At 70.0% G+C, this 55,991-nt stretch carries 53 protein-coding genes and 5 tRNA genes (1 of these 58 running past the window's edge); 35 read left to right on the top strand and 23 right to left on the bottom strand.

The annotated features are described in order from the left end of the window. The 3 genes from ABZ348_RS27230 to ABZ348_RS27220 form a co-directional block, all read left to right on the top strand. Positions 1–593: the 3' portion of an MFS transporter gene (locus ABZ348_RS27230; RefSeq protein WP_358937376.1), read on the top strand. 604 nt of this gene lie to the left of the window's left edge; 593 of the gene's 1,197 nt are visible here — the last part of the coding sequence; the start codon falls outside the window, past its left edge; the stop codon is at positions 591–593. Positions 594–767: 174 nt separating this feature from the next. Then, the gene (locus ABZ348_RS27225; RefSeq protein ID WP_358937374.1) at positions 768–2,987 is read left to right on the top strand and encodes an NADP-dependent isocitrate dehydrogenase; all 2,220 of its coding nucleotides are present in this window, start codon (positions 768–770) and stop codon (positions 2,985–2,987) included. A gap of 152 nt (positions 2,988–3,139) precedes the next feature. Continuing rightward, positions 3,140–3,775, top strand: coding sequence for an NAD(P)-binding domain-containing protein (locus tag ABZ348_RS27220; RefSeq protein WP_358937372.1), 636 nt, complete (start codon positions 3,140–3,142; stop codon positions 3,773–3,775). Between the two features lie 24 nt (positions 3,776–3,799). On the opposite strand, the gene ABZ348_RS27215 is transcribed toward ABZ348_RS27220, so the two are convergent. Both ABZ348_RS27215 and ABZ348_RS27210 read right to left on the bottom strand, forming a co-directional pair. Further along, positions 3,800–4,420, bottom strand: a complete 621-nt coding sequence (locus ABZ348_RS27215) for a DUF4328 domain-containing protein (RefSeq protein ID WP_358937370.1) — start codon at positions 4,418–4,420, stop codon at positions 3,800–3,802. A gap of 243 nt (positions 4,421–4,663) precedes the next feature. Next, on the bottom strand, positions 4,664–5,455 hold the full coding sequence (locus tag ABZ348_RS27210; protein WP_358937368.1) for a LysR substrate-binding domain-containing protein: 792 nt from the start codon (positions 5,453–5,455) through the stop codon (positions 4,664–4,666). 59 nt (positions 5,456–5,514) lie between these two features. On the opposite strand from ABZ348_RS27210, the gene ABZ348_RS27205 reads away from it, so the two are divergent. Next, on the top strand, positions 5,515–5,940 hold the full coding sequence (locus ABZ348_RS27205) for a DUF5997 family protein (protein WP_358937367.1): 426 nt from the start codon (positions 5,515–5,517) through the stop codon (positions 5,938–5,940). 49 nt (positions 5,941–5,989) lie between these two features. On the opposite strand, the gene ABZ348_RS27200 is transcribed toward ABZ348_RS27205, so the two are convergent. Further along, entirely contained in the window at positions 5,990–7,642 is a 1,653-nt protein-coding gene (locus ABZ348_RS27200) for an FAD-dependent monooxygenase (RefSeq protein WP_358937366.1), read from the bottom strand. Positions 7,643–7,797: 155 nt separating this feature from the next. Next, the gene (locus ABZ348_RS27195; protein ID WP_358937364.1) at positions 7,798–8,403 is read right to left on the bottom strand and encodes a hypothetical protein; all 606 of its coding nucleotides are present in this window, start codon (positions 8,401–8,403) and stop codon (positions 7,798–7,800) included. A 195-nt stretch (positions 8,404–8,598) separates the two neighbouring features. Between ABZ348_RS27195 and ABZ348_RS27190 the strand changes: the two genes are divergently transcribed. Continuing rightward, complete coding sequence (locus tag ABZ348_RS27190) at positions 8,599–9,621, top strand: helix-turn-helix domain-containing protein (protein WP_358937362.1); 1,023 nt, start codon at positions 8,599–8,601, stop codon at positions 9,619–9,621. Positions 9,622–9,745: 124 nt separating this feature from the next. Here the strand turns inward: ABZ348_RS27190 and ABZ348_RS27185 are convergent, their stop codons facing one another. The 3 genes from ABZ348_RS27185 to ABZ348_RS27175 all read right to left on the bottom strand — a co-directional run bounded on the left by ABZ348_RS27185 (position 9,746) and on the right by ABZ348_RS27175 (position 12,344). Next, positions 9,746–10,189, bottom strand: a complete 444-nt coding sequence (locus tag ABZ348_RS27185) for a DUF1801 domain-containing protein (RefSeq protein WP_358937360.1) — start codon at positions 10,187–10,189, stop codon at positions 9,746–9,748. 158 nt (positions 10,190–10,347) lie between these two features. Next, positions 10,348–11,094 carry a VOC family protein gene (locus ABZ348_RS27180; RefSeq protein ID WP_358937359.1) on the bottom strand — a complete coding sequence of 249 codons (747 nt, stop codon included), beginning with the start codon at positions 11,092–11,094 and terminating at the stop codon, positions 10,348–10,350. Between the two features lie 128 nt (positions 11,095–11,222). Next, the gene (locus ABZ348_RS27175) at positions 11,223–12,344 is read right to left on the bottom strand and encodes a hypothetical protein (protein WP_358937357.1); all 1,122 of its coding nucleotides are present in this window, start codon (positions 12,342–12,344) and stop codon (positions 11,223–11,225) included. Between the two features lie 480 nt (positions 12,345–12,824). On the opposite strand from ABZ348_RS27175, the gene argC reads away from it, so the two are divergent. The 5 genes from argC to ABZ348_RS27150 all read left to right on the top strand — a co-directional run bounded on the left by argC (position 12,825) and on the right by ABZ348_RS27150 (position 17,845). Next, positions 12,825–13,853, top strand: coding sequence for an N-acetyl-gamma-glutamyl-phosphate reductase (argC, locus tag ABZ348_RS27170; RefSeq protein WP_358937355.1), 1,029 nt, complete (start codon positions 12,825–12,827; stop codon positions 13,851–13,853). Between the two features lie 136 nt (positions 13,854–13,989). Then, positions 13,990–15,144, top strand: coding sequence for a bifunctional glutamate N-acetyltransferase/amino-acid acetyltransferase ArgJ (gene argJ, locus ABZ348_RS27165; RefSeq protein WP_358937353.1), 1,155 nt, complete (start codon positions 13,990–13,992; stop codon positions 15,142–15,144). 22 nt (positions 15,145–15,166) lie between these two features. Then, a complete protein-coding gene (gene argB / locus ABZ348_RS27160) occupies positions 15,167–16,087 on the top strand; it encodes an acetylglutamate kinase (protein WP_358937351.1) in 921 nt (306 codons plus the stop codon). After that, positions 16,084–17,301: an acetylornithine transaminase gene (locus tag ABZ348_RS27155; protein WP_358937349.1), complete on the top strand. Its 1,218-nt coding sequence runs from the start codon at positions 16,084–16,086 to the stop codon at positions 17,299–17,301. The genes argB and ABZ348_RS27155 overlap by 4 nt, the downstream gene beginning before the upstream one ends. A gap of 7 nt (positions 17,302–17,308) precedes the next feature. Beyond that, the gene (locus ABZ348_RS27150) at positions 17,309–17,845 is read left to right on the top strand and encodes an arginine repressor (RefSeq protein ID WP_358937347.1); all 537 of its coding nucleotides are present in this window, start codon (positions 17,309–17,311) and stop codon (positions 17,843–17,845) included. Between the two features lie 73 nt (positions 17,846–17,918). On the opposite strand, the gene ABZ348_RS27145 is transcribed toward ABZ348_RS27150, so the two are convergent. Continuing rightward, positions 17,919–18,506, bottom strand: a complete 588-nt coding sequence (locus tag ABZ348_RS27145; RefSeq protein WP_358937346.1) for a pyridoxamine 5'-phosphate oxidase family protein — start codon at positions 18,504–18,506, stop codon at positions 17,919–17,921. 105 nt (positions 18,507–18,611) lie between these two features. Between ABZ348_RS27145 and ABZ348_RS27140 the strand changes: the two genes are divergently transcribed. Both ABZ348_RS27140 and argH read left to right on the top strand, forming a co-directional pair. Beyond that, positions 18,612–19,805, top strand: coding sequence for an argininosuccinate synthase (locus tag ABZ348_RS27140; RefSeq protein WP_358937344.1), 1,194 nt, complete (start codon positions 18,612–18,614; stop codon positions 19,803–19,805). 138 nt (positions 19,806–19,943) lie between these two features. Beyond that, on the top strand, positions 19,944–21,371 hold the full coding sequence (gene argH, locus ABZ348_RS27135) for an argininosuccinate lyase (protein WP_358937342.1): 1,428 nt from the start codon (positions 19,944–19,946) through the stop codon (positions 21,369–21,371). Between the two features lie 134 nt (positions 21,372–21,505). Here argH and ABZ348_RS27130 read toward each other — a convergent pair whose 3' ends face one another. Continuing rightward, positions 21,506–22,450: an alpha/beta hydrolase gene (locus ABZ348_RS27130; RefSeq protein ID WP_358937340.1), complete on the bottom strand. Its 945-nt coding sequence runs from the start codon at positions 22,448–22,450 to the stop codon at positions 21,506–21,508. Between the two features lie 186 nt (positions 22,451–22,636). Here ABZ348_RS27130 and ABZ348_RS27125 point away from each other — a divergent pair, with 186 nt between their 5' ends. From ABZ348_RS27125 to ABZ348_RS27115, 3 genes are all read left to right on the top strand, one after another. Continuing rightward, complete coding sequence (locus ABZ348_RS27125; RefSeq protein WP_358937338.1) at positions 22,637–23,584, top strand: WYL domain-containing protein; 948 nt, start codon at positions 22,637–22,639, stop codon at positions 23,582–23,584. A gap of 92 nt (positions 23,585–23,676) precedes the next feature. After that, complete coding sequence (locus ABZ348_RS27120) at positions 23,677–24,228, top strand: TetR/AcrR family transcriptional regulator (RefSeq protein ID WP_358937336.1); 552 nt, start codon at positions 23,677–23,679, stop codon at positions 24,226–24,228. Then, a complete protein-coding gene (locus ABZ348_RS27115; RefSeq protein ID WP_358937334.1) occupies positions 24,225–25,763 on the top strand; it encodes an MFS transporter in 1,539 nt (512 codons plus the stop codon). The genes ABZ348_RS27120 and ABZ348_RS27115 overlap by 4 nt, the downstream gene beginning before the upstream one ends. A 253-nt stretch (positions 25,764–26,016) precedes the next feature. Here ABZ348_RS27115 and ABZ348_RS27110 read toward each other — a convergent pair whose 3' ends face one another. Further along, the gene (locus ABZ348_RS27110) at positions 26,017–26,706 is read right to left on the bottom strand and encodes a lysophospholipid acyltransferase family protein (protein ID WP_358937332.1); all 690 of its coding nucleotides are present in this window, start codon (positions 26,704–26,706) and stop codon (positions 26,017–26,019) included. Between the two features lie 266 nt (positions 26,707–26,972). Here ABZ348_RS27110 and ABZ348_RS27105 point away from each other — a divergent pair, with 266 nt between their 5' ends. The 3 genes from ABZ348_RS27105 (at position 26,973) to ABZ348_RS27095 (ending at position 29,359) form a co-directional block, all read left to right on the top strand. Next, positions 26,973–28,184, top strand: a complete 1,212-nt coding sequence (locus ABZ348_RS27105; protein ID WP_358937330.1) for a glycerophosphodiester phosphodiesterase — start codon at positions 26,973–26,975, stop codon at positions 28,182–28,184. A 69-nt stretch (positions 28,185–28,253) separates the two neighbouring features. Next, positions 28,254–28,796: a sigma-70 family RNA polymerase sigma factor gene (locus tag ABZ348_RS27100; protein WP_358937328.1), complete on the top strand. Its 543-nt coding sequence runs from the start codon at positions 28,254–28,256 to the stop codon at positions 28,794–28,796. 59 nt (positions 28,797–28,855) lie between these two features. Then, positions 28,856–29,359: a GNAT family N-acetyltransferase gene (locus ABZ348_RS27095; protein ID WP_358937326.1), complete on the top strand. Its 504-nt coding sequence runs from the start codon at positions 28,856–28,858 to the stop codon at positions 29,357–29,359. Between the two features lie 8 nt (positions 29,360–29,367). On the opposite strand, the gene ABZ348_RS27090 is transcribed toward ABZ348_RS27095, so the two are convergent. Both ABZ348_RS27090 and ABZ348_RS27085 read right to left on the bottom strand, forming a co-directional pair. Next, positions 29,368–29,775, bottom strand: coding sequence for a hypothetical protein (locus tag ABZ348_RS27090; RefSeq protein ID WP_358937491.1), 408 nt, complete (start codon positions 29,773–29,775; stop codon positions 29,368–29,370). Between the two features lie 80 nt (positions 29,776–29,855). After that, positions 29,856–30,215 carry a hypothetical protein gene (locus ABZ348_RS27085; protein WP_358937324.1) on the bottom strand — a complete coding sequence of 120 codons (360 nt, stop codon included), beginning with the start codon at positions 30,213–30,215 and terminating at the stop codon, positions 29,856–29,858. A 589-nt stretch (positions 30,216–30,804) separates the two neighbouring features. On the opposite strand from ABZ348_RS27085, the gene ABZ348_RS27080 reads away from it, so the two are divergent. The 6 genes from ABZ348_RS27080 (at position 30,805) to cobT (ending at position 40,315) form a co-directional block, all read left to right on the top strand. Next, the gene (locus ABZ348_RS27080) at positions 30,805–31,872 is read left to right on the top strand and encodes an ATP-binding cassette domain-containing protein (protein WP_358937322.1); all 1,068 of its coding nucleotides are present in this window, start codon (positions 30,805–30,807) and stop codon (positions 31,870–31,872) included. Further along, complete coding sequence (locus ABZ348_RS27075; RefSeq protein ID WP_358937320.1) at positions 31,869–32,642, top strand: methionine ABC transporter permease; 774 nt, start codon at positions 31,869–31,871, stop codon at positions 32,640–32,642. Before ABZ348_RS27080 ends, ABZ348_RS27075 begins: the two co-directional genes overlap by 4 nt. Positions 32,643–32,702: 60 nt before the next feature. Continuing rightward, positions 32,703–33,539 (top strand): MetQ/NlpA family ABC transporter substrate-binding protein, encoded by an 837-nt coding sequence (locus ABZ348_RS27070; RefSeq protein WP_358937318.1) that lies wholly within the window; start codon positions 32,703–32,705, stop codon positions 33,537–33,539. Between the two features lie 360 nt (positions 33,540–33,899). Then, positions 33,900–34,535: a GNAT family N-acetyltransferase gene (locus ABZ348_RS27065; RefSeq protein WP_358937316.1), complete on the top strand. Its 636-nt coding sequence runs from the start codon at positions 33,900–33,902 to the stop codon at positions 34,533–34,535. Positions 34,536–34,842: 307 nt separating this feature from the next. Beyond that, on the top strand, positions 34,843–36,126 hold the full coding sequence (gene cbiE, locus ABZ348_RS27060; protein WP_358937314.1) for a precorrin-6y C5,15-methyltransferase (decarboxylating) subunit CbiE: 1,284 nt from the start codon (positions 34,843–34,845) through the stop codon (positions 36,124–36,126). 346 nt (positions 36,127–36,472) lie between these two features. Continuing rightward, a complete protein-coding gene (gene cobT / locus ABZ348_RS27055) occupies positions 36,473–40,315 on the top strand; it encodes a nicotinate-nucleotide--dimethylbenzimidazole phosphoribosyltransferase (protein ID WP_358937312.1) in 3,843 nt (1,280 codons plus the stop codon). A gap of 120 nt (positions 40,316–40,435) precedes the next feature. Here cobT and ABZ348_RS27050 read toward each other — a convergent pair whose 3' ends face one another. From ABZ348_RS27050 to ABZ348_RS27040, 3 genes are all read right to left on the bottom strand, one after another. Further along, the gene (locus tag ABZ348_RS27050) at positions 40,436–42,850 is read right to left on the bottom strand and encodes an excinuclease ABC subunit UvrA (protein WP_358937310.1); all 2,415 of its coding nucleotides are present in this window, start codon (positions 42,848–42,850) and stop codon (positions 40,436–40,438) included. A gap of 228 nt (positions 42,851–43,078) precedes the next feature. Further along, complete coding sequence (locus ABZ348_RS27045) at positions 43,079–43,495, bottom strand: VOC family protein (RefSeq protein WP_358937308.1); 417 nt, start codon at positions 43,493–43,495, stop codon at positions 43,079–43,081. Positions 43,496–43,505: 10 nt separating this feature from the next. Continuing rightward, complete coding sequence (locus ABZ348_RS27040) at positions 43,506–43,943, bottom strand: helix-turn-helix transcriptional regulator (protein WP_358937306.1); 438 nt, start codon at positions 43,941–43,943, stop codon at positions 43,506–43,508. A gap of 208 nt (positions 43,944–44,151) precedes the next feature. Between ABZ348_RS27040 and cobA the strand changes: the two genes are divergently transcribed. Further along, positions 44,152–45,387, top strand: a complete 1,236-nt coding sequence (cobA, locus tag ABZ348_RS27035) for a uroporphyrinogen-III C-methyltransferase (RefSeq protein ID WP_358937304.1) — start codon at positions 44,152–44,154, stop codon at positions 45,385–45,387. Between the two features lie 45 nt (positions 45,388–45,432). Further along, on the top strand, positions 45,433–46,251 hold the full coding sequence (locus ABZ348_RS27030; RefSeq protein WP_358937302.1) for an RNA methyltransferase: 819 nt from the start codon (positions 45,433–45,435) through the stop codon (positions 46,249–46,251). A gap of 22 nt (positions 46,252–46,273) precedes the next feature. Here ABZ348_RS27030 and ABZ348_RS27025 read toward each other — a convergent pair whose 3' ends face one another. Next, on the bottom strand, positions 46,274–47,449 hold the full coding sequence (locus tag ABZ348_RS27025; RefSeq protein ID WP_358937300.1) for a serine/threonine-protein kinase: 1,176 nt from the start codon (positions 47,447–47,449) through the stop codon (positions 46,274–46,276). A gap of 340 nt (positions 47,450–47,789) precedes the next feature. On the opposite strand from ABZ348_RS27025, the gene ABZ348_RS27020 reads away from it, so the two are divergent. The 4 genes from ABZ348_RS27020 to ABZ348_RS27005 all read left to right on the top strand — a co-directional run bounded on the left by ABZ348_RS27020 (position 47,790) and on the right by ABZ348_RS27005 (position 50,008). Beyond that, on the top strand, positions 47,790–48,080 hold the full coding sequence (locus ABZ348_RS27020) for a hypothetical protein (protein WP_358937298.1): 291 nt from the start codon (positions 47,790–47,792) through the stop codon (positions 48,078–48,080). A gap of 155 nt (positions 48,081–48,235) precedes the next feature. Next, positions 48,236–48,442 (top strand): hypothetical protein, encoded by a 207-nt coding sequence (locus ABZ348_RS27015; RefSeq protein ID WP_358937296.1) that lies wholly within the window; start codon positions 48,236–48,238, stop codon positions 48,440–48,442. 192 nt (positions 48,443–48,634) lie between these two features. Then, positions 48,635–49,669 carry an aminoglycoside phosphotransferase family protein gene (locus ABZ348_RS27010; RefSeq protein ID WP_358937294.1) on the top strand — a complete coding sequence of 345 codons (1,035 nt, stop codon included), beginning with the start codon at positions 48,635–48,637 and terminating at the stop codon, positions 49,667–49,669. Between the two features lie 63 nt (positions 49,670–49,732). After that, positions 49,733–50,008: a zf-TFIIB domain-containing protein gene (locus tag ABZ348_RS27005; protein WP_358937292.1), complete on the top strand. Its 276-nt coding sequence runs from the start codon at positions 49,733–49,735 to the stop codon at positions 50,006–50,008. A gap of 173 nt (positions 50,009–50,181) precedes the next feature. On the opposite strand, the gene ABZ348_RS27000 is transcribed toward ABZ348_RS27005, so the two are convergent. The 5 genes from ABZ348_RS27000 to ABZ348_RS26980 all read right to left on the bottom strand — a co-directional run bounded on the left by ABZ348_RS27000 (position 50,182) and on the right by ABZ348_RS26980 (position 50,634). After that, positions 50,182–50,256, bottom strand: a tRNA-Val gene (locus ABZ348_RS27000). Positions 50,257–50,284: 28 nt separating this feature from the next. After that, positions 50,285–50,356, bottom strand: a tRNA-Val gene (locus tag ABZ348_RS26995). A gap of 21 nt (positions 50,357–50,377) precedes the next feature. Further along, positions 50,378–50,449 (bottom strand) — tRNA-Val (locus tag ABZ348_RS26990). A gap of 1 nt (position 50,450) precedes the next feature. Further along, positions 50,451–50,524: transfer RNA gene (locus tag ABZ348_RS26985), tRNA-Cys, on the bottom strand. A gap of 37 nt (positions 50,525–50,561) precedes the next feature. Beyond that, positions 50,562–50,634 (bottom strand) — tRNA-Gly (locus tag ABZ348_RS26980). 186 nt (positions 50,635–50,820) lie between these two features. Here ABZ348_RS26980 and ABZ348_RS26975 point away from each other — a divergent pair. Genes ABZ348_RS26975 through ABZ348_RS26965 form a run of 3 tightly spaced genes read left to right on the top strand, consistent with a single transcriptional unit; the run spans position 50,821 to position 53,634 of the window. Next, positions 50,821–51,876 carry a chorismate-binding protein gene (locus ABZ348_RS26975; protein WP_358937290.1) on the top strand — a complete coding sequence of 352 codons (1,056 nt, stop codon included), beginning with the start codon at positions 50,821–50,823 and terminating at the stop codon, positions 51,874–51,876. A 22-nt stretch (positions 51,877–51,898) separates the two neighbouring features. Next, positions 51,899–52,738 carry an aminodeoxychorismate lyase gene (locus ABZ348_RS26970; protein ID WP_358937288.1) on the top strand — a complete coding sequence of 280 codons (840 nt, stop codon included), beginning with the start codon at positions 51,899–51,901 and terminating at the stop codon, positions 52,736–52,738. Positions 52,739–52,794: 56 nt separating this feature from the next. Continuing rightward, positions 52,795–53,634: a GNAT family N-acetyltransferase gene (locus ABZ348_RS26965; RefSeq protein ID WP_358937286.1), complete on the top strand. Its 840-nt coding sequence runs from the start codon at positions 52,795–52,797 to the stop codon at positions 53,632–53,634. An 85-nt stretch (positions 53,635–53,719) separates the two neighbouring features. Here the strand turns inward: ABZ348_RS26965 and ABZ348_RS26960 are convergent, their stop codons facing one another. After that, positions 53,720–54,238 carry a DsbA family protein gene (locus ABZ348_RS26960; protein WP_358937284.1) on the bottom strand — a complete coding sequence of 173 codons (519 nt, stop codon included), beginning with the start codon at positions 54,236–54,238 and terminating at the stop codon, positions 53,720–53,722. Between the two features lie 235 nt (positions 54,239–54,473). Here ABZ348_RS26960 and ABZ348_RS26955 point away from each other — a divergent pair, with 235 nt between their 5' ends. Together ABZ348_RS26955 and ABZ348_RS26950 are read left to right on the top strand one after the other, a co-directional pair. Next, the gene (locus tag ABZ348_RS26955) at positions 54,474–54,917 is read left to right on the top strand and encodes a hypothetical protein (protein WP_358937283.1); all 444 of its coding nucleotides are present in this window, start codon (positions 54,474–54,476) and stop codon (positions 54,915–54,917) included. A gap of 141 nt (positions 54,918–55,058) precedes the next feature. Beyond that, entirely contained in the window at positions 55,059–55,250 is a 192-nt protein-coding gene (locus tag ABZ348_RS26950) for a hypothetical protein (protein WP_358937501.1), read from the top strand. Positions 55,251–55,262: 12 nt separating this feature from the next. Here ABZ348_RS26950 and ABZ348_RS26945 read toward each other — a convergent pair whose 3' ends face one another. Beyond that, positions 55,263–55,820 (bottom strand): CGNR zinc finger domain-containing protein, encoded by a 558-nt coding sequence (locus ABZ348_RS26945; protein ID WP_358937281.1) that lies wholly within the window; start codon positions 55,818–55,820, stop codon positions 55,263–55,265. Between the last annotated feature and the right edge of the window lie 171 nt (positions 55,821–55,991).

Here is a 55,991-nt window from a genome sequence, read left to right as displayed (position 1 = left end):
GCGACGACCTCCGCACCGGCCAGCGCGCGACGTTCCGGAACGGACCGCTGGCCCGGGCGACCGCCGTCACCGTGATCTCCTGCGCCGGAGAGGGCGCCTTCGTCGTCTGTGCGCCGATCCTCGGCGAGCGGGTGCTCGGCGATCCGGGCTGGGGCGTCGCCCTGCTCTCCGCGATCGCCGTCACAGCCGTCGCCGCCAATGCCCTCCTCGCCCACCGACCGCCGCGCCGTGGCCCCGACCGCATCCTCAACCGCACCCCCCTCGCCCTCGCCCTGGCGTACGCACTGATGGCGATCGGCCAACCCCTCCTGTTGATTCCCGCGGTCGTGCTCGCCGGTGCGGGAGAGGGCCCCCAATTGACCGCACTGTTCACGATCCGCCACCGGGAGGCGCCCGAGCGACTGCGGGCGCAGGTCTTCACCACCGGGGCCAGCCTCAAACTGACCGGTTTCGCGCTGGGCGCGGCCCTGGCCGGTCTGGTCGCCTCGCTCGGCTCCCTCACCGCCGCACTGCTGGCCGCGGCGGGCATCCAACTGATCGCCGCACTCCGGGCCGCACGGACGCCCGCCCGCCGCCCGGAACGCACCCCATGACGGCCGCCCTCCCGCTCGGCCGTCATCATGCGGTCACCGCCCGTACTCAAAGCCGGACGCGTCGTCCCAGGTGACGAGATTGCGACCACACTGGGCCGGGGTCCTTTCGAGACCGGGTCGAACACGAGATATCTTGATGTCGAGCAATGTTGCAGACGTGGAGCGGAGCACCCGGTGACTGACTCGACCATCATCTATACGCACACCGACGAGGCCCCAGCCCTGGCCACGCATTCGTTCCTGCCGGTGGTCGAGGCCTACGCCTCGACGGCCGGAGTCAGGGTCGAGAGCCGTGACATCTCCCTCGCGGGGCGGATCATCTCCAGCTTCCCCGAGCGGCTCGACGAGAGCCAGCGCATCGACGACGCACTCGCCGAGCTGGGCGAACTGGCCAAGACGCCCGGGGCCAACATCATCAAGCTGCCGAACATCTCGGCCTCGATCCCGCAGCTGAAGGCGGCCGTCGCCGAACTCCAGCAGCAGGGCTACAACCTCCCGGACTACCCCGACGACCCCAAGACCGACGAGGACCGCGACGTCCGCGCCCGGTACGACAAGGTCAAGGGCAGCGCCGTCAACCCGGTGCTCCGCGAGGGCAACTCCGACCGCCGTGCCCCCGCCTCGGTCAAGAACTACGCCAAGGCCCACCCGCACCGCATGGGCGCCTGGTCGGCCGACTCCAAGACCAACGTCGCGCACATGACCGCCGACGACTTCCGCTCCACCGAGAAGTCCGCCGTCATCGCCGAAGAAGGCGTGCTGCGGATCGAGCTCACCGGTGACGACGGCACCACCACCGTGCTGCGCGAGTCGGTACCGGTCCTCGCCGGCGAGGTCGTGGACGCCTCCGTCCTGCGCGTCGCCGTCCTGCGCGAGTTCCTCGCCGCCCAGGTGGCCCGCGCCAAGGCCGAGGGCGTGCTGTTCTCGGTCCACCTCAAGGCCACGATGATGAAGGTCTCCGACCCGATCATCTTCGGCCATGTCGTGCGCGCCTTCTTCCCCAAGACGTTCGCCGAGTACGGCGAGGCGTTCGCCGCCGCGGGCCTGAGCCCCAACGACGGTCTGGGCGGCATCCTCAAGGGACTCGACTCGCTCGCCGACGGCGCCGCGATCAAGGCGTCGTTCGAGGCCGAGCTGGCCGACGGCCCCGCACTGGCGATGGTCGACTCCGACCGCGGCATCACCAACCTCCACGTGCCGAGCGATGTCATCGTCGACGCCTCCATGCCGGCGATGATCCGCACCTCGGGCCATATGTGGGGCCCGGACGGGCAGGAGGCCGACACCCTCGCCGTCATCCCCGACAGCAGCTACGCCGGCATCTACCAGGTCGTCATCGACGACTGTCGGGCCAACGGCGCGTACGACCCCTCGACGATGGGCTCGGTGCCCAACGTCGGTCTGATGGCCCAGAAGGCCGAGGAGTACGGCAGCCACGACAAGACCTTCGAGATCCCGACCACGGGTACGGTCCGGGTGCTCGACGGCTCCGGTGCCGTGGTGCTGGAGCACGTGGTCAGCGCCGGCGACATCTGGCGCATGTGCCAGACCAAGGACCTCCCGATCAAGGACTGGGTCAAGCTCGCCGTCACCCGCTCGCGTGCCAGCGGCACCCCCGCCGTGTTCTGGCTGGACGAGAACCGCGCCCACGACGCCAGCCTGATCGCCAAGGTCGAGGCGTACCTCCCCGAGCACGACACCGAGGGCCTGGACATCCGCATCCTGGCGCCGGTCGAGGCGATCGCGTTCTCGCTGGAGCGCATCCGCCGCGGTGAGGACACGATCTCGGTCACCGGCAATGTGCTGCGCGACTACCTGACGGACCTGTTCCCCATCCTGGAGCTGGGCACCAGCGCCAAGATGCTCTCCGTCGTCCCCCTGATGAACGGCGGCGGCCTGTTCGAGACCGGAGCCGGCGGCTCCGCGCCCAAGCACGTCCAGCAGCTCGTCAAGGAGAACTACCTCCGCTGGGACAGCCTGGGTGAGTTCCTCGCCCTCGCGGTCAGCTTCGAGCACCTCGCCCAGACCACGGACAACGCGCGCGCCCAGGTGCTCGCGGACACCCTGGACCGGGCCACGGGCACCTTCCTCAACGAGGACAAGTCGCCCAGCCGTCGCCTCGGTGGCATCGACAACCGGGGCAGCCACTTCTACCTCGCGCTCTACTGGGCCCAGGAGCTGGCACGGCAGAGTGACGACGTCCAGCTCGCCGAGGCGTTCAGCGCGCTCGCCAAGACGCTGTCGGAGCAGGAGCAGACCATCGTCGACGAGCTCATCGCCGTCCAGGGCTCGCCCGTCGACATCGGTGGCTACTACCAGCCCGACGTGACCAAGGCGTCCGCCGTGATGCGTCCCTCGGAGACCCTCAACCAGGCGCTGGCAACGCTCGCCTGAACCGGCTGACGACGACGGGACCCGTGCCTTCGGCGCGGGTCCCGTTCTCGTACGCCCACGGGGCTCACCCGGACGCCCGCCCCACCGCGCCGACCCCGGCGTGACGGGGTTCTACTGGCCCGGTACGTCCCTACGCCTACGAGGAGCTCCCCATGACGACCGCGATCGTGGGCACGGGCAACATCGGGTCCCGCCTGGCCGCCAATCTGGTCACGGGCGGCGAGAACGTTCTGGTCGCCAGCCGCAACCTCGATGACGCCCGTGCCCTCGCCACCAGACTCGGCGAGCGGGCCACCGCCGTGACCGTGGACGAAGCCGTGGAGGCGGCGGACACCGTGATCCTGGCCGTCTGGTTCGACAGCATCAAGGAACTCGTGGAGCGGTACGGCGACCGGCTCGCCGGGAAGATCGTCGTGGACCCGTCCAACCCGATCGCCCAGAACGAGCAGGGGGAGTTCTCCAAGACCATCCCGGAGAACGAGTCGGCGGGCGCGACCATCGCGGCACTGCTTCCCCCCGGGGCCCGAGCGGTGAAGGCGTTCGGCACCCTCACCGCGGATTCCCTCACCTCGGCCGCCCGCCGCTCCCCGGACCAGGCTGTGGGGTTCTACGCCACCGACGACGAGGCCGCGGGCCGAACGGTCGCTGACCTGATCCGCGCGGCCGGCTTCGACCCGCTGAGGGTGGGCGGGATCGATCAGTCCCTGCGCATCGAGGTGTTCGGCGACCTCCATGAGTTCAGCCTCGGTTCCGTACCGTCCCTGAACGAAGCGAAGAAGCTGGTCTGACCGACGAGTTCCGCCGGGCACCCCTCAAGCGGGTCGTGCCGCAGCCGCTGTGGAGTCCATCGCGTCCGTCAGCCGGATGACGAAGTACGCGGCCATCCCGGCTGCGACGATGTCCAGGACATCGGCCGCCATCAGCAGGAGCAAGCCCGTCCGCTGCCCCGCGAAGGTGTCGGCGGCCCCGTAGATCTGGCCGGTGAGACCGAGGGACAGAAGGCTGACGACGTACAGGCCCCACCAGACGTGCAGCGGCCAGGACACGGTCTTGCCGTCGGCAGCGGGCCGGGAGACCGCACTCCAGACGGTACGGGCGATGAGGTAGGGAAGCACCAGGTTCACTCCGGGGATGAACCAGGAGCCGATGGCCCAACCCGGACCCTGGCGGAACGCGTTCGGCGCGAACACCGCAGCGTTGCGGCGCATCCGGTGGAACCAGACGATGAAGGCGATCCCACAGCCGACGTACGCGTTGAACTGGATCGTGCCGGCGAAGTTGTACGTCCGTTGGGCGTCGTCCAACCGCTCCTGAGCGGTGAAGGTGATGCCCTCGACCGTCGGGGTCAGCGAGTGGACCTGCCAGCCGCGGTAGATCGCGTAGAGATCCGTCAGGGCGACCACCGCCAGCATTCCCCCCACGGCCATCAGCATGAGGCGCGGCGTTCTTCGCACCTGGGAAGGGAGTGGAGGAAGCGAAGGCAGTTTCTTGGCAGCGAGCATGACGATTGACCCCCCACGGCCACAGAAAGCGGAACGACCCGTACAAGATCGGGCGTTGGGGGAACATATGTCAGTCGCTGACCGTACGTCCACGGCCGAGCGGCGGGCCACGGCCCCGCTGTGTCACCGTCCGCCGACGAAGCGGTGGCGACCCCGTGCGGGCCCGACCTCAGCTCACGAGGAGCGGCGGCGCGGCTTGCCCTTGCCCGTGCCCCTGGCGCCGCCGGAGCCCGCGCGGCTGCCCCGGCCCACGGGCTTCTTGCCCGGCGTGGGCTTCTTGCGGGCCGCGCCCGCATCGGGACGCTTGCCCTTGGTCGCAGCGGTCTGAGCAGACGGACTGGTCTGAGTGGTCGGCTGTCGGCCGCGGGAGCTGTTGACCGTCCGACCCCGCACGATCCCGATGAACTGCTCCACCAGGTCCGTGGTCGCGTCCTCGGGCCAGGACAGCGCCACCCGGGACTCGGGTGCGTCCACCACCGTCCGATAGGTGAGGTCCTTGCGGTGGTGCAGTCGGGCGATCGATTGCGGGACGACGAGCACCCCCACTCCGGCGGCCACCAATTCGATCGCGTCGGCGGTGGTGTTCGGGCGCTCCTTGGCGGCCACCCCCGGCCGCTGCTCCCATGTGAGGGTGTCGTCGAGGGGGTGCAACACGATCTCGTCGGCGAGGTCGTCGGGGGACACCTCGTCGACCGCTGCCACCACGTGGTCCTTGGGAACCACGACCACCGTCGTCTCCGTGTACAGCGGAATGGCGCTCAGATCCGTCCGGTCGATCGGCAGACGGACGAACCCGGCGTCGACACCACGGGCGCGCAACACATCGGCAGCCTCGGCGGCGGACACCGGGACCAGCGTCAGGGGGACCGCCGGAAGCCGCTCGTGCCAGATGCGGACCCACTTGGTCGGCGTCACGCCCGGAACGTACGCGAGCCGAAATGAGGGGGGTGCTTCCGAGCCTGTCACCAGGCCAGGTTAACCGGTCGTGGTCGAAGGCATCGCACACGCTCGCTACCCTTGACACCATGACGTCGCACCAGACCACCCAAACGATGAAGCCCGCCACCGCGGCGAAGAAGCTGGGTGTGTACCTCCAGGCCACCCCTGCCGAGTTCCAGGAGGGTGTCGTCTCACGCACCGAACTGAACGCGTTGCAGACCGACCCGCCCGAGTGGCTCCAGAACCTGCGGCGCAACGGCCCGCACCCCCGGCCCGTGGTCGCGGCCAAGCTGGGCGTCTCCATCGCCGGCCTCGCCCGGGGCGGGGTCACCGAGGCCCTCACCACCGAGCAGATCGACGCCCTGAAGGACGACAACCCCCGGTGGCTCCAGCAGGAGCGCGACACCCAGGCCGAAGTCCGCAAGGAAGCCGTGCGGATCAAGGAGAAGGCCGCGCAGGTGAAGGAGAAGAACGGGGCGCGCGACCAGAAGCCGGGCCGCTCCGACGCCTGACCCCGTCCCCGGCCGCGCCTCAAGTGAGCGGCGGTCTGGGGGCACGCCCTCAGACCCGGAACACACCCCGGAGCTGCGCGGCCAGTTCTGCGGCGGTCGGTGGACAGAGACGGGCGCCGAGATGGCCGTCCGGGCGCACCACGAACGCCGTCGGCCGTTCCACCCCGTAGACGCGGGCGAACTCGCCCGCACCGTCGCGATAGACGGGCACCTTCCCACTGCGACGGTTCGGCACCGCGTTCGCCAGGACCAGACAGGTCTCCAGCCGGCCGGGCGACAGTTCCTCGGCAGCGGCGACCGACTCGGTGACGTCATCGAACGAACCGCCCGGATCATTGTCGTACCACAGCAGTACGTGTTCACGGTCCCGGAGCAGCTCGTGGAGCCGGACGGGATAGGCGGCGATGTCCCGGGTGAGACCGGCGCAGTCCGGGGCGCGGTCACCCGGCTGGGGGCCGTCCTGCGCAGTCGGGTCGGGTGGACCCACCAGCGGACTGTCCCGGTACTCGACGAGGAGCTGCGCCTCCCGCAGCAACAGGGTCTGCGGATCGCTGCGGTCGGCCTGGACCCCTTCGCCGGCATGCCGGACCGTCCGGGCGACGACCTCCTCGCCGATCGGACGTCGCTCGACGTCATAGCTGCCGAGCAGGTGCGGCCCCGCGGCGCCGGTCAGTACGAGGGCGAGTTTCCACGCCAGGTTGTAGGCGTCCTGGATGCCGGTGTTCATTCCTTGCGCACCCGTCGGCGGATGGATGTGCGCGGCGTCCCCCGCGACGAACACCCGGCCGTCCGCGTACCGGTCCACCAAGCGGTGGCTGATGCGGAACACCGACGACCAGCGCAATGCGGATGCCGTGGTCGGTCGTGGTGACAACCGGTCCAGCACCGTCTGGACGTCGGCGAGCACGGGCACCCGGCCGCCCTCCAGCCCGTGCGTGACCCCGTCTCCCCGGGGCGCGCCCCGGTCCTCCCCGGGCGTGGTCGAGAGCTCGGGCGGCACCAGCATCGACATGCGGTAGCGCCCCGGACCGGGGAGCGGAATGCACACCAGGAGGTCGTCGATCGAGCGGTCGGCGCCGCGGTGCACGGCCCGTACGCCGTATCCGACGGGCAGGTTCCAGTCGACCGCCACATCGGCCAGCATGTACTCCTCGGGGAAGGCGCCGCCCTCGAAGGTGAGCCCGAGCGCCTTCCGTACGACACTGTGGGCGCCGTCGCAGCCCACCAGGTACCGCGAGCGGACCTCCTCCTGCGTCCCGGTCGGTGTGACCAGCGAGCTGGTGACCCCTTCGCCGTCCTGGGCGAAGGACACCAGCTCGCAGTCGCGCTCGACGCGGGTTCCGAAGCCCGCCAGGAACTCCTCAAGGATGCGCTCGGTCTCGTACTGGGGCAGTGCTGCGAAGCCGTACGGCACCTCGGGCGGCAGGACGAGTTCGATCCGGGCCTGCTCGACGCCGTTGACGTACGCCAACTGCCCGCGCATCGGGACCGCCGCGTCCAGGGCCGATCGCACGAGGCCCATGCGGTCCCAGATCTCCAGCGTGCGCGGTTGGATGCCGACGGCCTTCGCGAACGGCAATCGGGCCGGCAGTTTGTCGATGATGCGGCACGACACTCCTCGGCGGCTGAGCTCCGCCGCCGCGGTCAGTCCGACCGGTCCGGCTCCCACGACCAGGACGTCAGGTCCCTCGGTGTCCACCACTGGTGCCTCCCCGTGGTTGCTTCCCCCGGGTTCGACGGGTCCCTTCCATGGTCAGCCGGGGCGCCCGCCGCCGTCCACCGGACGGGCGATGCCCGGGCATGGATCGCACCAGCGGGTGCGCCGACCGTGAGCAGTCGGCGCACTCCGTCACCGGATCAGTAGGTGTCGAGGTGGAACCGCTGGTAGTTGGCGTACGGTCCGCTCTGGTTCTGACAGCCGAAGTGCCGCAGTCCGATGTTGCTGTCGTCGATGCACAGTCCGGTGGCGACATTGCGCAGGACGTTCGTCCCGCCGGGAGCCCCGATCAGCACGAACCGCTGGTAGTTGGCGTACGGTCCGCTCTGGCTCTGGCAGCCGAAGTGCCGCAGTCCGATGTTGCTGTCGTCCACGCAGAGTCCGGTGGCCCAGTTACGCAGCACGTACGTGTACGGGGCCACGGTGATGAAGTCGAACTTCTGGTAGTTGGCGTACGGCCCGGTCTGGGTCTGGCAGCCGAAGTGCCGCAGTCCGATGTTGCTGTCGTCGACACAGAATCCCGTGGCGACGTTGCGCAGCCGAACCGTGTAGACGGCGGACGCGCCCACGGCCTTCGTCGCCGCGAGGGTGCCTAACCCGCCGGCGGCAGCGCCGCCCGCGGTGGACGCCGGCGGTGTGGACGAAATGGGCGGGGCGGCCGGACCCGCGGTGGAGGTGCTCGCCGACACCAGGACAAGACCGGCTGCGGCGAGGAGCGCGGCAGCACCGCGAACGGTCCTGCCCATGAGAGTGCGCCTGCTGTTCAACGTGTCTCCTACGAGGTAGGGGTGTGTGCGGGAGGTGCGGCACCGAGTATCCGGGCGGCGATCCCCCGCTGGCTCCAGCAATGAGCGCACGAGATGTTGGCCTGTAGTGCACGCGAACTGACCGGAGGCGTCCTTTACCGGGCCGGCCGGTGCCGCGGAGCATGGAGCCCGGCCGTGGACGGACTCGGGGGTGCGATGACGGCGACGGGCGTGACCCGGGTCCGGGCGGACAGCGTCAGCCCGGGGGACCGGCTCGGCTGGTGGAGCTCAATGGTGGCCGATGCGGTCATGCCGGTCGCCATCAGCTGCGATCGCGCAGACCGCTTCGAGGGGCGGGCCATCTCGCTGCAACTGGCCCACACGGAAGTGTCGACGTTCTCCTTCTCGCCGATGTCCGCCCGACGCACCCGGACCCACATCAGAAGGGGCGACCCCGAGTCGTACTTCCTCGTCCTGGTGCACGGCAGCCCGATCGGTCTGGAGCAGCGGCGGAACACCACCCTCCTCCAAGCCGGTGACATGGCCCTGTTCGACACCTGGGACCCGCTCGCCTGCGAGTTCCAGGACCAGGGACGACAGTGCAGACTCACCTTGGTCCGGCTGCCCCGCGCCGCGATGCCCCTCCCGCACGAACGGACGAACGCGCTGCTGAGCACTCGGCTGCCCACCCGCGCCGGGACCGGGGCGCTGCTCGTCTCCTACCTGGCCGGCCTACGGGCCAACGCGGCCCACTGCGACGAGGCGGAACTACTCCGCCTCGGCGCGGTGGGGTTCCATCTCGTCTCCGACTTCCTGGCCACCCGGCTCGACGGAGCGTCCACGCTGTCGGCCGAGGCCCGTCGCCAGGTCCTGCTGACCCGCGTCCTGGCACACATCGACCACTACCTGGCCGATCCCGAACTGGGGCCGGTGACCATCGCCGCACACCACCACATCTCCGTGCGACTGCTGCACCAACTGTTTCGACAACAGCCCGAGACAGTCGGCGCCACCATCCGTCGGCGCAGACTCGAACGCAGTCGGGCCGATCTCGCCGATCCGCGGCTTTGCCGCAGGACGGTGGGGGAGATCGGCCTCCGGTGGGGGTTTCGACATCCTGCGGACTTCAGCCGTGCGTTCCGCGCTGCGTACGGCGTGCCGCCGGGTGAGTACCGGCGCACGGCATCCGTCCTGGACGCTCAGCCACCCCCGTGGTGACTGAGCGCCTCGCACGGACGGTCGGCGACCGTCCGTCATCCTCGTCTATCGCGACTCTCCTCGACCGCGACTCTCGTCGATCGGGACCGGGGCCGGGGCAGGGGGGTTGAGGCGCGGCGCCGTGTCAGCCGACGGCCTTCTTGACGAGCGAGGTGATCGTCTTCTCCGCCTCACCGCTCAACTCGGTCACGGCGTACGCGGTGGGCCAGAGGCCGCCGTCCTCGTCGAGCCCCGCCTCGGGGGTGAAACCGAAGGTGGAGTAACGCTCCTTATCGGTCTGGCCACTGCGGAAGAAGCACACGACCTTTCCTTTCCTTGCGTAGGCCGGCTGTCCGTACCAGAGTTTCGGCGCCAGTTCGGGGGCGGTGGCGGTCACGATGGCGTGGATGCGTTCGGCCACGGCGCGGTCGGGGTCCGCCATCTCCGCGATCTTCGACAGGACGTCCAGCGCCTCGGCGGCCTTCTTGTCGCCGCGACCGCGGCCCGCCTCCTTCTTCAGCTCCGCCGCGCGCTCCTTCATGGCGGCGCGCTCAACGTCGGAGAAGCCTCCGGTGCCCTTCGCGGTCATCGCTGCATCCTCCTGGTCGTGCTTCGTACGAGGTGCTTCGACGGTAGTCGTGCCGGGGCGGCGGAGGCTTCTCGAATCCTGATCGATGCGCACGGCGTGTTGCCGCCCTGCCGTGGCGCCGGCTTTGTACGCCGGGGTGGGACCGCCGGCCCTTCCGCTCAGGGCAGCGCGAGGACGCAGAGTTCGTGCCCCTCCGGGTCGATGAGGACCGTCCACGGCACGTCGCCCTGGCCGAGATCGAGGTCGGTGGCTCCGAGGTCCCGGAGTCGGTCCACCTCTGCTGACCCGTCGTCACCGGGGCGCGGCAGCAGGTCGAGGTGGACGCGGTCCGGCACGGTCTTCACGTCGGGCGTGCGGAGGAATTCGAGGTACGGACCGACACCCTCGGCGGAGCGGAACACCGCGTGATCGTCGGTCACCTCGTGCAGGGGCCAGTCCATCGCCCCGCCCCAGAACCGGGCCATGTCCCGTGGATCCACGCAGTCGACCACCACCGCGGCGATCGGTCCGGTGTCCCGGTAGACCTCCCGCGGCTCCAGTACGCAGAATTCGTTGCCCTCAAGATCCGTGAGGACCGTCCACGGCACGTCGCCCTGGCCCACGTGGGCGGGCGTCGCACCGAGCGCCTTCAGGCGCGCGATCAACTCGGTCTGATGGACGGCGGAGGTGGTGGCGAGATCGAGGTGCACGCGGTTCTTCGTCGGCGTCTTGCCTTCTGGGACGGCAACGACGTCGATGCCGATGGAGACCGGATCCGGCCAGACGAGTCCGCCGGTGGGTCCGACGTAGGTCGTCACACCGGATGCCCCGCCGTAGGCACTCCAGCCGAGCGCCTCCGCCCAGAACCGGCCGACCGCCGAGTGATCGAGAGCCTTGATGTTCACCTGAACAGGTCGCAGTCCCATGCCGGCGATCCTATGCACCGGCTGCGATGGGGCCACCGTCATGGCGGCACCGGAGCGGGAGCAGCCGGCCTTTTAGGCTCTCGGGTGAGGATGCGCGCTGTCTGCCGTGAGCCGCCTGGGCGCCGGGTTCAGTCCTCTTCGTCCCGGATCGTCATCCAGGCAAGGCCGGGGCCTGCGTACCCCGGGAGGAACATGGGGCCGACGAGCAGAAAGGGGACGGCGGCCACCGCGCCTGCCGCCGCTCCTCCGGTGAGGGTGCCGGTGAGGCAGAGAACGGCCAGCAGTGCGGCGGGCAGGAGCACCAGCAGTTGCCGGGGGGTCTGGGTGGCGTCGTAGCGGGAGGGGCGTGGTGGAGGGGAGACCGTGCGGCCGGGGTCGGTCTGCTGGAGGGGGGCGCGGCGTTCCCTGAGGTGAGGGACCCACTCCTGGCTGCCGGTGCGGCCCCACACGATGTGCCCGCTGTCGGTCACCAGCGCCGCGGGCATGACCACGTTCCGCAGACCGTACCTGTGGTGGATGGGTTCCCAGTTCTTGGGCCAGCACAGCCAGGCGTCTTGCCCCACGGCATGAGGCACGGAGTCCCACAGGTGGCGCCTGCCGGTCTCGTGGACGTCACCGCCTTCCATGGGCCCGAAGCGGAGTTCCTCCCGGGGCTTCCCACCGGGATCGGTCTCGTGCTGTGTCAGAGCGAGGTAGTGCTCGTGGACGTCCGTCGAGGGGGAGCGGGAACCGTGGGGGCGGAGGTCTGCCACGGCGGCGTCGACGCGTACGCGTATCGCGCGCACCCTGCCGCCGGCGGCGTCGTCGCGGAGCTGGGTGAACGGGGCTTGGACGGTCCTGCCGATCAGGTCATGGCAGAAGTAGGTGAGGACGAGGCCGAGGGCTCCGGTGAGGCCAGGGAGCAGGACCACGGTGAGCACCGCGGCGCTGGGCGGGTTCTCTTCGAGGGGTGGTGCGACGCTCGCCGCTGCCAGCGCGACGAAGAACGGTGTCCACAGCGCCAGGTACCGGGAGGCGGTAGCTCCCGCATTCCTCTTCACCAGGGGGAGCTTCGCCGGGATCGGCGGCGGGGCCTGCCCTGTGGTGTCCGCGCGGGCCGCATCGGCGGTCGTATCCGCCGGGGCCGGGCCCGGGGTGGGGCCGGCGGCGCGGGAGGCCAGAACCCAAGCTACCGCGAGCACCACGGCGAGGCCCAGGGGCACCAGGACGCTCCACCGCGGGGCGGGCTCGTTCCAGAACAGGACAACCATCAAGTACGCGACACCGAGGGAGGTCTGTGCGCCGGCACCCAGCCCTCTCGCGCGGGCAGTTGCACGGGTCCGCACCCCATCCCGCCTCACCACTCCTCCTCCGCACGTCACCCCGAGCGCGCCGGGACATGCACAGGTCAACCCAGTCTCTTTCACTCTTCTCCCCACCCACGTGCCCCGTCCGGAGCGTCCGCGCAGAATGCCTCCGTGGAGACGGCCCCGTCCACGGCGCGGTTCCGGAATCACGGGAACGGCGCCATCTCGCCAAGGGATCACGACCCCCACGGCGGCCGGCGTACCGCCGCTGACGGCCCCGCGCCTGCACCCGCCGGGACGGCGCACACGAGCGCCCAGTGCGGCCGACCGGCCCGGTCAGGGGTCGGCTCAGGCGCTCGGTCCCGCCCCCGGTCGCCGCCCCCGAGGGCTCATTGCATAAAACTTCCGGCCTGCGTATAGTCATGCCATCGATGAGGAGGTTCGATGGTGGTTCGAGCAGCAGTGGCCGGTGCCAGCGGATATGCGGGCGGAGAGGTGCTCCGACTGCTGACCGCACACCCCGGGGTCGAGGTCGGCGCGCTGACGGGCAACTCCAACGCGGGGCAGACCATCGGAAGTCTCCAGCCCCATCTGTTGCCACTGGCCGATCGGGTCCTTGAGGCCACCACGCCCGACGTGCTGGCCGGCCATGACGTGGTGTTCCTGGCGCTGCCGCACGGGCAGTCCGCCGCCGTGGCCGAACAGCTGGGGGACGACGTCCTCGTCGTCGACATGGGTGCCGACTTCCGACTCGCGGACGCCGGCGACTGGGAACGATTCTACGGTTCGCCCCACGCCGGAACCTGGCCGTACGGCCTTCCCGAACTGCCGGGTGCCCGCGCCGCGCTGGAGGGGTCCAAGCGCATCGCGGTCCCCGGCTGCTATCCCACGGCCGTATCGCTGGCCCTCTTCCCCGCGTACGTCGCGGACCTGGCGGAACCGGAAGCCGTCATCACCGCAGCCTCCGGTACTTCCGGTGCCGGCAAGGCTCCCAAGACCCATCTCCTCGGTTCCGAGGTGATGGGCTCGATGAGTCCGTACGGAGTGGGCGGCGGCCACCGGCACACCCCGGAGATGATCCAGAACCTCAGTGCGGTGGCGGGGGAGCGGGTCAGCGTGTCGTTCACGCCGACCCTGGCACCGATGGCACGCGGCATCCTCGCCACCTGCTCCACCAAGGCCAAGCCGGGAACCACCGCGCAGGATGTGCGGGACGCCTATGCCAAGGCGTATGCGGACGAACCCTTCGTACACCTCCTGCCCGAGGGGCAGTGGCCGGCGACCGCACATGTTGCCGGCGCCAACGCGGTGCACCTCCAGGTCGCCTTCGACGAGAGCGCGCACCGCATCATCGCGATCAGCGCCATCGACAACCTCACCAAGGGAACGGCGGGCGGTGCGATCCAGAGCATGAACATCGCCCTCGGACTGCCCGAAGGCATGGGCCTGCCCCTGGTCGGACTCGCGCCGTGACCGTGGCACGGGGCCGGTCGGGTGGGGCTCCGCGCGCCCGGGAGGTGCCGAGGGTGGGTCGCAACAGCGCACCAGTGGTGGAGACGAAGACCGTAGGGGCGCGCCGTGCGCGCGAAGCAGCCGAGAGGGAGACACAGTGAGCGTCACCGCAGCCAAGGGGTTCACCGCGGCGGGCATCGCCGCCGGAATCAAGGAGAGCGGCAACCCCGACCTGGCACTGGTCGTCAACGAGGGGCCGCGCAGGGCCGCCGCGGGAGTGTTCACGTCCAACCGGGTCAAGGCCGCGCCGGTCCTGTGGTCGGAGCAGGTGCTCAAGGGCGGTGCGGTCACAGCGGTCGTCCTGAACTCCGGTGGCGCCAACGCCTGCACCGGCCCCCAGGGCTTCCAGGACACCCACGCCACCGCCGAGAAGGCGGCCGAGGTCCTCGCCGGGCACAGCGCGGGTGAGATCGCCGTCGCGTCCACCGGGCTGATCGGCCTCCTCCTGCCCATGGACAAACTGCTGCCCGGCATCGAGACGGCCGCCGGCCAACTCTCGGAGCACGGCGGCGAGAAGGCCGCCATCGCCATCAAGACCACGGACACCGTCCACAAGACCGCGGTCCGCGAGGGCGGGGGATGGACGGTCGGCGGGATGGCCAAGGGCGCGGGGATGCTCGCCCCGGGGCTCGCCACCATGCTGGTCGTGCTCACCACGGACGCCGACCTGGAGCCCGCCGCCCTCGACAAGGCACTGCGTGACGCGACCCGGTTGACGTTCGACCGGATCGACTCCGACGGCTGCATGTCCACCAACGACACGGTGCTGCTCCTCGCATCCGGTGCATCCGGTGTGGTCCCGGAGTACGAGCCGTTCGCCGCGGCCGTCCGCGAGGTCTGTGACGATCTGGCCCGTCAGCTGATCGGTGATGCGGAGGGGGCGTCCAAGGACATCCGCATCGAGGTGATCGGTGCGGCCACGGAGGACGACGCCGTCGAGGTGGGTCGTTCCATCGCCCGCAACAACCTGCTGAAGTGCGCCATCCACGGCGAGGACCCCAATTGGGGCCGGGTGCTCTCCGCCATCGGCACCACCCAGGCGGCCTTCGAGCCGGATCAGCTCAACGTGGCCATCAACGACGTCTGGGTCTGTCGGAACGGGGGTGTCGGCGAGGACCGCGACCTGGTCGACATGCGCTACCGCGAGGTGAAGATCACCGCGGATCTCTCCGCCGGCTCCCAGTCCGCCGTCATCTGGGCGAACGATCTGACCGCGGACTACGTCCATGAGAACAGCGCCTACTCCTCCTGAGGATTCGGGGACCTTCACACCCATGAGCACCCGCAAGCACACCGCTCTGCCCAAGGCGCAGATCCTCATCGAGGCCCTGCCCTGGCTGACCAGGCACAACGGCAAGGTCGTCGTCGTCAAGTTCGGTGGCAACGCCATGGTCGACGAGGACCTGAAGGCCGCATTCGCCCAGGACGTGGTCTTCCTGCGCCAGGCCGGGCTGCGTCCCGTCGTGGTGCACGGCGGAGGGCCGCAGATCAGTGCGCAGCTGGACCGGCACGGTCTGGTCAGCGAGTTCAAGGCCGGTCTGCGGGTCACCACGCCCGAGGCGATGGACGTCGTGCGCATGGTGCTGGCGGGCCAGGTCCAGCGCGAACTGGTCGGGCTGCTGAACCAGCACGGGCCGCTCGCCGTCGGCCTCACCGGCGAGGACGCGCACACGATCACGGCGATCAAGCACCAGCCGCTGATCGACGGAGAGTTGGTCGACATCGGCCGGGTCGGCGAGATCACCCGGATCGACAGCGGTGCGATCGAGGCGCTGTTGGAGGACGGCCGCATCCCGGTCGTCTCCTCCATCGCACGCGCGGAGGACGACGGACATGTCTACAACGTCAATGCTGATACGGCGGCTGCGGCACTCGCTGCGGCGCTGGGCGCGGAAACCCTGATGGTCCTCACGGACGTCGAAGGGCTGTACGTGGACTGGCCCCACAGCGACGAGGTGATCAGCCGACTCTCGGCGACCCAGTTGGAGAAGCTGCTACCGGACCTCTCCAGCGGAATGGTTCCCAAGATGGAGGGCTGTCTGTTCGCCGTGCGCAACGGAGTCAACACGGCCCGGGTGATCGACGGCCGGGTCCCGCACTCCATCCTGCTGGAGATCTTCACCGACGAGGGGATCGGCACCATGGTCGTCCCCGACGGTCATCCGCTCGTGGCGGACGAACAGGGGGAAGCATGAGCAACCAGGAGTACGCCCGGCGCTGGCAGGGCGTGATGAGCGACAACTACGGCACGCCCGCACTGTCCTTGCTCCGCGGCGCGGGCGCGAAGGTCTGGGACGCGGACGGCACCGAGTACACCGACTTCGTCGGCGGCATCGCGGTGAACGCCCTCGGGCACGGACACCCCGCCGTGGTGGAGGCGGTCTCCCGGCAGATCGCGGCCCTCGGCCATGTCTCCAACCTCTATGTCGCCGAGCCGCCCGTACTGCTCGCTGAGCGGCTCATCGAACTCTTCGGTCGCCCCGGTCGCGTGTTCTTCTGCAACTCGGGTGCGGAGGCGAACGAGGCCGTCTTCAAGATCGGACGGCTGACGGGCCGTCCTCACCTGGTCGCCACCACGGGCGGTTTCCACGGCCGCACCATGGGCGCGCTGGCCCTCACCGGCCAACCCGGCAAGCGCGACCCCTTCCTCCCGCTGCCCGGCGAGGTGACCCATGTTCCGTACGGGGACGTGGAGGCGCTGAGGGCGGCCGTGACCACGGACACCGCCCTGGTGCTGATCGAGCCGATCCAGGGTGAGAACGGTGTCGTCGTGCCGCCGCCGGGCTATCTCGAAGCCGCTCGGGAGATCACGCGTACCGCGGGTGCGCTGCTCGCCCTCGACGAGGTGCAGACCGGTGTCGGACGGACCGGTTCCTGGTTCGAGTACCAGGCGCACCAGGGCGTCGAACCGGACGTGGTGACCCTCGCCAAGGGTCTCGGCGGCGGTCTCCCGCTCGGTGCGACCGTCGCCTTCGGCCCGGCCGCCGACCTCCTTCGGCCCGGGCACCACGGCACCACGTTCGGCGGCAACCCGGTTGCCTGTGCCGCCGGACTCGCCGTGCTCGACACGCTCGCCGAGGACGGAATCCTCGATCGGGTCAAGCGTCTCGGGGAGAAGATCAGGGACGGGATCGAGCGTCCGGGAGGCCGCGACGGGCATCCTCTGGTCTCCCATGTCCGCGGTGCGGGACTGCTGCTGGGTATCGTGCTCAACGAGCCCCTCGCGCCCCAGGTGCAGCTCGCGGCTCAGAGTGCCGGTTTTCTGGTGAATGCACCGGCCCCCGATGTCGTACGGCTCATGCCGCCGCTGATCATCGACGAGGCCGATGTGGACGCGTTCCTCCAGGCATGGCCCGGTGTGCTCGACACGGCCAACGAGAAGTACGGGGAAGGACGATCCGGAGAATGAGACGACGATGACCGAGGCGCAGGACACCGAGCACGGAGGGCCCGCGGTTCCGCAGACCCGCATGGCACGCCACCGCCGGATCGTGGACATCCTCAACCGACAGCCGGTCCGCTCCCAGAGCCAATTGGCCAAACTGCTCGCCGACAGCGGGCTGAGCGTCACCCAGGCGACGCTCTCGCGGGACCTGGACGAGTTGGGCGCGGTGAAGATCCGCAACACCGGTGGTGAGCTGATCTACGCCGTGCCCAGCGAGGGCGGTTTCCGCACCCCGCAGGCTCCGCTCGGAGGGTCGGCCAAGGAGGAGCGGATGCGCAGGCTGTCGGGGGAGCTCCTGATCTCCGCCGAGGCGTCCGCCAACCTGGTGGTCCTGCGCACTCCTCCGGGCGCTGCCCAGTTCCTCGCCTCGGCCATCGACCAGGCCGAACTGCACGACGTCCTCGGCACCATCGCGGGCGACGACACCCTGATGTTGATCAGCAGGGATCCGCTGGGCGGCCAAGCCCTCGCGGACCATCTGCTGCGGTTGGCCCAGAACGACCGGTAGGACGGGCGGGCCCGCCCCGTGACGGCGGGCCACGCCCCCGAGCCCTCGATGGGCTGGGGACGGGTCAATACACCTAGGCCGAGCGCTGGGGCAGCGGGAGCGGCAGCGCCGGCAGCCCGTCCAGACTCACCCCGACATGCTCCTTCTTCGCGCAGTACGCCGCGAACTCCTCGTCCGACTTCCGGCCGAAGTGCTCGGCGTGCTGGGTGCGCTCCTCCCGGTAGTCCATGAACGGCACAGCGAATCCGCAGGCGTCGCTGATGCGGCGGGCGCGGACCACGACGACGGCCCGGGCGCCGGGGCCGTCGGCCGCCGCGAAATGGCCGATGAGCTCCGGCCAGCGCGGATCGTCGCGGAAGATCGCCTCCCCGCTGCCGTGCACCCGCAGCACTTTCGGCGGTCCGGAGAAGGCACACCACATCAGGGTGATCCGCCCGTTCCCCTCCTCGCGCAGATGCGCGATCGTCTCCGCCCCGCTGCCGCCGAAGTCCAGATAGGCGAGGGTCTGCCCGTCGAGGACGACGAGGCTGCCGCTGCGGCCCTTGGGGGAGAGGTTGACATGCCCCTCGCCGTCCAGCGGGGCGGTGGCGGTGAAGAACACCGGCTGTTGCTCGATGAAGGTTCTGATGCGGCCCTCGATGCGCTCGTATCGCTGTCCCATGGGGCGGATTATCCGCCGCGCGGGGCTCCACCTCCATGGGATTGACGAATCATGCAAGGGAATGCATACTTATTCCATCGTCGAATGCACCGTAAGGAGAATCCCGTGACCGAGCGCGTCGTACTCGCCTACTCGGGCGGTCTGGACACCTCCGTCGCCATCGGCTGGATCGCCGAGGAGACGGGCGCCGAGGTCATCGCCGTTGCCGTGGACGTCGGCCAGGGCGGCGAGGACCTGGACGTCATCCGCAAGCGCGCGCTCGCCTGCGGTGCCGTGGAAGCCGAGGTGGCCGACGCCAAGGACGAGTTCGCCGACGAGTACTGCCTCCCGGCGATCAAGGCCAATGCGCTGTACATGGACCGGTACCCGCTGGTCTCCGCGCTCTCCCGGCCCACGATCGTCAAGCACCTCGTCGCCGCAGCCCGCAAGCACAACGCCGGCATCGTCGCCCACGGCTGCACCGGCAAGGGCAATGACCAGGTCCGTTTCGAGGCCGGTATCTCGGCGCTCGGTCCCGACCTGAAGTGCATCGCCCCGGTCCGCGACTACGCGATGACCCGGGACAAGGCGATCGCCTTCTGCGAGGCGAAGCAGCTTCCGATCGCGACCACCAAGAAGTCCCCGTACTCCATCGACCAGAACGTCTTCGGTCGGGCCGTGGAGACGGGCTTCCTGGAGGACATCTGGAACGCGCCGATCGAGGACATCTACGAGTACACCTCCAACCCCGCCGTCCCGCGCGAGGCCGACGAGGTCGTCATCTCCTTCAAGGAGGGCGTCCCCGTCGCCATCGACGGCAAGCCCGTCACCGTCCTCCAGGCGATCCAGCAGCTCAACGAGCGGGCCGGCGAGCAGGGCATCGGCCGGATCGACATGGTCGAGGACCGGCTGGTCGGCATCAAGTCCCGTGAGGTGTACGAGGCTCCCGGCGCGATCGCACTGATCACCGCCCACCAGGAGCTGGAGAACGTCACGGTCGAGCGCGAGCTGGCCCGCTACAAGCGGCAGGTCGAGCAGCGCTGGGGCGAGATGGTCTACGACGGCCTGTGGTTCTCCCCGCTCAAGCGGGCCCTGGACGGCTTCATCAACGAGGCCAACCAGCACGTCACCGGCGACATCCGGATGACCCTGCACGGCGGCCGGGCCGTCGTCACGGGCCGGAAGTCGGACGAGTCGCTGTACGACTTCAACCTCGCCACCTACGACTCCGGCGACACCTTCGACCAGTCGAAGGCCCAGGGCTTCATCGAGATCTTCGGACTCTCCTCCAAGATCGCGGCCAAGCGGGACCTGGCCTGACCGTCCGATCCCGTCGCAACCGCCGGTGCCGATCGGGCCCCCGGCGACACGACGCGCGCACCACGTGAAGAAGCCGCCTCCCCGTAACCTTTCGCGGGGAGGCGGTCGCACATCTCTTTCTTCGAGGAGCTTGAAGCTGTGAGCAGCAACAACGGTGATGTCCGGCTCTGGGGTGCTCGGTTCGCCGACGGTCCCGCCGAGGCGCTGGCCAAGCTGTCGGCGTCCGTCCACTTCGACTGGCGGCTCGCCCCCTATGACATCGCCGGATCGCGCGCCCACGCCCGGGTGCTGCACACGGCGGGCCTGCTCACCGAGGACGAGCTGACCCGGATGCTGGCCGGCCTCGACCAGCTCGAAGCCGATGTGGCCGATGGCTCCTTCACCGGCACCATCGCCGATGAGGACGTGCACACCGCGCTGGAGCGGGGTCTGCTGGAGCGGCTCGGTCCCGACCTCGGCGGCAAGCTGCGCGCCGGGCGCTCCCGCAACGACCAGATCGCCACGCTCTTCCGGATGTACCTGCGCGACCACGCGCGGATCATCGGCACACTGATCGCCGACCTCCAGGACGCACTGGTGGGCCTCGCCGAAGCCCACCCCGATGTGGCGATGCCCGGGCGCACCCACCTCCAGCACGCCCAGCCCGTCCTGTTCGCCCACCACGTGCTCGCCCATGCCCAGTCGCTGTCCCGGGACGCCGAGCGGTTGCGGCAGTGGGATGTGCGCACGGCCGTGTCCCCGTATGGCTCGGGTGCGCTGGCCGGCTCATCGCTGGGTCTCGACCCCGAGGCGGTCGCCGCCGACCTCGGCTTCGAGCGCGGCTCCGTCGGCAACTCCATCGACGGCACCGCCTCCCGCGACTTCGTCGCCGAGTTCGCCTTCATCACGGCGATGATCGGGGTGAACCTCTCCCGGATCGCCGAGGAGGTCATCATCTGGAACACGAAGGAGTTCTCCTTCGTCACCCTCCACGACGCGTTCTCCACCGGCTCGTCGATCATGCCGCAGAAGAAGAACCCGGACATCGCCGAACTCGCCCGCGGCAAGTCGGGCCGGCTGATCGGCAACCTCACCGGCCTCTTGGCCACGTTGAAGGCCCTGCCGCTCGCGTACAACCGCGACCTCCAGGAGGACAAGGAGCCCGTCTTCGACTCGTGCGACCAGTTGGAGGTGCTGCTCCCCGCCTTCACCGGCATGATGGCGACCCTGACGGTGAACCGGGAGCGGATGGCCGAGCTCGCTCCGGCCGGCTTCTCGCTGGCCACCGACATCGCGGAGTGGCTGGTCAAGCAGGGCGTGCCGTTCCGTGTCGCGCACGAGGTCGCGGGGGAGTGCGTCAAGGAGTGCGAGGGCCTCGGCATCGAACTCGACGAGCTCACGGACGAACAGTTCGCAAAGATCTCTCCCCATCTGACCCCCGATGTCCGCTCGGTCCTCACCGTGTCGGGCGCGCTCGCCTCCCGTAACGGTCGGGGCGGTACGGCCCCCTCCGCGGTCGCCGTCCAACTGGCCGAGGTCAAGGCCGACCTGGCGGAGCAGCACGCCTGGGCGAACGCCGCTCGCTGATCCGGGGAACCGGCTTACGGGGCTGCCGCCCAGGGTGCGAGCGCGTCGAAGCCGGGAGCTTCAGGCGTCCGCCGAGACCGCGCGTGGCCTCGGCGGACTGCCGCATCACGCCCGACACAAACGGATCCCGAGGATTAGACGGCGTCCTGCTGTTCCAGCCACTTCGTGATCAGTCGGTTTGTTTCTTCGGGCTTTTCCTGCTGGATCCAATGGCCGCAATCCAGACTGGCCACTTCCACCTGGGGCACGAACTCCGCCAGCCTTTCCGATCTCTGGATCACATCCCGGTCGCCGTAGATCATAAGTGTGGGCTTTTGGATGATCGGGTCCACGTCCGCCAGCAAGTGCCAGTTGCGGTCAAGGTTCCGGTACCAATTCACACTGCCCGTGAATCCCGTCGATGTGAAGGCGGAGACGAAAACGGCCAGTTCGTCGTCGCTCATGACGGGATCACCGAGTGGTGTTTCCGCTCTGGCGAGATCGATCAGCGCCATACCCGGCTGGGGTTCCTTGGGGGGCTCGTTCTTCCGGTACAGATTACGAAGGAACTGGAAGGTGTTCTCGTCGAACACGGCGTCCGCGACGCCTGGCTGCCGATTGAAGTGGACGAAGTAGAAGTCGCCACCGAGCACATCCTCCATGAGCTCGATCCAGGGCCTTTCTCCACGCTCCTGGTAGGGCAGGCTCAGGTTGATCACCTTGTTGACCCGATTCGGATGCAGCAGGGTCAGTCCCCAGACGACCATGGCGCCCCAGTCGTGACCGACGAAGGTGGCATCCTCGTACCCGTAGTGATCGAGAAGGGCGACGAGATCACTCGACAGGCGTTCGATGTCGTATTCCGTCACTTCGGTCGGACGGGATGAGTTTCCGTAACCGCGCTGGTTCGGAACGATGACGTGGTAGCCGGCTGCGGCAAGGGCGGGCATCTGATGGCGCCAGGAAAAGGCGTGCTCAGGCCAGCCGTGACAGAGCACGATGGGTTTCCCCGCATTCTGTCGTCCCGCTTCAAAGACCTCAAGCTCCACTCCGTTCACGGAGACAAGGGTGGGCTCGGGGAAGTCGGCCGGATCGAACATGGCATGTCCTCTCTTTCTTTTAGGGGTGATCAGGCCCGGACGAGAGGGTTCCCGAAGACGGCGTCGGCGCACCCCTGGCAGGCCGATGCGCTCGTACGTAGTGGGGCTCGTCGGTGAGGCCATGGCGCTATCTTGCCGACTGAAACCGGTCACCCCATGACCGGTTTATATGGGAGTTTTATCGGTATGCGAACCGACCGACTGGTGGCCATCCTCCTGCTGTTGCAACGGCGCGAGCAGGTGACGGCAGCGGAGGTCGCCCAGGAGCTGGAGGTCTCCGAGCGCACCGCCCGCCGCGACCTCGACGCCCTGGCCACGGCCGGGGTTCCCGTGTACTCCACGCAGGGCCGGGGCGGCGGCTGGCGCCTGGTGGGCGGCGCCCGCACCGACCTGTCCGGGTTGACCGCGAGCGAGGCCCGCGCCCTGTTCCTGGTCGCCGGCCCGGCCTCGGCTGCGACGCCGGCCGTGAAAGCGGCCCTGCGCAAGCTCGTCCAGGCCCTGCCGGAGCCCTTCCGGGTGCAGGCCGAGGCGGCAGCGTCGTCGTTGGTCATGGACCCGCAGCGATGGGGGACGAGCCGGATCGAGCACCGACCACCTCGCTTCCTCGACGAACTCCAGGACGCGGTGATCCGTGGCGTCCAGGTGCGGCTCCGCTACGTCGACCGCAAGGGTGCCGAAACCGAGAGGACCGTCCACCCGCTGGGCATCGTCGCCAAGGGCCCGTCGTGGTACCTCGTCTCCCACACCGGGGACGGCCGACGGACCTTTCGGATCGACCGCGTGTCGTCCGTCGACCCGACCGACGATCCCGTGCACCGACCCGAGGACTTCGACCTCGCCGAGAGCTGGCGCGAGATCGCCGACGAGGTCGACCGCAAGCGGACGCCCCTGGAGATCCAGGCGGTCTGCGCGCCCCACAAGGTGGGCCTGCTCCGGCTGGCGCTCGGCGGTCGGCTTGAGGTGGGGGGTTCCGCGGCCGACGGCCGCGTCGAGGTCGTGATCCGCGGACGCGACGAGTACGTCCTCGCAGGCGAACTCGCCTGGTCGGTCGAATGGCTTGAGGTGACCGGCCCTCCGGGTGTGCGGGACCACCTGGCCGCGATCGGCAACGCACTGGTCGAGCGATACGGCTGAAACCGTCCCACGGTATCGAAATCTCGGCGCGTCTGTGAGGCGACACACTATCGATTGAGACATTGATGTCTCATGTGGGTTATGGTTGTCTCATGACAGTTGACCGTGAGCAGGTCCTGCGGACCGCAGCCGCCCTCCTCTCCCGCAAGGCCACCGCGACCATGGACGAGGTCGCGAAGGCCGCCGGCATCGGCCGTGCCACCCTCCACCGGCACTTCGCCGGCCGGGACTCCCTGGTGCGTGCGCTGGAGGACTTCGGCATCCGCGAGTTCGAAACGGCACTGGACGAGGCCCGGCTCGACGAGGGAGGCGCACGCGATGCGCTGCGCCGACTCATCGCCGAGACCGAGTCCAACGCCGCCCTGCTCGGCTTCCTCTTCTCGGAGAACCAGCTCTTCGAGGACGAGGTCAACGAAGGCTGGAACCGGCTGGACGCCAGGGTGTCCGCCCTCTTCCAGCGCGGACAGGAAGAGGGCGACTTCCGCATCGACCTGACCGCCGCCTGGCTGACCGAGGCGCTGTACGGACTGGTCGGCTCCGGAGCCTGGGCCGTCCAGTCGGGCCGGGTCGCCGGCAAGGACTACCAATTCATGATCGCCGAGCTACTGCTCGGCGGTGTCACCCGACGGAGCGTGGAGAAGTGAACGGCACCGACCAACTGACGAAGGAGACCGTACGGGCCCCGGGCCGCTGGATCGCCCTGGCCGTACTGGTGCTGGCCGTGCTGCTGGTCGCGGTCGACGCCACCGTGCTCGGACTCGCCACACCGTTCCTGAGCGAGGACCTCAAGCCCTCCGGCACCGAACTGCTGTGGATCGGCGACGTCTACTCGTTCATCATCGCGGGACTGCTGATCTCGATGGGCAGCCTCGGTGACCGCATCGGCCGCAAGAAGCTGCTGCTTACGGGTGCCGTGGCCTTCGGTGCGGTGTCGGTGCTCAACGCGTACGCCACCAGCCCCGAAATGATGATCGTGGCGCGGGCGCTGCTCGGTGTCGCCGGCGCCACCCTGATGCCGTCCACGCTCGCCCTGATCCGCAACCTCTTCCACGACCCGAAGGAACGCAGCATCGCCGTCGGCATCTGGGGTGCCGCCGCCTCGGCGGGCGCCGCGGTCGGGCCCGTCGTCGGTGGTTTCCTGCTGGAGCACTTCTGGTGGGGCTCGGTCTTCCTGATCAACCTGCCCGTCATGGCGGTCCTGGTGGTCGTGGGAATCAAGCTGCTGCCCGAATCCCGCAACCCGAACCCGGGCCCGTGGGACCTGCTCAGCGTCGCCCTCTCGCTGGTGGGCATGGTCGCGATCGTCTACGCGATCAAGGAGATGGCGGTCCACGGGATCGGTACGCTCTCGGCCGCCGCCGCGGTCGTCGGCATCGGCGCGCTGTACTGGTTCGTCCGCAGGCAGTTGACCCTGGAGTCCCCCCTGCTGAACGTGCGGCTCTTCCACAACCGGGGCTTCTCCGGAGCGGTCCTCGCCGATCTGCTGACCATCCTCGGCCTGTCCGGACTGGTCTTCTTCCTCTCCCAGTTCCTGCAACTGGTCCAGGGACGCTCGCCCCTGGAGGCGGGACTCATCGAACTGCCCGCGGCGGTCGGCGCGGTGATGGCGGGTCTGCTCGCCGGCTACCTCGCCCGCCGGGCGTCCGTGCGCAGCGCTGTATCGGGTGGACTGACGGCCGTCGGTCTGGCACTGGCGTCCTGCACCCTGCTGACCGCGGAGACCGGTCCGCTCTCCATGGGCCTCGCACTGTTCCTCGGAGGTCTCGGCGCGGGCCTCGCCTTCACCGTCACCGCCGACGTCATCCTCTCCAGCGTCCCCAAGGAGCAGGCCGGTGCCGCGTCCGCGGTCTCCGAGACGGCGTACGAACTCGGTGCCGCCCTCGGCATCGCCCTGCTCGGCTCGATCGTGACCGGCGTCTACCGAGGCTTCACGGTCCCGGAAGGGGTGCCGTCCGGGGTGGCCGACGCCGCCCGTGACTCGCTGGGCGGGGCGGCGCAGGCCGTCGAGACGCTCCCCGATGAGCAGAGCGCGGCCCTGCTCGCCTCGGCGCAGAACGCCTTCGCGGACGGTTTCCACGTCGCCGGAGCGGTCGGTTCGGTGGTGCTGCTGATCACCGCGGTCGCCGCCTGGTTCCTGCTGAAGGGCCAGCGCCTGGAGGACGGCGTGGAGCACCCGTAGGGCCCTTCTTTCGGATCTTGCTGGGCTCGCGTGCCCTGGCACCGCGCCTCGCCGCGTTGTCGTCAATCACCAATGCTCCGCAGTGATTCATTCCTCCGCCTTGCGATCCACGGCACCAGACCCCGCTCCCTGATCCAGCCTGATCCAAAAGAAAGACCCTAGTCGGCCGTGCCCACCCGGCGGGCCCGCACACGGCGCGAGGGCCGACCCCACTGGTGAGATCCAGGGGTCGGCCCTCGCGCGTGGTGGTCCGTCAGGCGGCCTTGGCCTTCGTCGCATACATGTCGACGTACTCCTGGCCCGAGAGCCGCATCACCTCGGTCATCACCGAGTCCGTGACCGCCCGCAGGACGTAGCGGTCGCGGTCCATGCCCTCGTACCGGGAGAACTCCATGGGCTTGCCGAACCGGATCGTCACCCGGCCGGGCCTGGGCAGGCCCGCGCCGCCCGGCTGGAGCTTGTCCGTGCCGATGACCGCGAACGGCACCACCGGAGCCCCCGTCATCAGGGTGAGTCGGGCGATTCCGGTGCGCCCCCGGTACAGCCGTCCGTCAGGAGAGCGCGTGCCCTCGGGATAGATCCCGAAGACCCTCCCCTCCTCCAGCACCCTGCGGCCCGTCATCAGGGCCGCCACTCCGCCATTGGCCCCGTCCCGGTCCACCGGGATCATGCCGACGCCGATGAAGAACCACGCCATCACCCGGCCCTTGAGACCTTTCCCAGTGACGTACTCGTCCTTGCCGATGAAGTAGACGGGCCGAGAGCACACCAGGGGCAGGATCATCGAGTCGATGAACGTGAGGTGGTTGCCCGCCAGAATGACGGGACCGGACCCGGGAATGCTCTCCACTCCCTCCACGCGGGGACGGAACATCAGGCGCAGGATCGGTCCTAGGACGGCCTTGATGAGGGTCAAGCGGGACAACGGGTCCTCCGGTGTCATGAAGGGACGGCAGCGGTCGGCGGCCTGGGCGAGACCCTGTCGGACCTCTCCCGATCCGCCGTGGTCTGCGCAGGTGAGGACGATACTCGCGCCAAACGCCCGATCGCACATCGGGTTCACGGATCAGATACTCACTGTTGATGTGTGTTGGCGCTCCGTTCGCCCGTGGTCCTCCTGCGGGAAGTGATGACTTCCTAGCGTCGACAGCGCCGAAACCCGCACGGAACACCTTTCGAGAAGGCCGTGCGCATCCAGGGAGGAATCCGATGACCAAGGCAGCACACGGCCCGGCCAGCGAGCCGGGGCGGCGCACCGTCCTGGGCGCGGCGGTGCTCTCCACCACGGCGTTCGGCGTGGCCGCCGCCACCCCCGCCGCGGCCACGCCCCGCGACCCCAGACCACCCCGCCCGACCGGCTCGTACCGCACCCTGCCGCATCCCACCGTGATCGCCCACCGCGGCGCGAGCGGCTACCGACCCGAACACACCATGGGCGCCTACCGACTCGCCCTGGACATGGGTGCACACGTCATCGAGCAGGACCTGGTGCCCACCAAGGACGGCCATCTGGTCTGCCGCCACGAGAACGACATCACCGGGACGACGGACGTGGCGGACCGTACGGAGTTCGCCGGCCGCAGGACGACCAAGACCATCGACGGCACCCGGCTCACCGGCTGGTTCACCGAGGACTTCACGCTCGCCGAACTGAAGACGCTGAGGGCCAAGGAGCGCATCCCCCGAAACCGCCCGGACAACACGCTCTACGACGGTCGCTGGGCGATCCCCACCTTCGACGAGGTGCTGCGCTGGGCGAACGACGAGGGGCGCCGCCGGGACCGTCCGGTGTGGCTGCACATCGAGACCAAACACCCCACCTACTTCCGCCGACTGGGCCTCGGGCTCGAAGAACGGCTCGCCCGGCTGCTGCGCCGCCATGGGCGCGACGGTCGGGACGCTCCCGTGTTCCTCCAGTCCTTCGAGCCCGACAGCATGCGACGGATGGCCCGGCTTGTCTCGGCGCCCCGGGTAGTGCTGCTGTCCGGGCCGACCAGCAGGCCCTGGGATTTCGTCGTCGGAGGCGATCCGCGGACGGTCGCCGATCTGGTCGAGCCCGAGGGCCTGGCGTGGTTGGCCTCCTTCGCCCAGGGCATCGGGCCCACGCTCGACCTCGTCATCCCCAAGGACGCGAACGGCGAGCTCGGCGAGCCGACCGCCCTGGTGCGGGACGCGCACCGCCGCGGCCTCCTGGTCCACCCGTACACCCTGCGGAACGAGAACGTCTTCCTACCGGCCGACTTCCGGCGCGACGACGGCGGTGCCAACGCCGGGGCCGATGGGTACGGAGACGTCTTCGGCGCCTATCGGCGCTACTTCGCCACCGGCATCGACGGCATCTTCACCGACCACCCGGACACGGGCCTGCTGGCCGCCGAAGCCCACCGCGACGGTCGCCGTCGACCGGGCCGTCAGGACTGACGCCTCCCGTACGGGTGACAGGGCCGCTCCCGGGCAACCGTCCTCGTACGGGCGGGTGTCCCGCTCCACATGACGCCCCGCACGCACCCCGTCGCCTCCGCCGTTGCCGCCCTGCTCCCCCTGGTGCGCGCCGAGGCGACGGCGGAGGCTCCCGCCGCAGGCATGGAGGCGGCCGACCTCGAACAGACGGTCTGGCTGAGGTTGTTCGAGACCTGGGGGAGGGGCGGCCCACCTGCGGAACCGGCCCGCTGGGTGCGGTCCGTGGTGCGTGCCCAGGCGCGTCGATCCCGTCGGACCGCACGGAGGGAGCGTCCCATCGGCGGTCGGGTGCCGGAGCCGGAGGACGACGTCGGCCATGGACCCGAGGGGGCGCTGCTCATGGCCGAGCGGCGTCGGGCGGTGTGGGCGGCCCTGGAGCGCACCCCGGGCGACTGCCCCCGGCTATTGGCTGCGATGTTGTCGCCGAATGACCTTACTTACCGGGAAATCGCAGGAGAGTTGGGTATCTCACAGGGAAGTCTAGGACCGATGCGTTCCCGTTGCCTGGGATGTCTGCGCAGAATGCTCGCTGTGGAGGTTGGAGCTCCTGCCCGTGGGGGAAAGGAGCGGTAGACAACGGCCGGCGATCGGCTGACAACTGCCCTGGACGGGTGAGCAGGAGGCATGTGCACATGGGCATGAGCGTGACGATCTCAGCGGCGAGAGCCCAGGACGCGGAGCACATTCTCAAGCTTCAGTACCTCTGCTACCAGAGCGAGGCTGAGCTGTACGGCGATTACGCGATCGAGCCCCTCACCCAGTCCCTGGACGGTCTGCGCGCCGAGTTGGCCGAGGGGCACGCCCTCGTGGCCCGCCTCGGGGACGAGGTCGTCGCCTCCGTGCGCGGCCGTGTCGACGAGGACGGCACCGCCCGGATCGCCAAGCTGATCGTCCACCCCCGGATGCAACGCCACGGGCTGGGGGGACGGCTCCTGGATGCGATCGAGGACCACTTCGCCACCGAACCGGCCGCCCAACGCTTCCAGCTGTTCACCGGGCACCGCAGCGAGGGCAACCTCCGGCTCTACCGCAGCCGCGGCTACGTCCCGGTCGCCCGCGAGCAGGTCGGACCCAGGCTCACCCTGGTCACCCTGGAGAAGGGCGCGTCGGAGCTGGGCTATGTGACCAGCGCCTGAGAGGAGACTCAGCCTTCGGGACGCTCAGCCTTCGGCCGCTGATCCCGTGCGCGGCGCAGCCAGAGCATTCCGGTCACCGGCAACAGGACCGGGATGAAGACGTAGCCCATGCCGTACGCGGACCAGACGGTGGAGTCGGGGAAGGCCGATGGCTCCACCACGGTCCACGTGCCCACGATCAGCACTCCGGCCAGTTCGGCGGCACAACACACCAGGGCCGCCCTGCGCGCCCTGTCACCACCCCGTACGAGTGTGTACGTGATGAACGCGTAGACCACGGCGGCCACGGCCGAGAGCGAATGCGCCAGCGGTGCCGTGTCGAAGCGGACGAGGATCTCGTAGACGGAACGCGACACCGCGCCCACCGACATCACGCCGTACAACCACACCAACAGCACTCCGGGGCCGGCGACCAGTCTGGTCCTGGCCCCGGGCTGCTGTCGGTCGTGCGCGGAGCGCTCCGCCTGCGGCTTCGCCGCCACGGGCTCGGACACCGTCAGCCTCCCCAGATGTCGTAGAGCCGCACTTGCAGCACGGCGAGCACCACTGCACCCGCTGCGACGGTCGCCGAACCCCAGCGGGTCCGTTCCGTGAGCGAGAGGAAACCGGCGGCGGGCACCGCCGTGAACGCGCCGATCAGATAGACGACGAAGGTCACCGTGCCGTCCCGTGCGTCCTCGCCCCGGGCCAGTTGGACCACACCCACGATCAGTTGGATCAGGGCCAGTGCGGTCACCACGGCCATGCCGATGAAGTGCCAGTCCTTGGTGGGCTGATCGCGGTAGGCCGCGTAGCCGCACCAGGCGGCGAGGGCGAGCGCGGTCACGGCGACCACGACCGTCAGGGCGTCAAGCATGCCCACGAGCGTATTACGGCTGCCAGGGCCCCTCGCGCGCGACCCCGTACGAGGTCAGGTCCCTCGCGTCCGCGGTGGGGAGCCGGCGGCCCCATCGTGGCCTTGACCACAGTGGGGCACCGGGGACGCTCTCCGGGCAAACCGGCGACGAGCGTGATTTTCGCAGGTCACAGCGGTATCTGGGGTCCATTTCCCAGGAGTGGGCCCGTAGCCGCCCCCATATCGCAGCCGTCCGCTATTCGGACGGCGCTCTTTGCTTGCTGGAACCATCTGGTTTACTGACCGACATGACCACGACGAGCAGCCGCATCCTTGCGACCGAGGCGCACCCGACGCCCGGTGCTCGTTGTCTGTGTCGAATGTGCGCCTTCTGAGGGCCCCCGCTCTGCCTCGCGCCCCGAAGTGAGATCGCGCAGCCGTCCGTTCGCCTGATCGGATCGCCGCTGCCACCGCGCACGCACCGAACCCCTTCACGCCCCGGAGCCGCCGAGCGCGCCCCGGAAGAAGACCGTGCCGCGTTCCGAAGAACACCCCACCCGAAGACGAACGCCCCGTGCCGGCGCGCCCCCGTGCCGTGCACTCGACAGTGATGGACATCCCAGTGATCACCACCACGGGCCTCACCAAGGTCTACCGCTCGCGAGGACGCGAGGTCACCGCCCTGGACGGCGTCGACCTACACGTCGCTGAAGGCGAGGTGTACGGCGTCATCGGCCAGAGCGGCGCCGGCAAGTCCTCCCTCATCCGCTGCGTCAACCTGCTGGAGCGCCCCACGGCCGGCACCGTCACCGTGAACGGGCGGGACCTCACCGCCCTCGCCGGTCGCGGCCCCCGCGCAGGCAAGGAACTGCGCACCGCCCGCAGCCGCATCGGCATGGTCTTCCAGCACTTCAACCTCGTCTCCTCGCGTTCCGTCCGCGACAACGTCGAACTGCCGTTGGAGATCCTTGGACTCTCCCGGCGGGAGCGCACCCGCAAGGCCCTCGAACTCCTGGACCTGGTGGGCCTCGCGGACAAGGCCAAGTCCTATCCGAGCCAACTCTCCGGCGGTCAGAAGCAGCGCGTCGGCATCGCGCGGGCCCTCGCCGGAGACCCCGACGTGCTCCTCTCGGACGAGGCCACCAGCGCGCTCGACCCCGAGACGACGCGGTCCATCCTGCACCTCCTGCGCGACCTCAACCGCCGCCTGGGCCTGACGGTCCTGCTCATCACGCACGAGATGGACGTCGTCAAGACCGTCTGCGACTCGGCCGCGCTGATGGAGAACGGACGCATTGTCGAGTCCGGCACGGTCAGCGAACTGCTGGCCACGCCCGGCTCGCAACTCGCAGCCGCGCTCTTCCCCGTCGGAGGGGACGCCTCCGGCCCCGACCGCACCGTCGTCGACGTCACCTTCCACGGTGACGCCGCAACCCGGCCGGTGATCTCACAGCTCTCGCGCACCTACAACATCGACATCTCGATCCTCGGCGCGGCAATGGACACCGTCGCGGGCCGGCAGGTCGGCCGGATGCGCATCGAGTTGCCCGGCCGGTTCGAGGAGAACGTCGTACCGATCGGATTCCTGCGGGAGCAGGGACTCCAGGTCGAGATCGCCGAGCCCGCCCGTGGCTCCGACGCTCTCACCTCCGATGCCCTCAAGGAAGGTGCCAAGTGACCTGGTCCGAGATGCAGCCGCTGCTGTTGGAGGCCTGTTGGGACACCCTCTACATGGTCGGCTGGTCCACCGTGATCGCGGTCGTCGTCGGGCTGCCGCTCGGGATCGTGCTGGTCCTCACCGATCGCGGCCAACTCCTCGGCAACGCCTTCGCCAACAAGGTCATCGGCCAGATCGCGAACGTCACCCGCTCGATGCCCTTCATCGTGCTCATGGTGGCGCTGATGCCCTTCACCAAGGCGATCACCGGGACCACCATCGGCCGCGAGGGCGCGATCGTCCCCCTGGCCATCGGCGCCATCCCCTTCTTCGCCCGGCTGGTGGAGACCTCCGTACGCGAGGTGGACCACGGACTCGTCGAGGCCGTCCAGTCGATGGGCGGCAGCACGTGGGACGTCGTGCGCAAGGTCCTCGTGCCCGAGTCGTTGCCGTCCTTGATCTCCAGCGCCACCACCACCGTCGTCGCCCTCATCGGCTACTCCGCCATGGCGGGCACGGTCGGTGCGGGTGGACTCGGTGACATCGCCGTCCGCTACGGCTACCAGCGCTTCGAGACGGAACTGATGTGGATCACGGTGGCGATCCTCGCCGTGGTCATCTCCCTCATCCAGTTCGCCGGCGACTACGCGGCCCGCAGCCTGCACCGACGCGGACGCAGCACTTCGGCGCCCCGGATGCGGCTCCTGCGCCACGACGCCACCGCACCCGTCGGCCAGATCACCCCGGTCGTCGTCACCAAGGCCGCGCCCCGGCCGGACAAGACCCTCTAGACCCCCCGATGACCCCTCGGGGTCGTACCACCGCACCACCCATGGAGAAAGGCACTTTTCGTGCGTAACACCGCCAAGATCACCACTGCTGTCCTCGCTGTCGGAGCCCTCACCCTCGGGCTCTCCGCCTGCGGCTCCGATTCCGACTCCGACACCAAGTCCGCGTCGCCGGGCGGCACGCTCGTCGTCGCCGCCAGCGCCGTTCCGCACGCCCAGATCCTCGGCTTCGTCAAGGACAACCTGGCCGCCGATGCGGGCCTCAAGCTTGAGGTCAAGGAGTTCACCGACTACGTGACGCCGAACACGGCGACCCAGAGCGGTGAGGTGGGTGCCAACTTCTTCCAGCACAAGCCGTACCTGGACGACTTCAACAAGAAGAACAAGACCACGATCGCGCCCGTCGTCACGGTCCACCTGGAGCCGCTCGGCCTCTACTCCAACAAGGTCAAGGAGCTCGCGGACCTCAAGGACGGCGCGACCGTTGCGCTGCCCAACGACACCACCAACGAGGCCCGCGCGCTCAAGCTGCTCGACCAGAACGGCCTGATCAAGCTGAAGGCGGGCGCCGGCAACGACGCCACGCCCAAGGATATCGCCGAGAACCCGAAGAAGATCCAGTTCAAGGAGTTGGAGGCGGCCCAGGTGCCGCGCTCGCTCGATGACGTGGATGCCGCCGTGATCAACGGCAACTACGCGGTCGAGGCGAAGCTCAGCCCCAAGGACGACTCGCTCGTCCTCGAAGCCGCCGAGGGCAACCCCTACGGCAACTTCCTCGCCGTCAAGGAAGGCAACGAGAAGGACCCGCAGGTGGTGAAGCTCGTCAAGCTGCTGAACTCGCCCGAGGTGAAGAAGTTCATCCAGGACGAGTACGACGGCTCGGTCATACCCGCGTTCTAAGCGGCCCCGCCTCCTCCGCTGCACCCCGTGGCCCCCGTCCGTACGTCGTGAACGTACGGACGGGGGCCGCAGGACTTCCCGGGCGGGCGGCCGGTGGTACGGGGCAGGTAGAGAAATCCCGCCGGGGGCCGGAGCGTCCAGGGGAGCGCCGGTCGCCCGACGCCCTCGCTCGTCCGTGCCGGTCCTCGAAGTCAGCGACAGGGCGCCCCACTTGGGGGTACGCGGTCCCACAGCCGGGCTCACCGCCGCGAGCGGCACCCTGTGGTGCGGTCCGACGTGTCCATGCTGCATCCTTGACACTTCGGCAGACCCCTGGTTCTGGTACCCGGATCCAGCAGGCCCCTGGCTACGGAGCGGCGCATGACTACCACCTTTCCGGACGTGTCCATCAGCACGGAGCGACTGGTGCTGCGCCCCTTCGAGGAGGCGGACGTCCCCGCGTACACCGAGATGATGAACGACGAACTCGTCGCCGCATGGACCTCGGCGCCCCTCCCGTACACCGGCGACGACGCCCGCGACTGGGTCCGCAGGATCGCTCCTGCACAGCGCACCGGCGGTGGCGGCATCGCCCTCGCGGTCACCGAGTTCCTCACTCAACGGCTCGTCGGCACGATCCGGCTCCGCAACACCAACTGGCACACCCTCGCCACCGAGATCTCCTACGTCACGGCCCCCTGGGCCCGTGGCGAGGGGTACGCCACCGAATCCGTGCTGGCCGTCGCCAAATGGCTCTTCCGGGACCAGAAGTTCGAACGCATGGAACTGCGCACCCCTGCCGACAACACCGCGTCCCAACAGGTCGCACAGAAGGTCGGCGGCATCAGCGAGGGAGTGTTGCGCAACGCCTGGATAGCCCGGTCCCAGACCGAGGCCGGGGACTGGATGGACATGCGCACCGACCTGATCGTCTGGAGCCTGTTGCCCGAAGACCTGGAAGGCGGCTCGGACCAGTTGGCGGAGTTCGGCTATGCGTCCTTCACCGAGCTGAACTGACACACGCTCCCCGAGGGCGGGCCACTGCGCCGGCCGTCCCTATGTGTTCGCGGTGTGTTCGCGCTGTGGTCGCGATCCGCGCGGGCACGGCTCAGGGCACGTCGGTCAAGGGCCACCATCACGGGGTGACGGCACACCCCACCAGCCCGCGCAAGGGCGGAACCCGGCCGTGCAACGCCCGTGCTCCAAGGCGCCGGCAGTTGAGCCGGTCCAGCCCCGGCCCGAGCCAGGTACTGTCACTCTGCCCCCGCGCGTCCGCGCGGCTCTCGGGCGACCACCACCTGCGACGACACCAGGAGCTCATGAGATGGCCGACCGTGTCACGGTGATCGGTTGGGACGGCTCGCCCCTCACCGCCACGGCCACCTCCGCACTGACGGCCGCCACCCTGGTCGCCGGTGCGGCACACCATCTGGCGCTGCCCGAAGTGCCGGCCGACGCCGAACGCATCCGCCTCGGCAGCATCGACCTCGCCGCCCGCCGGATCGCTGGCCACCGCGGCACCGCCGTGGTGCTCGCCGACGGAGACCCGGGCTTCTTCGGGGTCGTCCGCACGCTGCGCGCCCCCGAGCACGGCCTGGAGGTCGAGGTCGTCCCCGCGGTCTCGTCCGTCGCCGCCGCCTTCGCCCGCGCCGGAATGCCCTGGGACGACGCCCAGATCGTCGTCGCCCACCCCCGCACCCTCCGACGTGCCGTCAACGTCTGTCGGGCGCATCCCAAGGTCGCCGTGCTGACGTCCCCCGGGGCCGGCCCCAGTGAGTTGGCCCTCCTCCTCGAAGGCGTCCACCGCACCTTCGTCATCTGCGAGGAACTGGGCACCGAGCGCGAACAGGTCACCGTGCTCACCTCCGATAAGGCCGCCGACCACATGTGGCGTGACCCCAACGTCGTGATCGTCATCGGCGGGTCCGGGGTCCGCCCCGCTCCGACGGCAGCATGGATCGCCGGCCGGGAGGCCGGACACCCCGTGGGCGTACGCGGCTGGGCGCTGCCCACCGACTCCTACGGCGAGGGTCGTCCTCCGCGCGGCGTCGACGAGCGGGGCGGACGGACCGCTGCCCTCGAAGAAGCGCTGTCACGGGCCGAAGGCGAGTCCGAGGAGTTGCGCGCGCTGCAACTGGCCCGCATCGGCCCCCGGGTCGGCGACCTCGTCTGGGACGTCGGATCGGGTTCCGGAGCCTTCGCCGTCGACGCCGCCAGGCTGGGTGCGGCGGTGATCGCCGTCGACGCCGAAGTGGACGCGTGCGCCCGCACCGACGCCGCCGCCCGCCGTGCCGCCGTACAACTCCACGTGGTGCACGGCCGCGCCCCGCACGTCCTGGAGCGGCTGCCCGAACCCGATGTCGTACGGGTGGGGGGCGGGGGAGCGGCCGTGGTCGCCGCCTGCGCCGACCGCCGCCCCGAACGCATCGTCGCCCACGCCTCCACCCGCGACGAGGCGGAGGCCGTCGGCGCCGCGCTCAGCGCCGGTGGATACGCCGTCGAGTGCGCCCTGCTGCAATCCGTCCGACTCGACCCCGGCGACTGGGAGGAGCGCGAGCGGACCGTCGTCTTCCTGCTCTCGGGGAGGGCACCCGACCGCGCCCCGTGAACCCGGTCCGGGAGGTCGCCAGGTAGGCTGGCCGACCGTTGTACTGCGCCCCGGGCGTTTCGTCGCTTCGTCGACAATGTCCGGGAACACCGGAAGAATAGTGTCGCTTTGACTCCGGTATGTGGTACGTCGTGGACCGGGGGAAGCGCAACGTGGCGCAGCCCACAGCCGACCGTGGCGGGATCTGACTGCCCTGGTGGCGAACGGCCGCGAGAATACTGGGAGTCCGGTAGGCGATCGTGCCGCGTGGCGCACGCGCTCGTTCTTGTTGGCGGGCGTCACGTGTCCCGAGATCGGGCGTCCGGGCTACGGGCGAAGGATCACAATCGATGGGCGAGGGGTACGCATGACTGACACCGGCCAGATCCCAGGTGAGGGACTGCCGGAGAACGCAGGCGTGGTGGAGCAGCAGCCGGGCAACCCCGGCCCCGGTGCGTACACCTTCCTGGACCCCTCCGAGCACGCTCCCGAGGAAGACGATCTGCTGCTGATGCCAGGTGCCCAGGGCGCGTGGAGCGACCCTTCCCAAACGCTCCAGCAGCCGGCGCACGCCTTGCAGACGGCCCCCTCCGGGCCCGCCGTCGCGCTGGCCCAGCAGCCTTCCGCGCCACAGGTCCCCGAGCAGTACACTCCGGCGCCCCCGATCCCGCCCCAACTCCAGGTCCAGGTTCGGGGGGTGGACCCCGCCTCCGTGCAGGCCGAGCCGGCAGCAGACGAGCAGTCGGGCGGCGCTCCGCAGACGCCGATGGGTCCCGAGTTCGCCGCACCGACGGATCCGGATGCTCCCGAACCGGCGCCCGCGCAGGGTGCCGAGGCGGCAGGGGCGGTGGGTGAGGGGTCGGCCCAGTCGGTGCAGGCTCCGAGCGGGCCGATGGACCTCGGTGCTCCGGACTCGGTCGCTCCACTTCCGGGCATACAGCAGGGCGTGCAGCCGGGCGGCGCGCTGCCCACGGCCGGACAGTCAGCCGGCGGTCCGGCGCCATCCCCCGAGGCCGCCGAAGCGAACGCTCCCGTTCCGCTGGCGCCCGTGACATCCGGCCTCACCCCGCCCACCGCTCCGCGCCCGTTGCACATGGGACCCCCGCTGGCCGCGGACTCATCGGCCGGAGTGGTCCGCTCGCTCGCCGATCGCGGGCCGGCCGAGACGCCTCCGCACCCGTTGACCGTGCAGAACCTCACCGTCCCGCCGACGACCGCGGGTCCCGAGTACCTGGACGTACCGGATCTGTCGGGTCCGCAGCTCGCGGAGATCCCGCCGCAGGCCGGGGCGCCGTGGGACCCGCAGCCTCCGCAGCCCGAGCCGACCGCGGCCGTGGCAGCAGAAACGGTCGTCCCCCCGGCCCCGGAGACGCCCGCCGGAGATGTTTCCGCGCCCGTCGTCGACGAGGCGCAGGAGACCGCGCCCGCCGAACAGGCCGCAGAAGCGCAGCCGCAATCCGAGACGTCCGAGGGCTCCCGGCCGGAAACCGCCACGGTCGCCGACCAGTCCGAGGCGGGAACTGCTCAGCCCGAGCAGCCCCAGCCGCCCGAGCAGCCCCAGCAGCCCCAGCAGCCCGAGGTCGGGGAGGTCGCCGCCGAAGCCGTCGCGCCCCAGCCCGAGCCGGTCGCGACCGACGAACCGGCTGAGCAGCCGGATCCCACCGAACAGACTGCGCCGACCGAGCAGACTGGGTCAGCTGAGCAGACTGGGTCGGCTGAGCAGTCGGCCGAATCCGAGGCGGAAGCCGCGCAGGTCGAGCAGACAGGCTCCGTCGAGCAACCCGCCTCGGACGCCCAGCCGGTCGAGCCCTCCGCGGCGGATACGGACGCTCCCGCCCCCGACACCCCTGCCCCTGGTGAAGCGGCTGAGGCCGTCGATGGCCCCGCGGTTGCCGAACCCGGCTCCGAGACCCCCGTCCAGCCGGCAGCAGAGGCGGAGCCGCAGACGGCATCCGTTCCGCCGACGGAGCCCGAGGCATCCACGGCCCCGGTCACCCCGGCCGATGCACCCACGGCCGTGCCCACCACCGATGAGGCCGACACCGCTGCGGAAGCCGCTGCCCCGGAAGCGGTGCCCGCCCCGGTCCAGTCCGCCGAGGCCGAGACGCATCCCGCAGCCGAAGCACCGGGCGCCGAGCCCGTGGCCGAGGAAGCGCCCACGGCCGAAGCCGTCCCGCAGCAGGCCCCCGCGGAGCCTGCGGCGGCCGTCCCGCAGCAGGCACCCGCCGAAGCCACCCCCGCACCGCACGACGAACCGGCGGTGACGGAACCCGAGGTCGCAGCCGAAGGGCAACAGCCCGCAGCCGAAGTGCAGGCGCCCGCCGATGCCGAGCCGAGTGCTGAAGCAGCCCCGGGCGCCGGAGCCGATTCGAGCCCCGACGCCGATTCGAGCCCCGAGGCCGCGGCGCCCGTGTCGGCCACCGCCGATGCGGAGGCGCCCGAGGCCGCTGAGACGCCGACGGCCGAAGGGCCCAAGAACCCGCCGGCACCCGCGTACGACGACGCGGAGCGCGAAGCCGTCCTGCGCGTGATGCGCGACCGCCGCGACATCCGCAACGGCTTCCGCAGCGACCCCATCCCGCACGAGGTCCTCATCCGGGTCCTTGAGGCCGCCCACACCGCGCCCAGCGTCGGCCACTCGCAGCCGTGGGACTTCGTCGTGATCCGCTCGGCCGAGACCCGCGGCACCATGCACGAACTCGCCGAGCGCCAACGCGACACCTACGCCAAGTCGCTGCCCAAGGGGCGGGCCAAGCAGTTCAAGGAACTGAAGATAGAGGCCATCCTCGAAACCCCCGTCAACATCGTCGTCACCGCGGACCCGACCCGTGGCGGTCGGCACACCCTCGGCCGCCACAGCCAACCCCAAATGGCCCCCTACTCCTCCGCGCTCGCCGTGGAGAACCTCTGGCTCGCCGCGCGCGCCGAGGGCCTCGGGGTCGGCTGGGTGAGCTTCTTCGACGAGCGCGAGATGGTGCGGACCCTCGGACTGCCCGAGCACCTGGAGGTCGTGGCCTATCTGTGCGTCGGCTACGTCGACGAGTTCCCGGAGGAGCCCGAGTTGATGCAGTCGGGCTGGTCCCAGCGCCGACCGCTCTCCTGGGTCGTCCACGAGGAGACCTACGGCCGTCGCGCCCTGCCCGGCGAGGAGCCCCACGGCCTCCTCCAGGAGACCGTCACCAATATCCGCCCCCTGGACGCCAAGGCACTCGGCGAGGCGTGGGAACGCCAGAAGCGGATGACCAAGCCCGCAGGCGCCCTCGGCATGTTGGAGATCATCTCCGCCCAGCTGAGCGGACTCTCGCGGATGTGCCCGCCGCCCATCCCTGAGCCCGCTGCCGTCGCCGTCTTCGCGGGCGACCACGGTGTGCATGCCCAAGGCGTCACGGCCTGGCCGCAGGAGGTCACCGCGCAGATGGTGGCCAACTTCCTCGGCGGGGGCGCGGTCTGCAACGCCTTCGCCACCCAGGTCGGGGCCGAGGTCTGCGTGATCGACGTCGGAGTCGCCGCCGACCTCCCCACCACCCCCGGACTGCTGCCCCGCAAGGTCCGTGCCGGCACCGCCGACTTCACCGCGGGTCCCGCGCTCACCCGCGACGAAGTGCTCGCCGCCGTCGAGGTGGGCATCGAGACCGCCCGCGACCTCGTCGCCGCGGGGAACAAGGCGCTGCTCACCGGTGAGATGGGCATCGCCAACACCACCGTCTCGGCAGCGCTGATCTGCGTCTACACCGGTCTCGACCCGGCGGAGATCACCGGCCGCGGCACCGGCATCAACGACGAGATGCACGCACGCAAGGTCGATGTCGTCCGGCGCGCCCTGGAACTCCACGCCCCCGACCCGGCCGACCCGATCGGCGTGCTCGCGGCCGTCGGCGGACTGGAGCACGCGGCCCTCGTCGGACTGATCCTCGGCGGTGCATCCCTGCGCACCCCGGTCCTGCTAGACGGAGTGTCGGCGGGGGCCGCGGCCCTGGTCGCCCGGGCGATCGCCCCCGAGGCGCTGGCCGCCTGCATCGCAGGTCACCGCAGCGCCGAGCCGGGCCACGTGGCCGCGCTCAACAAGCTGGGACTGCGCCCGCTGGTCGACCTGGACCTCCGTCTGGGCGAAGGCACCGGGGCACTCCTCGCCCTGCCGGTGGTGCAGAGCGCGGCCCGGGCGATGCACGAGGTCGCCACCTTCGACGCCGCCGGAGTCACCGAGAAGTAGCCCCGGATCGAACGACCGGGGAAGCTCCCCTGCCCGTTGACACGGGCGAACAGCGGGAAGGGCCGGCCACCGCGAACCATCCGGGGCCGGCCCTTCGCGCTGCGTCCCTCGCCGAGGAGATCAGGCGCCGACGTACTCCGCGAGGTGCTCGCCGGTGAGGGTGGAGCGGGCCGTGACGAGATCGGCCGGCGTGCCCTCGAAGACGACCCGGCCACCGTCGTGGCCGGCGCCGGGGCCGAGGTCGATGATCCAGTCCGCGTGCGCCATGACCGCCTGGTGGTGCTCGACGACGATGACCGACTTGCCCGAGTCGACGAGCCGGTCCAACAGCCCCAACAACTGCTCGACGTCGGCCAGGTGAAGGCCCGTGGTCGGCTCGTCGAGGACGTAGACGACCCGGTCGCCGGCCTTGTTCCCCAGATGGGTGGCCAGCTTGAGCCGCTGCCGCTCGCCGCCGGACAGGGTGGTGAGCGGCTGGCCGAGGCTGAGGTAGCCGAGCCCGACGTCGACGAGGCGGCTCAGGACCCTGTGTGCGGCCGGTGTGCTCGCCTCGCCTGAACCGAAGAACTCCTCGGCCTCCGCCACCGACATCGCCAACACCTCGCTGATGTCGCGCCCGCCGAGGTGGTACTCCAGGACCGACGCCTGGAACCGCTTCCCCTCGCACTCCTCGCAGACGGTGGCCACGCCGGCCATCATCGCCAGATCGGTGTAGATGACCCCGGCACCGTTGCAGTTGGGGCAGGCACCCTCCGAGTTGGCGCTGAACAGCGCCGGCTTCACCCCGTTGACCTTGGCGAACGCCTTGCGGATCGGCTCCAACAGCCCGGTGTACGTTGCCGGGTTGCTGCGCCGGGAGCCACGGATGGGGCTCTGGTCGACGGAGATCACGCTCTCGCCGGCGGCTCCCGCCTGCCGGGGCAGCGAGCCGTGGACGAGCGAGCTCTTGCCGGAGCCGGCGACACCGGTGACGACGGTGAGCACCCCGAGCGGAACGTCGACGTCGACGTTCCGCAGATTGTGCGTCGTCGCACCGCGGACCTCCAGCGCCCCGGTGGGCTTGCGCACGGTCTCCTTGAGCGTGGCTCGGTCGTCGAAGTGCCGACCGGTGATGGTTCCGCCCGCCCGCAGCCCTTCGACGGTGCCCTCGAAGCAGACGGTGCCGCCCTCCGTCCCCGCGCCCGGGCCGAGGTCGACGACATGGTCGGCGATCGTGATCGTCTCCGGCTTGTGCTCCACGACGAGCACCGTGTTGCCCTTGTTCCGCAGCCGCAGCAGCAGGCCGTTCATCCGCTGGATGTCATGGGGGTGCAGCCCGATGGTGGGCTCGTCGAAGACGTAGGTCACGTCGGTGAGGGACGAGCCGAGATGACGGATCATCTTGACGCGCTGCGCTTCGCCGCCGGACAGCGTGCCCGACGCCCGGTCGAGCGCGAGATAGCCGAGCCCGATCTCCACGAACGAGTCGAGGGTCTGCTGGAGCGCGGTGAGCAGTGGTGCCACCGAAGGCTCGTGGAGGCCGCGGACCCATTCGGCCAGATCCCTGATCTCCATCGCACAGGCGTCGGCGATGCTGATCCTCTTGATCTTCGAGGATCGGGCCGCCTCGCTGAGCCGGGTGCCGTCGCAGTCGGGACAGGTGGTGAAGGTGACAGCCCGGTCCACGAACTCCCTGATGTGCGGCTGCATCGCCTCCCGGTCCTTGGAGAGGAAAGACTTCTGGATCTTGGGGATCAGCCCCTCGTAGGTGAGGTTGACGCCGTTGACCTTCACCTTCGTCGGTTCGTGATACAGGAAGTCCTGCATCTCCTTCTTGGTGAACCGGCGGATCGGCTTGTCCGGGTCGAGGAATCCCGACTGGGCGTAGACCCCGACGGTCCACACGTTGTCCGACTTCCAGCCGGGGATGGTGAACGCACCCTCCGCGATCGATTTGGAGTCGTCGTAGAGCTGGCTGAGGTCGATGTCGGAGACCGCCCCCCGGCCCTCGCAGCGCGGACACATGCCGCCGGTGCGGTTGAACGTCGCCTTCACCGTCTTCTTGGCACCGCGTTCGACGGTGATCGCACCGCTGGCCCGGACCGAGGCGACATTGAAGGCGTACGCGCTGGGGGAGCCGATGTGGGGCTTGCCGAGTCGGCTGAAGAGGATCCGCAGCATCGCGTTGGCATCGGTGGCGGTGCCGACGGTGGAGCGGGGATCGGCCCCCATCCGCTGCTGGTCGACGATGATCGCCGTCGTCAGCCCGTCGAGCACGTCGACCTCGGGCCGCGCCAACGTCGGCATGAAGCCCTGGACGAAGGTGCTGTAGGTCTCGTTGATCAGCCGTTGTGACTCCGCGGCGATCGTGCCGAACACCAGCGAGCTCTTGCCCGAGCCGGAGACACCGGTGAACACCGTCAGCCGGCGCTTGGGGATCTCGATGCTGACGTCCTTGAGGTTGTTCACGCGTGCCCCGTGCACACGGATCAGATCGTGGTCGTCGGCCTCGTGCTGCACAGGCGACTGCGCATCCGTCCGCTGGGCCTTGCTCATCGTCTCTCCATCTGTCGGCGGGCCATCCGCGGGCGGGCCGCCTTCGCGGTCCCCGTCGACGTCGCCTGGTTCGATCCGTTCGGCTTCGAGCCGTCCGTACTGGTCTTCCATGATGTACGCCCCGGACGGGGAACAACGCCTTCGGGGCACTCCCGAGACCCCCTGCCGGAGGTGTGGGAGCGCCCCGAGTTCCGGGGCCTCATCGGTGTCGCCGCCCGTGGGCGGACCTCACGCCTTGCGGCGCTCGGTGAAGCGCAGCATGTTGCCCGCCGGATCGCGGAAGGCGCAGTCGCGGACCCCGTACGGCTGGTCGATCGGCTCCTGCAACACCTCCCCGCCGGCGGCCCTGATCTGCTCGAAGGTGGCGTCGCAGTCGTCGGTGGAGAAGATCACGCCGCGCAACATGCCCTTGGCCAGCAGCTCCGCCATGGCCTGCCGGTCCGCGGCCGATGCGTTGGGGTCGGCCAGCGGCGGTTCGAGAACGATCTCCACGTCCGGCTGCGACGGTGAGCCGACGGTCACCCAACGCATCCCCTCGAACGCGACGTCGTTGCGTATTTCCAGGCCGAGGGCGTCCCGGTAGAAAGCGAGCGCCTTGTCATGATCGTCGACGGCGATGAAGCACTGTGAGAGCTTGATGTCCATGCCGTCGACGCTACGACGCGGCAGCGGATTCCGCTTCTTCGATCCTGATCGGTTCGCCGTTCCTGACCGGCCGGGTGCGGACCTTGGCGACACATGCAGGGATCGCAGCCCCCGCCTCGTGGCGGCGGGCCCGGTAGGCGCTCGGGCTCTCCCCGACCAGTTCGGTGAAGCGCGAACTGAACGACCCGAGCGAGGTGCATCCCACCGCGAAGCAGACGTCCGTCACGCTCAGGTCCCCGCGCCGCAGCAGCGCCTTCGCCCGCTCCACCCGGCGGGTCATCAGATAGCTGTAGGGCGTCTCCCCGAAGGCGGCCCGGAAGCTGCGGGAGAAGTGTCCGGGTGACATGAGGGCGACCGCGGCCAGTGCCGGAACGTTCAACGGTTGCGCGTAGTCGCGGTCCATCACGTCCCGGGCGCGTCGCAGCCGTACCAGGTCTTCCAGGATCATGTGCACCAGCATCGCACGGCACGTGCAGGTCCCCGCCGTCCCTCGAACCCGCCCACGACCACCCCTCCGCCTTCAACGGCCCGCCCCGATGCGCGCGACGCCCGGCACCGTAAGGTGTCCGCAACGCACTACCCCCTCCCCACCAGCCGCTTCACCGACGCAGCGGGCCGGCACCCGCACCCGTACCGCCCGAGGAGCCTCCATCGCCATGGCCGAGCAAGCCCACGCGCCCGAACACCCCGCCTATCCCGTCGGTCTGCGTCTCGCCGGGCGTCGCGTCGTCGTCGTCGGCGGCGGCCAGGTGGCACAGCGTCGGCTCCCCGCCCTGATCGCGGCCGGCGCGGACGTCGTCCTCGTCTCCCCCTCCGCGACCGCATCCGTCGAAGCCATGGCGGCGGCCGGCGAAATCCGCTGGGAGCAGCGCCGGTACGCGGACGGAGACCTCGCCGAAGCCTGGTACGTGCTCGTCGCCACCGCCGACTCCACCGCCAACGACCAGGTCTCAGCGGAGGCCGAACGCCGCCGGATCTGGTGCGTGCGCTCCGACGACGCCACCGCGGCCACCGCCTGGACCCCCGCGACGGGACGCTCGGACGGCCTCACCGTCGCCGTCCTCACCGGCCGTGACCCGCGCCGCTCCGCCGCCGTGCGGGACGCCATCGTCGAGGGACTGCGGGACGGCACCCTCGCCGCACGCCACCACCGTACGAAGACCCCCGGGGTCGCACTCGTGGGCGGCGGCCCCGGCGACCCGGACCTCATCACCGTGCGCGGCCGTCGTCTCCTCGCCGAGGCCGACGTGGTCATCGCCGACCGGCTCGGCCCCCGCGACCTCCTCGACGAACTCCCTCCGCACGTGGAGGTCATCGACGCCGCCAAGATCCCGTACGGCCGTTTCATGGCGCAGGAGGCCATCAACAACGCCCTGATCGAGCACGCCAAGGCCGGCAAGGCCGTCGTGCGCCTCAAGGGCGGCGACCCCTTCGTCTTCGGCCGGGGCATGGAAGAGGCCGAGGCGCTGGCCGCCGAAGGCATCCCCTGCACCGTCGTGCCCGGTATCTCCAGCTCGATCAGCGTCCCCGGCGCCGCCGGCATCCCGGTCACCCACCGGGGAGTCGCCCATGAGTTCACCGTCGTCAGCGGACACGTCGCACCCGACGACGAACGCTCCCTGGTCGACTGGACCGCCCTGGCCCGGCTCCGCGGAACCCTCGTCGTCCTGATGGGCGTCGACAAGATCGGGGCGATCGCACGGACCCTCATCGCCGGTGGCCGCGACCCCCACACCCCCGTGGCACTGGTCCAGGAGGGCACCACCGCCGCCCAACGCCGGGTGGACGCCACCCTCGCGACCGTGGCGGAGACCGTCGTCGCCGCATCGGTGCGGCCCCCCGCGGTGATCGTCATCGGCGAGGTCGTCGCCGTCGGCAACCCACCCGCCTGACCCCGCCGAGCCGACCACCCCTCCCCGAGAAGGCAGTACGACCCCGTGGCAGAACTGATCACCGTCGAGGACCCCGACGACCCCCGGCTGAGCGACTACACCGATCTCACCGACGTGGAACTACGCCGCCGGCGCGAACCAGCCGAGGGGCTGTTCATCGCCGAGGGCGAGAAGGTCATCAGACGGGCCCAGGACGCCGGTTACCCCATGCGGTCGATGCTGCTGTCGGCGAAGTGGGTGGACACCATGCGGGACGTCATCGACGCGTCCGCCCAACCCGTCTACGTGGTCAGCCCCGACCTCGCCGAACGCGTCACCGGCTACCACGTCCACCGCGGAGCGCTCGCCTCCATGCAGCGCCGGCCGCTGCCCGCCCCCGATGAACTGCTCACCGTGGCCCGACGGGTCGTGGTGATGGAATCGGTCAACGACCACACCAACATCGGCGCCATCTTCCGCAGCGCGGCGGCCCTCGGCATGGACGCGGTGCTCCTGTCGCCCGACTGCGCCGACCCGCTCTACCGGCGTTCCGTCAAGGTGTCCATGGGCGCGGTCTTCTCCGTGCCGTACGCACGGCTCGACGTCTGGCCCGCAGGACTGGAAACCGTACGGCAGGCGGGGTTCCGGCTCCTCGCCCTCACCCCGGACGACGGCGCCACCGCCATCGACGAGGCCGCACCCCACCTGCTGGAACGCGTCGCGCTGATGCTCGGTGCAGAAGGCGACGGACTGTCGCGGCGGGCCCTGGCCGCGGCGGACGAGCGCGTTCGCATCCCCATGGCCCACGGCGTCGACTCGCTCAACGTGGGCGCTGCCGCCGCCGTGGCCTTCTACGCGGTGGCGACCGGTACGCCCCGCCCCTGAGCCACGCCGCAGGCCCGGCGCCCTACAACTGCTGGGCCGCCGCGATCCCCAGGGCGACGATCAGGGTGACCACGCAGAAGACGACGATCCGCTGCCGCAGTAGTCGCGGATTGGCGGGCCGGCGCCCGGTCGACGTCGTCCGCACGCCCGAACGCGGACCGCCTCCCTGCCCGTTCGTCCGGGACCCGCCCCGCGGGGTCTGCGGCCGGGTGCCCCCGGTCCGCGAAGGCTGCGAGCGGGGCCCGGGCCCGCCGGCGGTACGGCGTTCGGGGCGTTCCATCCGTTCGGTCCGATCCGGCCGCCCCGGATACCGCGAGGTGGGACGGTCGGCGTCGATCCGCTCGCGCTGCGGCACCGGCCTGGCCTCCGGCAGCCCCTGGGCCTCACGGGCGGCGATCTCCTTGAGCCGCATCGACAGCTGGAGCGTGCTCGGCCGCTCCTCCGGGTCCTTCGCCAGACACGCCCGCAGCAGCGGTGCGAGGGCATCCGGTACGCCCTGGAGATGCGGCTCCTCGTGCACCACCCGGTAGAGCATGACCTCCGAGCCGCCGTGCCCGAAGGGAGAGTCAGCGGTCGCCGCGTACGCGAGGGTCGCACCCAGTGCGAAGACGTCCGTCGCGGGCGTGACCGCGACCCCGCGCACCTGCTCGGGCGCGAGGAACCCGGGGGAGCCCACGGCGGTGCCCACATGGGTGAGGGTGCTGGCGCCCGTCGCCCAGGCGATGCCGAAGTCGATGATCCGCGGGCCCTTGGGCGAGAGCAGGATGTTGGACGGCTTGAGGTCCCGGTGCACCACGCCCGCTTCGTGCACGGCCACCAGGCCCTCGGCGAGCGCGGAACCGATCGAGGCCACCTCGGCGGCCTGGAGCACACCTTCCTCGGCGACTTTGTCGTGCAGGGAGGGGCCGGGCACGTACTGGGTGGCGAACCACGGCCGGTCTGCCTCAAGGTCGGCAGCCACCAACCGGGCGGTGCAGCCGCCGCGGATCCGTCGGGCGGCCGACACCTCCCGTGCGAAACGCGAGCGGAACTCCTGGTCCTCGGCGAGGTCCGGCCTGATCACCTTGAGCGCGACCCGCTGCCCCCGCCGGTCGGAACCCAGATAGACCACGCCCATGCCGCCGGCGCCCAGCCGCCGGTGCAGTCGGAACGAGCCGACGACACGCGGGTCCTCGCGCCGGAGCCGCATCATCGCCATGTCGGTCCCCTACCTAGAGCGGGTAGAACCCGCTCCTAACTCGCGGTGGGTGACCCACCCGATGCCTCGCGGTGGTCGAGCCCACCCCTACCGAGCGGCGGAGCCGAACCCCGCCCTGTCCAACGGGCGGGATGTCCCACCCTGTTGCCTGACCGTCCAGTTTTTGCCGTGGCACAGCTTACGTACCGCCGCCCCGGTGCGCTCATAGGCCGCGCCCTCGTCGGGTGATGGATTGTCAGTGCTGGATGGGAGACTTGAAAAGAGGTCAGGGGACAGTTGATCCAAGCCCCCTGTCCGATGCGAGATCTCAACGGACCGTCGCAGAAGGGGGATTGGATCGATGAAGGGTGACCGTGTCGAGATAGTGGTGGACGCCGGGGACACCACACGTACGTACGAAGTCGTAGCAAGCCGGGCAGGACGTCGTGTGGAGACGGCCGTCCGTCGGGGGGTGGTCGAAGTGAGCGAAGTCACCCGGAACGGCTCGGTGGTGAGGACGGCCCGCTTCATGGCGGCTCGGGTGCTCGCCCTGGTGGAACAGCCCGTGCCCAGGGAGGACGCTTCGGAGCGTCCCCTCCGGGAAGACCCCAAGGCCGCACGTGCTGTCTCCACCCAGGGGAGTACGTCATAGGTGCTCGGCTCATCCTCCGGGAGGCCAGCCAATGGGTACGCGGGCATGACGTCCAGGCCCCGCCCAATGCCTAGTGTTGAAGTCAAGCGGCGGGTGCAGCACTCGTCCCCCGAGGTCAGACACCCGCCGCTGTCAATGACGAACAGGAGAGGGACATGGCGGACACGGCATCGCGGACCATGATCCGCACGCAGGGACGCAGGGTTTCCAGCGCGTTCGGCGGCCGTCCGTCCGGACAACGCCACCCCTTGGTGGCGACGGCCATGGTCCTTCCCCTGGCAGCACTGCTCGTGGTCGTCTTCGGCGGCTGGGAAGCAGTGGTCACACAAGCGTCGTCCGTGGGCGTGATGCTGGGGCGCTGAACGGCGCCCCGGACCCGGAAGAGCGGTCCGGGTCGGGGACATCCGGCCAAAACCCCGTGGGGACGGGGGTGCGGCGGACGGCAGCGATCGGCCGGTTAGCTGGGGAGCTGACCGGCCATCGCGCTGCCCAAAACCGCTTTGGTCCGGCAGCCGCGTAAGCTCCCCCTGGCCACTGAGGCGATGGGGGAGAACGTGACCACAGCCGTCATCGGCGAGCTCGCCGAGGCCGCTCGCGCCGCCGCCCACTCCGGCGGAGCCGCCCCCGACTGCTCCGGCTGTGCCCGTCCGCCGGAGGTTCTCGCCGACCGAGACGACGGGACCGTCGTACGTCATGGGCCGGCCGTCGCCAAGGCCCATGCGCCGGCCACCGATCTGCTCGGTCACCGTTCGAGGGTCGCTGCTGCCGCGCACCCCCTGCTCCGAGGGATCCTGCTGTCCCCGCTGCCCTCGCTGCCTTCACCCCCGCTGCTCCCGCTGCCTTCACCCGCGCCGCCCTTGCTTGAGCAGCGGGACTCGGGCCGCCTGATCACCGTCTGGCCCTACGGAACCCCCGTCGACCCAGCCGATCCGCAGACCGCGCCGTGGGAGGAGACCGCCGTCCTGCTGGCGCGGCTCCATGCGGTGGAGGCAGCCGACCTGGCCGACCCGCTTCCGCCGATGCGGGGTCCCGCCAAGGTGGCCCGGGCGATGCTGCGGATGCGCGGCGCCGTGGCCCGGGAGCACACCGCCTTCGCCGCCGTGGTGGAACGGGCGTGGTCGGGACTGCCGCCTTGGGCCCGTGGGGAGGCGCCCGCGCCAGCGAGTGCCACGGTCTGCCACGGCGATCTCCATCTGGGGCAACTGGTGCGGCACCCGGCGCCGAGCGGCCCTTGGCTGCTGATCGACGTCGATGACCTCGGCCTGGGCGATCCGGCCTGGGACCTGGCCCGTCCGGCGGCCTGGTTCGCCGCAGGGCTGCTGCCGCCGGAGATCTGGCAGCGGTTCCTGGGCGCCTACTCGGGCGCGCGGGGAGCTGCCCTGATCGAACGGGAGGGCACGGTGGTGGCGGACCCCTGGCCCGTGCTGGACGTGCCGGCCCGGGCGCTGACCGTACAGACCGCCGCGTTGTCCCTGGTGAAGGCGACGGCAGAGCGCCGGGTTCCGGATGAAGTGGACGAGGCGATGATCGACGCATGTGCCCGAATTGCTTCGCTCCCGGCGCAGTTGGAGTCCGCGCGTCCGGCGTAGGCTGCTCTCGTCGCCGGGATCATGCCGGCGGTATGACCGAAAGGCAAGGAGCTGAGCCTCACGATGCAGTGTCCCAAGTGCCATGCAGCGATGCACACCTACAACCGCAACGGCATCCAGATCGAGCAGTGCAGCGGCTGCCGGGGGATATTCCTCGACTACGGCGAGCTTGAGGCGCTGACGCGCCTGGAGTCGCAGTGGACCCAGCCGGCTCCTCCGCCGCCGCCACCGGCGCACGGTGCGCCGCACGCTCCGGCCTGGGGCGCCCCGCAGCACCACGGTGGCCATCACGGGCACCACCGTCAGCGCGGATTCGGCCGGATGCTCTTCTCCTCCTGACGTCCCGGACCTTCCGTACGTCTCGGACGGGCGGGCCGGTCTGCCGGGTGCCGGCGCCCTCCTGGATCGAGCGGCGCCGGACCACGACAACCACGGCGACCACGACAACCGCCGCGACCCCGACGTGATCACGAAAGAACCCCCGGCCCACTGATGCGGCCGGGGGTTCTGACTGGTGCGCGATACTGGGATTGAACCAGTGACCTCTTCCGTGTCAGGGAAGCGCTCTCCCGCTGAGCTAATCGCGCAGATGAGACTGCGTGTGATGCACTTGCGTGCGCGATACTGGGATTGAACCAGTGACCTCTTCCGTGTCAGGGAAGCGCTCTCCCGCTGAGCTAATCGCGCGGGGAATCCAGAAGGATCCAGTGGACGATACTGGGATTGAACCAGTGACCTCTTCCGTGTCAGGGAAGCGCTCTCCCGCTGAGCTAATCGTCCTTGGAGGTGGAGACGGGATTTGAACCCGTGTAGACGGCTTTGCAGGCCGTTGCCTCGCCTCTCGGCCACTCCACCCGGAGTGCTGCGGGGGTCGGGAAGATCCCCCACGTCGAGCGGACGACGAGATTCGAACTCGCGACCCTCACCTTGGCAAGGTGATGCTCTACCAACTGAGCCACGTCCGCTTGTCATTTCCGACCCGATGAAGCGTCGGCGACGTGTTGAACTCTAGCGGATTCCTGAGCCAGCACAAAAACGCGTTTCCGCAGCGTGCTGACTTGTATTCACCCCGCAGTGGTCGGCCGTCACCGGTCCCCGGGACAAGAGTGCCGGTCAGGGGCTCGACCGGCACCGGTCATACACTCGCAAGCGTGCACCACCTCGCTCCGCTGGCCCGCTTCGGCCGACTCATCGCCACCGACCTCAGGGACGTCACCAGTGATCCCGCGGCTTTGGACTCCGCAGGCTTCTGGGCCGTCGCCGCAGACTTCGAGGGTGGCCTGACCTGCGCACGCTTCGGCGAGGTGCGAACCGGACCGGTGCCGTCCGCGACGGCGGGCCGCTGGCGCGGACCTGCGGCGCACCACTGGACGTCCTCGTTGGACCGGGCCGAGTACATCGCGGGCGTACGCCGCATCCGTGAGCACATCGCCGCGGGTGAGGTCTATCAGGCCAATCTCTGTCGGGTTCTGTCCGCGCCGCTCCCCGATCCGGCCGCCGCCGACGTCGACGCGTTGACCGCACTTCTCGCCACGGGCAACCCCGCCCCGTATGCCGGAACGATTCGCCTTCCCGATCACGGGGTGGAGATCGCCACGGCATCACCGGAGCTCTATCTCCGTCGGCAGGGAGAAATCGTGGAATCCGGCCCCATCAAGGGCACCGGGCGCACGGCCGACGACCTCTTGGAGAAGGACCACGCCGAGAACGTGATGATCGTCGACCTGGTCCGCAACGACCTGGGACGCGTGTGCGCCACCGGCACCGTGACCGTGCCGCAACTGTGCGCCGTCGAGTCGCATCCCGGTCTGGTCCACCTCGTGTCGACCGTCCGCGGTGAACTCGGCCCCAAGGAGGGATGGCAAGACCTCCTCGGTGCCACCTTCCCGCCCGGTTCGGTGACCGGCGCCCCCAAGTCGAGCGCGCTGACCATCATCGACGCGCTGGAGACGGCACCCCGCGGGCCCTACTGCGGCGGGATCGGCTGGGTGGACGCCGATCGCGGTACGGGGGAGTTGGCCGTCGGCATACGCACGTTCTGGATCGACCGTACCCAGGGCGGCAGCCACCCCGGCGCCGTGCTGCGCTTCGGCACCGGGGCGGGCATCACCTGGGGCTCCGACCCCGAACGAGAGTGGGCCGAGACCGAACTCAAGGCGGCCCGGCTGCTCGCGATAGCGTCGAGCCCGGACGAACGGGACGAATGAATCCAGTGGAAGGACCAGCGAGATGAAGCTTTGGGTCAACGGTGGATTGCTGGACGCCGACGAGGCCCGGGTGTCGGTGCTCGACCACGGACTGACCGTGGGTGACGGCGTCTTCGAAACCCTGAAGACGGTGCACGGCCAACCCTTCGCGCTCACCCTCCACCTGGAACGCCTCAGCCGCTCCGCCGCCGGGCTCGGACTGCCCGAGCCCGACCACGACGAGGTGCGTCACGCCTGCGCGGCGGTGCTCGCCGCCAACCCCCGGGAGCGGGGACGCCTGCGGATCACCTACACCGGCGGACTCTCCCCCCTCGGCTCCGACCGCGGCACCGCGGCGCCGACCCTGGTGGTCGCCCTCGGCGACAGCAAGCCACCGTCGGTGACGACCGCGGTGATCACCGTCCCGTGGACCCGCAATGAACGCGGAGCGGTCACCGGATTGAAGACCACCTCCTACGCGGAGAACGTGGTCGCCCTCGCCAAGGCAGCCGAGCACGGCGCATCCGAGGCCCTGCTCGCCAACACCGTCGGACAGCTCTGCGAGGGCACGGGCTCCAATGTGTTCGTCGTCGTCGACGGCGAACTGCACACCCCGCCGATCTCCTCCGGCTGCCTCGCGGGCATCACCCGAGCCCTGACCGTCCAGTGGACCGGCGCCCAGGAGACCGACCTCCCGTTCGACGTGCTGGAGCGGGCGGACGAGGTCTTCCTCACCTCCAGCCTGCGTGACGTCCAGGCGGTGCACCGAGTCGACGGACGACGCTTCGACGACTCCCCGGGGCCGGTGACCGCCAAGGCGATACGGGTCTTCGAAGAGCGCGCGGGCGCCGACCCCGATCCGCGCATCGACCGGGTGAGTTGAGGATCGCTCCGTCAAACCCCGTGACGAACGGCCGCGCGGCAGGTACAACACCCCTGATGACCACCACCCTGCGGCCGACCGGGCCGCTTCAGCACGAGGCGGACGGTACGCGGTCACGCGCCTACGAGGTCTGCGTCAACAGCCGCGCCGTCGGGACGATCGAGATCGCCACCTCGGTCTCGCTCGGACCCACGGTCGGCACGATCCGCTCCCTCCACATCGACGGCCCCGACCGCCGGCGCGGCCGGGGCACGGTCGCCGCGCTCGCCGCCGAGGAGGTATTACGGAGTTGGCGCTGCACCCAGATCCAGGTCTCGATCCCTCCGCACGCCGTCGAGGCCGCCCGGCTGGCGACCGCCCTTGGCTATGTCGAACGAAGTCGCAACATGTCCAAGGTCCTCACCGACCGACCTCCCTCCTTGCCGCAGGGGCTGAGCGCCCGTCCCATGACAGCCGACGAGTACGCGCTCTCGTCGCGAACGGGGCTTGAGGAGTACGCACGCAACTGGGCGGATCGCGGATTCTCCCCCCAGGAGGCCCGGGCGAAGGCCGAAGCCGACCTGGCTGCTGCCCTACCCGACGGCCTGGCGACCGCCGGCGTCCGGTTGGAGATCCTCCTCAGCGAGGCTGAGGCCGTCGGACATCTGCATCTGGGCCAGCACGAGGTGCGACCCGGCGAGCACGGCTCCTTCGTCTACGACGTCGAGGTCGTGGACCGATGGCGGGGGAGGGGCTACGGAAGGGCCCTGATGCTGCTCGCTGAAGCGGGGGCCTGGGCCGACGGAACGCGCCTCATCGGACTCCACGTCTTCGCGGGCAACGCCCCGGCCCTCGCCCTCTATGAGTCGCTCGGCTATGAAACGGACACGGTGAACTCGGCGAAACCGCTGCTCTAGGCTCCTCCGCGGGTCCATGTGCGGTGGTCGCATCGGTGACCCGATGCCCGCGCCGCCCTTTGGACGGCGGCGCGGCTCGGGCGCGTTACGCGGATGTCTCGGTGGAGATCAGCCGGGTGGCGATCTCCTCGATGCGCTCCCGCAGCCCTTCCTGGCTCTTGCCGCCGTCGAGCCGCTCCCCGTCGATGACGTAGGTCGGGGTGCCCGTCACCCCGATCGCCTTGCCCTCGGCCTGGTCGGCGTCGACGATCAACAGGTGCCGACCGTCGATGAGCGCGGTGTCGAACTCATCCGCGTCCAGGTCCAGTTCGCGGGCGGTCTGGAGGAGGAAGGCCTCGCCGCCCTTGCTGAGGTCCTCGACCCGGGCCAGGACCGCCTCGTAGAACTCCCCGCCCTTGCCCTGGGCGAACGCCTCTTCGGTGGCCTGGGCGGCGGCGTAGGCATGGCGGTGCTTCTCCAGGGGGAAGTGCCGCAGTCGCACGTCCAGTCGGTCCCCGAAGCGCTCCCGCAGGGCCCGGACGTCGTCCAGGGCGGTCCGGCAGTCGGGACATTCGAGATCGCACCAGAGGTCGAGGACGACGGGGCGGGGTGTGAGATCGCTCATGGGATCAGTCTCGCAGTTCGGAATTTCGGGGGAAACCGGGAGGTCGGGGCGGGGCTCCCGGGCGGGTCCGTCGGTCGGGTACGGGGCCGACCGAGCCCCGACCTGGGGATGATCCCGCCCCGGAGATCCCCCGGAGATCTTCGCCGAGTGGGTTCGAGCCATGGCCTGGGACCCGTCCGTCGGTGCAGGATGGAAGGGACGTAACCACAGATGCCCGCCCCAGCAGGAGGACCGGATGATTGCCGAGACCATATGCTCCGCGGTGTCCGCGGCGGGCCTGGGCATCGCCGCGATCACGGCGTACCGCAAGCGTTTCCTTGCGGCGACCCGTATCGCCGCGTACTCCCTGGTCCCCCTTGCCCTGGTGCTCACCGGCGCTGTCGAGTGGGCCGTCGACACCGCTTTCAGCTTCACCGCCTGGATCGGCTTCGGGCTGTTGGGCGGTGCCTGGCTGTTGCTGATGGCCACACGGGCGGTCGAGCGCCGCTCGGGTACGACGCGCAAGGAGCGCAAGGCCGCCAAGGCGGCACAGCGCGAAGCGGTCGCTCCCGCGGCTGCCGCCCCGTCCCTCGGCTCGGGCGCCCGCCCCTCCGCACGTCCCGCGCCGAAGGCGAAGGGAAGCGCGGCAGCAGATGATTTCAGCGATATCGAGGCGATCTTGAAGAAGCACGGCATCTGATCGTTCCACCGCACGGATTCGGCGACACTGCTCGTGTAACCGCCGGTCAACGGGGGTGCGCAGATACGCCTGACGGGGTTCGGGGTGTCGCTGCGGGCGTTGGGCCGTGGGGTGAACTCCCGCCATGAGCAAGCGTGTTGAGTGATCGCGCGGGTCGGGCTGCGTCATGATCACCCCGAGATGGTCGATACCTCACGGGGGGAAGTCCCCGCATCGGAAGAGCAGCCGCGAGGCTGCCTCTTCGCGCTCTCCCAGCCGCCTTTGATGATCTTCCTGACGGTGATCGGCGTGCTGCTGCTGATGGCCTCGGTGCACGACCTGTTCCTGCTGTGACCCTCCCGCACCTCAGCTGGCCGCCTCCCGCCGGCGCGCGCGGTACGCGGCCACGTGGAGCCGGTTTCCACAGGTGCGGCTGTCGCAGTAGCGGCGTGACCGGTTGCGTGAGAGATCGACGAAGGCGCGTCCGCAGTCCGGTGCCTCACAGTGCCGCAGCCGTTCCTGCTCGCCCGCGACGACGATGAAGGCCAGCGCCATTCCGCCGTCGGCCGCGAGGTGATCGGCGACCGACGCCCCGGGGGCGAAGTAGTGCACGTGCCAGTCGTAGCCGTCGTGATTGGTCAGCTGGGGAGTGGTGCCGGCAGCCGCCACCAGGTCATTGATCAGTTCGGACGCCGACTGGCTCTCGGCGGTGGCGAAGATCTCGGCGAACCTGGCCCGTACGCCCTGGACCGCCTTGAGGTCGCGTGCGTTCAGGATGCCCACATCGCTGATGTCGTGCCCCCGGACGAACTCTTCCAGCGCGGCGACATCAGTGAGCCCGTCGCCCTGTCCGCCGTCCGGTGCGGTGTTCACCAGATCGACGACCATGTCGAGGGCAAACCTGGTGTCGTGGGGGATCAGCACGATTCGCTCCCTGGCCTGCTGCGGGCCGGTGCCCGCCGAATTGCGCTGAACTCTAGCGGTTCGCGTCACAGCAGATCGGCGCCGTCACCGTGCTGGGCCAGCCGGCGGCGGAGGGAAGGCCCGGCAATCGCTCCCGGCACGGATCGCGGCCGTCACCGGCGGCGGCGCGAT

Source organism: Streptomyces sp. NPDC005963 (assembly GCF_040638655.1).
GTDB lineage: Bacteria > Actinomycetota > Actinomycetes > Streptomycetales > Streptomycetaceae > Streptomyces.
This window is presented reverse-complemented; position numbering and strand designations above follow the sequence as displayed.

Excerpts from the sequence above, each read along its gene's own strand:
- argB (WP_358937351.1), top strand. The coding sequence starts at position 15,167 with ATGAGCACCCGCAAGCACACCGCTCTGCCCAAGGCGCAGATCCTCATC.
- ABZ348_RS27125 (WP_358937338.1), top strand. The coding sequence starts at position 22,637 with ATGCGAACCGACCGACTGGTGGCCATCCTCCTGCTGTTGCAACGGCGC.
- ABZ348_RS27045 (WP_358937308.1), bottom strand. The coding sequence starts at position 43,495 with ATGGACATCAAGCTCTCACAGTGCTTCATCGCCGTCGACGATCATGAC.
- ABZ348_RS27150 (WP_358937347.1), top strand. The coding sequence starts at position 17,309 with ATGACCGAGGCGCAGGACACCGAGCACGGAGGGCCCGCGGTTCCGCAG.
- ABZ348_RS27025 (WP_358937300.1), bottom strand. The coding sequence starts at position 47,449 with ATGGCGATGATGCGGCTCCGGCGCGAGGACCCGCGTGTCGTCGGCTCG.
- ABZ348_RS27085 (WP_358937324.1), bottom strand. The coding sequence starts at position 30,215 with ATGCTTGACGCCCTGACGGTCGTGGTCGCCGTGACCGCGCTCGCCCTC.
- ABZ348_RS27100 (WP_358937328.1), top strand. The coding sequence starts at position 28,254 with ATGACGCCCCGCACGCACCCCGTCGCCTCCGCCGTTGCCGCCCTGCTC.
- ABZ348_RS26965 (WP_358937286.1), top strand. The coding sequence starts at position 52,795 with ATGACCACCACCCTGCGGCCGACCGGGCCGCTTCAGCACGAGGCGGAC.
- ABZ348_RS27040 (WP_358937306.1), bottom strand. The coding sequence starts at position 43,943 with ATGATCCTGGAAGACCTGGTACGGCTGCGACGCGCCCGGGACGTGATG.
- ABZ348_RS27005 (WP_358937292.1), top strand. The coding sequence starts at position 49,733 with ATGCAGTGTCCCAAGTGCCATGCAGCGATGCACACCTACAACCGCAAC.
- cbiE (WP_358937314.1), top strand. The coding sequence starts at position 34,843 with ATGGCCGACCGTGTCACGGTGATCGGTTGGGACGGCTCGCCCCTCACC.
- ABZ348_RS27180 (WP_358937359.1), bottom strand. The coding sequence starts at position 11,094 with ATGGGACTGCGACCTGTTCAGGTGAACATCAAGGCTCTCGATCACTCG.
- ABZ348_RS27145 (WP_358937346.1), bottom strand. The coding sequence starts at position 18,506 with ATGGGACAGCGATACGAGCGCATCGAGGGCCGCATCAGAACCTTCATC.
- ABZ348_RS27175 (WP_358937357.1), bottom strand. The coding sequence starts at position 12,344 with ATGGTTGTCCTGTTCTGGAACGAGCCCGCCCCGCGGTGGAGCGTCCTG.
- ABZ348_RS27195 (WP_358937364.1), bottom strand. The coding sequence starts at position 8,403 with ATGGGCAGGACCGTTCGCGGTGCTGCCGCGCTCCTCGCCGCAGCCGGT.
- ABZ348_RS27015 (WP_358937296.1), top strand. The coding sequence starts at position 48,236 with ATGGCGGACACGGCATCGCGGACCATGATCCGCACGCAGGGACGCAGG.
- ABZ348_RS27155 (WP_358937349.1), top strand. The coding sequence starts at position 16,084 with ATGAGCAACCAGGAGTACGCCCGGCGCTGGCAGGGCGTGATGAGCGAC.
- ABZ348_RS27065 (WP_358937316.1), top strand. The coding sequence starts at position 33,900 with ATGACTACCACCTTTCCGGACGTGTCCATCAGCACGGAGCGACTGGTG.
- cobA (WP_358937304.1), top strand. The coding sequence starts at position 44,152 with ATGGCCGAGCAAGCCCACGCGCCCGAACACCCCGCCTATCCCGTCGGT.
- ABZ348_RS27130 (WP_358937340.1), bottom strand. The coding sequence starts at position 22,450 with ATGTTCGATCCGGCCGACTTCCCCGAGCCCACCCTTGTCTCCGTGAAC.
- ABZ348_RS27095 (WP_358937326.1), top strand. The coding sequence starts at position 28,856 with ATGGGCATGAGCGTGACGATCTCAGCGGCGAGAGCCCAGGACGCGGAG.
- ABZ348_RS27220 (WP_358937372.1), top strand. The coding sequence starts at position 3,140 with ATGACGACCGCGATCGTGGGCACGGGCAACATCGGGTCCCGCCTGGCC.
- ABZ348_RS26955 (WP_358937283.1), top strand. The coding sequence starts at position 54,474 with ATGATTGCCGAGACCATATGCTCCGCGGTGTCCGCGGCGGGCCTGGGC.
- ABZ348_RS27215 (WP_358937370.1), bottom strand. The coding sequence starts at position 4,420 with ATGCTGATGGCCGTGGGGGGAATGCTGGCGGTGGTCGCCCTGACGGAT.
- ABZ348_RS27050 (WP_358937310.1), bottom strand. The coding sequence starts at position 42,850 with ATGAGCAAGGCCCAGCGGACGGATGCGCAGTCGCCTGTGCAGCACGAG.
- ABZ348_RS27120 (WP_358937336.1), top strand. The coding sequence starts at position 23,677 with ATGACAGTTGACCGTGAGCAGGTCCTGCGGACCGCAGCCGCCCTCCTC.
- ABZ348_RS27080 (WP_358937322.1), top strand. The coding sequence starts at position 30,805 with ATGGACATCCCAGTGATCACCACCACGGGCCTCACCAAGGTCTACCGC.
- ABZ348_RS27105 (WP_358937330.1), top strand. The coding sequence starts at position 26,973 with ATGACCAAGGCAGCACACGGCCCGGCCAGCGAGCCGGGGCGGCGCACC.
- ABZ348_RS27020 (WP_358937298.1), top strand. The coding sequence starts at position 47,790 with ATGAAGGGTGACCGTGTCGAGATAGTGGTGGACGCCGGGGACACCACA.
- ABZ348_RS27110 (WP_358937332.1), bottom strand. The coding sequence starts at position 26,706 with ATGACACCGGAGGACCCGTTGTCCCGCTTGACCCTCATCAAGGCCGTC.
- ABZ348_RS27185 (WP_358937360.1), bottom strand. The coding sequence starts at position 10,189 with ATGACCGCGAAGGGCACCGGAGGCTTCTCCGACGTTGAGCGCGCCGCC.
- ABZ348_RS26970 (WP_358937288.1), top strand. The coding sequence starts at position 51,899 with ATGAAGCTTTGGGTCAACGGTGGATTGCTGGACGCCGACGAGGCCCGG.
- argC (WP_358937355.1), top strand. The coding sequence starts at position 12,825 with ATGGTGGTTCGAGCAGCAGTGGCCGGTGCCAGCGGATATGCGGGCGGA.
- ABZ348_RS27205 (WP_358937367.1), top strand. The coding sequence starts at position 5,515 with ATGACGTCGCACCAGACCACCCAAACGATGAAGCCCGCCACCGCGGCG.
- cobT (WP_358937312.1), top strand. The coding sequence starts at position 36,473 with ATGACTGACACCGGCCAGATCCCAGGTGAGGGACTGCCGGAGAACGCA.
- ABZ348_RS26960 (WP_358937284.1), bottom strand. The coding sequence starts at position 54,238 with ATGAGCGATCTCACACCCCGCCCCGTCGTCCTCGACCTCTGGTGCGAT.